Consider the following 57,671-nt stretch of genomic DNA (forward strand, 5'->3'; position numbering starts at 1 on the left):
AACACGGCGGCACGGAGGAGGAGATCGAGGCCGGCATGGCGGAGAAGTCGAAGGAGTTCGCGGCCAGCGGCAACCGGGTCTATCTGCCGCTGGCGGAGTAGGACCCCGTCCGCGCACGGACCTCTTCGGCGTGCGCGGGCCGGCCCGCGACCCCCGGGGGAGTCGCGGGCCGGTCGTCCGTGGCCCTTTGGGGAGCCGGACCGGCCCGGCGCGTCAGGGGCCGGTCGGGTCCGGCGGGGTGGCGGCGAGGGCGTCGCGGAGGAAGGGGAGGATGCCGCGTTCGAGGAGGGCGAGGCGCCAGGCCTCGCGGGCGCGGGAGAGCTCGTCGTCCGGAGCGGCGGGCGGGCCGCCCGTGCTCACCTCGACCGGGCTGTTGCGCAGGGCCGTCACGAGGAGTCCGGCGGCCGCGCAGAGCAGACCGGCGGCGGCGAGGGAGCCGAAGACCAGACCGGCGGTGAGCAGGGTCGCGCCGAACGCCACGGTCGGGGCGAGGGCGTGCAGCACCGCTCCGACCAGCAGGAAGATGACGGCTGCGGCGCCCGCGAGGACCGGGACCATGACGGTGACGATCGCGACGACGCCCGCGCCGGAGCCGGTGCCGAGGTGGTCGTGCGCGTCCGGGTCGCGGACCCCGACGGACGCGCGGTTCTGCTCGCGGACCTTCACGAAGTGGTCGTACTCGCTCGCGGCCGCGGAGGTGACGAGCGCCGTCGCGTTCAGCGTCATCGCGCGGAGCTGCGCGACCGTGAGCCGGGAGCCGACCCCGGCGAGTTCCGGACGTGCGTGGGCGGTGCTCAGTGCGTCGTCGAGGACCCGCTCGTACTCGGCGCGGTCCTCGGTCAGCAGGTGCGGAGCCACGTTCATGTGCATCCCCCGATGCTCCGTAGGCCCGTGACGGCAGCGGAAGACACGGCCGGGCGGGCGGAAACGGAGGAGAGCCTGCTACGGATGCACCGATGTTATGGCCGCGACGCCGCGGGCTGACAGGGTGTTTCCGGAAATCGCCCTCTCCGGATGCGCAGGGTGATAGGTCGGTCTTCGCTCAGCCGTTCAGGGGGAGTTGGACGACCAGAAGCTTTCCGGCCATGGTCACTCCGCCGTCCATGGCGATCGCGAGCCCGTCGGCGTACACGTGCGGTCCGTCGACGACCGGGCCGCCGCCGTCCTCGCCGTCCTCGGTGCCGACCTGGCCGAGCAGGTACGGGATCGGGCTGTGGCCGTGCACGATCCGGCTGCCGCCGTAGGTGGTGAGCAGCTCCTGGACGGCCTGCGGTCCCCCGTCGTCGCGGAACGCGAAGCGCTTGGTGAACTTCCGGAACACGTCCCAGACCTCGTCCGCGTCGTTCCGGTTGATGATCTCGTGGACCGTGTCGTTGACGTCCTCGATGGTCTCGCCGTATTCGAGGTACGCGGTGGTGTCCGAGTGCACGAGGAGGTGGTCGTCCTCCCGCACCACGGCGTCGAGCCGGGACATCCACTGGAGGTGGACGTCCTGGAGCCGGTCCATGTCCTGCTTCTGGCCGCCGTTGAGCAGCCAGGCGGCCTGGAAGGTGGCGGTGCCCGCGCCGGAGTTGACCGGGGTGTCGCCGAAGCGCTTGGCGCCGATGAGCAGCAGCTCGTGGTTGCCCATGAGGGCCTTGCAGTAGCCGCCGGCGGCGGCGGCCTCGGCGGAGAGCCGCATGACCAGGTCGATCACGCCGATGCCGTCGGGGCCGCGGTCGGTGAAGTCGCCGAGGAACCAGAGGCGGGCGTTGCCCGCGGCCCAGCCGCCGTTCTCGTCGATGAGGCCCTGGGCACGGAGGGCGGCGACGAGTTCGTCGAGGTAGCCGTGGACGTCGCCGACGACGTAGAGCGGGCCGGGGCCGTCACCGGCCGGGACCTCGCCGGCGGGGGCCGGCACGGGGGAGACCTTCACCTGGACGGTGTCGCCGCGGTTGATGACGGGCAGGTCGCGCTCGGTCGGCGTGTACCCCTCGGGCACCTCGCCCTCGGGGAACGCGTTCCCGGGGTGGCCGGAGGCGACGGGGGCCGCGGGGGCGGCCGGGGCGGTGGCGGGGTAGGGGGGCGCGGCGGCGCGGTGGCCGAGGTGGAGGGTCGGGTCGGCGGGCATGGGCGCGGTGGCCGCAGGCACTTGCTGCGGGGCCGGAGCCGGGGGCGTCTGCGGTGCGGGCGCCTGTGCCCGCGGTACGGGCGTCTGTGGTACGGCTTCGGCCGCCGGGGGGCGTACCGGCATCGGCACGGGCACCGGCACGGCCTCGACCGGGGAGGGGGCGACGGGGGGCAGGGACTCGGCAGCGGCTGGCCGGCCGGCCGGGACCGCGTGCTCGACCGGAGCCGCGTGCTCGGCCGGGACCGCGTGCGGCGCCCGAGCGGCGTGCGGCTCCGGGTGGGCGCCCGGGGCGGCGGCGTGGTGCGCCGGGGTCGGGTAGGGCGCAGGGCGTTCGGCGTGTGCGTGCTCCGCCGACGCGGGCACCGGCTCCGGGCCCGACGGTTCGACGGCATGGCTCTGCACGGGCACGCGTGCGTACGGCGGTACGCGGAAGTCACGCAATGTCGCCGTGCGTACCACGGGCTCCTGACCGGCCCCCTGAGTCATCGACCCCTCCACCACCGTCGCGATGCCCTGCACATCGCGGACCGGCCTGGTCGGGGTGGTCCGCGGTGTCGTCCGCCCATCATAGGAATGAGCGTCCTCCTGTGTGACGCACCAGGGGTGGTGAATCCGGGTCCACTCCGGGTTCACCGGTCGTTTCGCCCGAATTAGGAAGGTCCAGTCCAGGGTTGGGGCCGGTGCGGTGTTCGGTTTGGCCGTTCCCGTCCACGGGCAGGGACGGGAACGGCGTGTTCGAAGACGTCCTCTTCGAGGTGCCCTCGTCGCGGGGACGGCCCCGTCAGTCCTTCGCGGGCGAGCGCGGCGGGCTGACCGTCGTGCGGGGCGGGCGGCGCTGCGAGGAGGTGCGGACGATGAGTTCGGTCGGTATCACCTGCTCGACCGGCCCGTCGTTCTCGACCCCCTCGATGGCGTCGATGAGGAGCTGGACGACGGCCGTGCCGATCCGGCGCGGCTTGAGCGAGAGCGTCGTGATGGGCGGTTCGGTGGTGGCGTAGCCGGCCGACTCGCTGCAGCAGACCAGCAGCAGGTCGTCCGGGACGCGCAGGCCGTAGCGGCGCGCGGCCGCGAGGAGGTCGGTCCCGTTGGGGTCGAAGAGGCCGTACACGGCGTCGGGCCGGTCCGGGCGGGCGAGCAGCCGGTCGGCCGCGACGGCGCCCGCACACGGATCGTGCGCCGGATAGGCCTCGTAGACGGGGTCCTGGCCCACCCGCGCGCACCAGTTCAGGTAGGCGGTGGTGGACAGACGGGTGTACGTGTCCGTGCTGGTGCCGGTGAGGAGGCCGATGCGGCGGGCGCCGGCGTCGGCGAGGTGGTCGAGGAGGTCGAGGACGGCGGCTTCGTGGTCGTTGTCGACCCAGGCGGTGACCGGGAGGGTACCGGCGGGGCGTCCGTCGGAGACGACGGGCAGGCCCTGGCGGACCAGTTCGGTGACGACGGGGTCGTGGTCGGAGGGGTCGATGACGACGGTGCCGTCGAGGGCGACGTTCGACCAGACGTCATGGCGGGAGGTGGCGGGGAGGATGACCAGGGCGTAGCCCCGGGCGAGCGCGGCCGACGTGGCCGCCCTGGCCATCTCCGCGAAGTACGCGAATTCGGTGAAGGTGAAAGGTTCATCCCCGTACGTGGTCACGGTCAGGCCGATGAGTCCCGACTTGCCGGTACGGAGCGTGCGTGCCGCGGCGGACGGGCGGTAGCCCAGCCGGTCGGCGACCTCGCGGACGTGGCGGCGGGTGGCGTCGGGGAGCCGGCCCTTCCCGTTGAGCGCGTCGGAGACAGTCGTGATGGAGACCCCGGCGGCGGCGGCGACGTCCCGGATGCCCGCCCGGCCCTGCCGGCTCCCCCGGGTCTGTGCCCGGCTCACCTGGTGCTTCCCTGCTGCTGTCATGGCGAGCCGATAGTAGGGCGACGAGGGGCGGTCGGGACGGTCGCATATGCGGACGTTGACAGGCACGTTTCTGCATGATCGATGTCCATGAAGTGCCTTTGAAATAAAGGTAGTTATATGATTCCACCTGTTGTTTATGGCTGCCGGGTGGCATGGGCCTGGCGAGGGGGTGAAGTCCCGGAGAGGTCTCAACTCACCTCTACGGGGGACGCGCGCCACGGCGCCCGCCACCGGCGCACGCCACCCGGGTGCGCGCCCCCCTCTCCCCGGACCGACCGGAAGGTCGTCGGGAGACCGTGTCCCTCCTGTTGTCCACAGCCCATTCGCAGCGGAGTCGAATCCTCTTAAGGTGAGCAGTATTGGCGGTACGGACGGTCGAGGAGGCCACACTGTGAGCGAGACCAGCGGGACGAACACCGGCAGCCCCAGGCTGCGCGCCGAGCTGGACGGCGTCCCCACCTACAAGCCGGGCAAGCCGGCCGCCGCGGGCGGGCCCGTGGCCTTCAAGCTGTCCTCCAACGAGAACCCCTACCCGCCGCTGCCGGGGGTCCTGGAGAGCGTGGTGGCCGGGGCCGACACCTTCAACCGGTACCCGGACATGGCCTGTACCGGTCTGATGGAGGAGCTGGCGGAGCGCTTCGGCGTGCCCGTCTCGCACCTGGCCACGGGCACCGGCTCGGTCGGGGTCGCGCAGTCGCTGCTCCAGGCGACCTCGGGCCCGGGCGACGAGGTGATCTACGCCTGGCGCTCCTTCGAGGCGTACCCGATCATCACGCAGATCAGCGGGGCCACCTCGGTGCAGGTGCCGCTGACCGACGGCGAGGTGCACGACCTCGACGCGATGGCGGAGGCGATCACCGACCGGACCCGGCTGATCTTCGTCTGCAACCCCAACAACCCCACGGGCACCGCGGTGCGCCGGGCCGAGCTGGAGCGCTTCCTCGACCGGGTGCCGTCCGACGTCCTGGTCGTGCTCGACGAGGCGTACAAGGAGTTCGTGCGCGACCCCGAGATCCCGGACGGCATCGAGCTGTACCGGGACCGGCCCAACGTCGCCGTGCTGCGCACCTTCTCCAAGGCGTACGGCCTGGCGGGGCTGCGGGTCGGCTTCGCGGTCGCCCACGAGCCGGTGGCGGCGGCGCTGCGCAAGACGGCGGTGCCGTTCGGCGTGAGCCAGCTGGCGCAGGACGCGGCGGTGGCCTCGCTGCGGGCCGAGGACGAGCTGCTCGGCCGGGTCGGTTCGCTGGTGGGCGAGCGCGAGCGGGTCCGGGCGGCCCTGGTGGGGCAGGGCTGGACCGTTCCGGACACGCAGGCGAACTTCGTCTGGCTGCGGCTCGGCGAGCGGACGGCGGACTTCGCGGCGGCGTGCGAGCGGCACGGCGTCGTGGTGCGCCCGTTCGCCGGCGAGGGCGTGCGCGTCACGATCGGCGAGGGCGAGGCGAACGACCTGTTCCTCCAGGCGGCGGAGGCCTTCCGCAAGGAGCTCTGAGCCGAGCCGGCTGATTCGGGAAGCACCTGACGGCCCCCGCGAGCAACCGCTCGCGGGGGCCGTCCGCGTGCGGGGAACGTGTGAGCAAGGAGACGCCCTGTAAAGGGCCCCCGGAGACAAGTACGGATTTCGTATGAGCCATAATGCTTGTGAATGTGAACGCGTTCACAAGCGTGCCCCGGTTCGTCCACCTATGGGTGGTAAAGCCAGGGCAGACCGCCGATGTGACCACGGCGATGTAAGGAGAAAGCGACGTGGACCTCGCTCTGGCGCCAGAGACCCTGGCGCGCTGGCAGTTCGGTATCACCACCGTCTACCACTTCCTCTTCGTCCCGCTGACGATCTCCCTCGCGGCGCTCACCGCCGGCCTCCAGACCGCCTGGGTGCGGACGGAGAACGAGAAGTACCTCAGGGCGACGAAGTTCTGGGGCAAGCTCTTCCTGATCAACATCGCCATGGGCGTCGTCACCGGCATCGTGCAGGAGTTCCAGTTCGGCATGAACTGGTCCGACTACTCGCGCTTCGTCGGCGACATCTTCGGCGCCCCGCTCGCGTTCGAGGCACTCATCGCCTTCTTCTTCGAGTCGACCTTCATCGGCCTGTGGATCTTCGGCTGGGACAAGCTGCCGAAGAGGATCCACCTCGCCTGCATGTGGATGGTCTCGATCGGCACCGTCCTCTCCGCGTACTTCATCCTGGCGGCCAACTCCTGGATGCAGCACCCGGTGGGCTACCGCATCAACGAGGAGCGCGGCCGGGCGGAGCTCACCGACTTCTGGCTGGTGCTCACCCAGAACACGGCCGTCACCCAGTTCTTCCACACCATCACGGCGGCCTTCCTGGTCGGCGGCGCGTTCATGGTCGGCATATCCGCCTTCCACCTGGCCCGCAAGAAGCACATCCCCGTGATGCGGACCTCGCTGCGGCTCGGCCTGGTCACCCTGATCATCGCTGGCCTCGGCACCGCCATCAGCGGCGACCTGCTCGGCAAGGTCATGTTCAAGCAGCAGCCGATGAAGATGGCCGCCGCCGAAGCCCTCTGGGACGGCGAGGCGCCCGCCCCCTTCTCGATCTTCGCCTACGGCGACGTCGACAAGGGCCACAACAAGGTCGCCATCGAGATCCCCGGCCTGTTGTCCTTCCTCGCGAACGACGACTTCACCTCGTACGTCCCCGGCATCAACGACATCAACAAGGCCGAGCAGGAGAAGTACGGTCCCGGCGACTACCGGCCCAACATCCCCGTCGCCTACTGGGGCTTCCGCTGGATGATCGGCTTCGGCATGGCCTCCCTGACCCTGGGGTTCATCGGCCTCTGGCTGACCCGGAAGAAGTTCATGCTGGCGCCGGGACTGCGGACGGGCGAGGACGAGGTGCCGAACCTGGTCCTCTTCAAGAACAAGGCCCTCAGCCCCCGCATCGGCAGGTGGTACTGGATCGTCGCGCTCTGGACGATGCTCTTCCCGCTGATCGCCAACTCCTGGGGCTGGATCTTCACCGAGATGGGCCGTCAGCCGTGGGTCGTCTACGGCGTGCTGCGCACCCGGGACGCGGTCTCCCCCGGCGTCTCCCAGGCCGAGGTCCTCACCTCCATGATCGGCTTCACCCTGCTCTACGCCGTCCTCGCGGTCATCGAGGTCAAGCTCCTCGTCAAGTACATCAAGGCGGGCCCGCCCGAGCTGACCGACGACGACCTCAACCCGCCCACCAAGATCGGCGGGGACACCCGCGACCCCGACCGGCCCATGGCCTTCTCGTACTGAGGCTCAGGAGACCGAGGCATGGAACTTCACGACGTCTGGTTCGTACTCATCGCCGTCCTGTGGACCGGCTACTTCTTCCTGGAGGGCTTCGACTTCGGGATCGGCATCCTGACCAAGCTGCTGGCCCGCGACCGGCCCGAGAAGCGGGTCCTCATCAACACCATCGGACCCGTCTGGGACGGCAACGAGGTGTGGCTGCTCACCGCCGGCGGCGCCACCTTCGCCGCCTTCCCCGAGTGGTACGCGACGCTCTTCTCCGGCTTCTACCTGCCGCTGCTGCTCATCCTGGTCTGCCTGATCATCCGGGGCGTGGCCTTCGAGTACCGGGCGAAGCGGCCCGAGGAGAACTGGCAGCGCAACTGGGAGCAGGCCATCTTCTGGACCTCGCTGCTCCCCGCGTTCCTCTGGGGCGTGGCCTTCGGCAACATCGTCCGGGGCGTGAAGATCGACGCGGACATGGAGTACGTGGGCACCTTCTTCGACCTGCTCAACCCGTACGCGCTCCTCGGCGGCCTGGTCACGCTCACCCTCTTCACCTTCCACGGCGCGGTCTTCGCCGCGCTGAAGACGGTCGGGGACATCCGGGTACGGGCCCGCGCGCTCGCGCTCAAGCTGGGCCTGGTCACGGCGGCGATCGCGCTCCTCTTCCTGATCTGGACCCAGGTCCACACCGGCGACGCCTCCAGCTTCGTGGCGATGGTGATCGCGGTGGTGGCGCTCGTCGGCGCGATAGCCGCCATCAGGGCGGGGCGCGAGGGCTGGTCGTTCGCGCTCTCGGGCATCACGATCGCGGCCTCGGTGGCGATGCTCTTCCTGGCGCTCTTCCCGGACGTGATGCCCTCTTCGCTCGACCCGGAGTGGAGTCTTACCGTGACGAACGCGTCGTCGAGCCCGTACACGCTCAAGATCATGACGTGGTGCGCCGCGATCGCGACCCCGCTGGTGCTGCTCTACCAGAGCTGGACCTACTGGGTGTTCCGCAAGCGGATCGGTACGCAGCACATCGCCGACGCGCAGCACCACACCGCCGACGCCCACTAGGGCGTGTCCGGCGCTCAGAGAGGGGCATGTTTCACGTGAAACCGATCGACCCGCGTCTGCTCCGGTACGCCCGGGCCACCCGCGTCTTCCTGACCGCGATGGTCGTGCTCGGCCTCGTCGGGGCGGTGCTGGTCGTCGCCCAGGCGATGCTCATCGCCGAGATCGTGGTGGGGTCCTTCCAGGAGGGCCGGTCGGTTTCCGCCCTGGCCACGCCCCTGCTGCTGCTCGCCGGAGTGGCAGTGGCACGGGGGCTGGTCTCCTGGCTGACCGAGCTCGCCGCCCACCGGGCGAGCGCGGCGGTCAAGTCCGAACTCCGCGGGCGGCTCCTCGGCCGGGCCGCCGCGCTCGGACCGGGATGGCTCGGCGGGCAGCGGGCCGGTTCACTGATCGCCCTCGCGACGCGGGGCGTGGACGCGCTCGACGACTACTTCGCCCGCTACCTGCCCCAGCTGGGCCTCGCGGTGGTCGTGCCGGTGGCGGTCCTGGCCCGGATCGTCACCGAGGACTGGGTCTCGGCGGCCATCATCGTCGTCACGCTGCCGCTCATCCCGCTCTTCATGATCCTCATCGGCTGGTACACCCAGGCCCGGATGGACCGGCAGTGGAAGCTGCTCTCGCGGCTCTCCGGCCACTTCCTGGACGTGGTGGCCGGCCTTCCCACCCTCAAGATATTCGGCCGGGCGAAGGCCCAGGCCGAGTCGATCCGCGCGATCACCTCCGAGTACCGGCAGGCGACCATGCGCACGCTGCGGATCGCCTTCCTCTCCTCCTTCGCCCTCGAACTCCTCGCCACGCTCTCGGTCGCCCTCGTCGCCGTGACCATCGGCATGCGGCTCGTCCACGGCGACCTCGACCTCTACACCGGGCTCGTCATCCTGATCCTGGCGCCCGAGGCGTACCTCCCGCTGCGGCAGGTGGGGGCGCAGTACCACGCGGCGGCGGAGGGGCTCGCGGCGGCGGAGGAGATCTTCGACGTCCTGGAGCAGCCGGTACGGAACGGGGGGACGGGCGCGGTCCCGGACTCCGTACTGCTCGAACTGGACGCCGTGACGGTACGCCACGCGGGGCGCGCCGAGCCGTCGCTCGACGCGGTGACGCTGACGGTCGAGCCGGGCGAGACGGTGGCCCTGGTCGGGCCGAGCGGTGCGGGCAAGTCGACGCTGCTCGACGTGGTCCTCGGATTCACGGCCCCGGAGCCGGGCGGCAGCGTCCGGGTCGGCGGCGAGGACCTGGCGGGGCTCGACCCGGAGGCGTGGCGCTCGCGGATCGCCTGGGTGCCGCAGCGCCCGTACCTCTTCGCGGGAACGATCGCCGAGAACGTACGGCTCGCCCGCCCGGACGCCTCCGACGAGGCGGTACGGGAGGCCCTGCGGGACGCGGGCGCGGACGGGTTCGTCGCGGAGCTGCCGGACGGGCTCGACACCCTGCTGGGCGAGGACGGTGCCGGGCTCTCGGCGGGGCAGCGGCAACGGCTCGCGCTCGCCCGCGCGTTCCTGGCCGACCGGCCCCTGCTGCTGCTCGACGAGCCCACGGCCGCGCTCGACGGCGAGACGGAGGCGGGCGTGGTCGACGCGGTCCGGCGCCTCGCGGCCGGCCGGACGGTCCTGCTCGTGGTCCACCGCCCGGCCCTGCTCGCGGTGGCGGACCGGGTGGTGAGCCTGGGAACGAACACCGTGGCACCGACGGCGTCGCCGTCGGCCGGTGGTGCGGCCGGAGGCGGGGCGCCCGGCACGGCCGAAGAGGTGGTCTGGTCCGGTACCGCGACCGGTACGGCCGGTGTGACCGAAACGGTTGCCGAGGCCGCCGCCGTCGTGGGGGGAAGTGCCTCCGACGGCGCGGCTCCGCGCGGTGCGCTCCGGCGGGTCCGGGACATGGCCGGGGAGCTCAAGGGCCGCATGGCGCTCGCGCTGCTGCTCGGGAGCCTCGCCCTCGGCTCCGCCGTCGGGCTCATGGCCGTGTCCGGCTGGCTCATCTCCCGGGCCTCCGAACAGCCCCCCGTCCTCCACCTGATGATGGCGGTCACCGCCACGCGCGCCTTCGGCATCGGACGGGCCGTCTTCCGGTACGCCGAACGGCTCGTCTCGCACGACGCCGTCCTGCGGATGCTCGCCGACCTGCGGGTCTCCGTCTACCGGCGGCTGGAGCGGATCGCTCCGGCCGGGCTGGGGCGCACGCGGCGCGGCGACCTGCTCGCCCGGCTCGTCCAGGACGTCGACGCGCTCCAGGACTACTGGCTGCGCTGGCTGCTCCCGGCGGGCGCCGCGCTCGTCGTGGGCGTCGGAGCCGTCGGGTTCACCGCCTGGCTGCTGCCCGAGGCCGGAGCCGTCCTCGCCGTGGGCCTGCTGGTCGCGGGGATCGCCGTACCTGCGGCCGGCGGGGCCCTCGCCCGCCGGGCCGAACGGCGCCTCGCCCCCGCGCGCGGCTCCCTGGCGACCGCCGTGGCCGACCTGCTGCGCGGCTGCGCCGAGCTGACGGTGGCCGGCGCGCTGCGGAGCCGTATCGAAAGGACCCGGGAGGCCGACCGCGACCTCACCGGCATCGCCTCCCGGCAGGCCGCCGCCACCGCGCTAGGGGCCGGGCTCTCCGCCCTGGCCTGCGGCTTGACGGTCGCGGCCGCCGCACTCGTCGGCGTCCAGGCCGTACGGGACGGGCGGCTCGACGGGGTCTCACTCGCGGTGGTCGTCCTGACCCCGCTCGCCGCCTTCGAGGCCGTGACCGGACTTCCGCTCGCCGTCCAGTACCGGCAGCGCGTCAAGCACAGTGCCGACCGGGTCTTCGAGGTGCTCGACGCCCCCGTGCCCGTACACGAGCCGCGCACGCCCGCCGCTCCCCCGGTGGGTCCGTTCCCCCTGGAGCTGTCCGGGGTCTCCGCCCGGTACGCCGGGCAGGAGCGTCCGGCGCTCACCGGCTTCGGGCTCACCCTGGAGGCCGGGCGCCGGGTCGCCGTCGTCGGCGCCTCCGGCTCCGGCAAGACCACGCTCGCCCAGGTGCTGCTGCGGTTCCTGGACGTGGAGCACGGCATGTACCGGCTCGGCGGCGTGCCCGCCCGGGAGCTGGAGGGGGACGCGGTCCGGCGCCTGGTCGGCCTCTGCGCCCAGGACGCGCACCTCTTCGACAGCTCCGTGCGCGAGAACCTGCGGCTCGCCGAGGTCGGCGCGGACGACGGCGAACTGCGCGAGGCGCTGCGCCGGGCCCGACTGCTCGACTGGGTCGACGGGCTGCCCGAGGGGCTCGACACCCTCGTGGGCGAGCACGGCGCGCGGCTCTCCGGCGGCCAGCGCCAGCGGCTCGCGCTCGCGCGGGCCCTCCTCGCCGACTTCCCGGTCCTCGTCCTCGACGAACCGGCCGAGCACCTGGACCTCGCCACCGCCGACGCGCTCACCGACGACCTGCTCCGGGCCACCGAGGGCCGCACCACCGTCCTCATCACCCACCGGCTGCACGGCCTCGACGCCGTGGACGAGGTGCTCGTCCTGGACGGGGGCCGGACCGTGCAGCGCGGCCCGTACACCGAGCTCGCGGCGGTGGACGGACCGCTGCGCCGGATGCTGGAGCAGGAGAGGGCGACCGATCTGCTCGCCGTCACCACGACGACCGCCACCACGACCAGTACAGCCGACTTTTCTCGCTAAATGGGACTTACTAGGCTCATGCCATGACCGCCGCCGAGTCCGACGCCCCGGACCCCCTGGAAGCCGCCACCCGGGCCACCCGCAGCCTCCAGGGGCTGTCCACGGAGCTCACCGCCCGCGTGCCGCAGCTCCTGGAGGCCATGCGCTCGGTCGGCACCGGACTCGAACTCCACTCCACCCTCGACCGCATCTGCGAGACCGCCGCCGAACTCGCCGACGCCCGGTACGCGGCGATCGGCGTCGTCGACGACGAGGGCGACGGCCTCTCCGACTTCGTCACCTTCGGCGTCGACGAGGACACCGCCCGCCGGATCGGACGCCGCCCCGACGGCCACGCGGGGCTGCTCGGCGCCCTGATCCGCGACCCGCAGACCATCCGCCTCGCCGACCTCTCGAAGGACCCCCGCGCGGCGGGCTTCCCGCCCGGGCACCCGCCGATGCGGTCCTTCCTCGGCGTCCCCATCCGGGTCCAGGGCGAGATCTTCGGCAACCTCTACCTCGCCGAGAAGCGTGGCGGGGACGAGTTCAACGACTACGACGTGCACATGGTCCGGGTGCTCGCCACCGAGGCGGGCATCGCCATCGGCAACGCGCGCCTGTACGAGGCCGCCCGGCAGCGCGAGCGGTGGATCGACGGCTCGGTCGCCGTCACCACCGCCCTGCTCTCCGGCGGCGACGCCGACGACGCCCTCACGGTCGTCGCCGAACAGGCCCGCCGGCTCGCCGACGCGGACGCGGGCATCGTGCTGCTCCCCGCCGAGGAGGGTGGTCTGGAGGTCGTCGCCGTCTCCTCGCCCCGGTCCACGAAGTGGCTGGGCGTGGTGATCCCGCCCGAGAGCGGCGTGGTGGGGCAGCTCTTCGCGGGCGAGGCGGTCTTCGTTGTGGACGCCTCCTCGGACCCCCGCATGACCAGTCCGATGACCTCGACGTACGGACCGAGCATGATCCTTCCGCTGCAGAGCGGCGGGCGGGTGCTCGGGGCGCTCGCCATGCCGCGCGTACGGGACGGGCGCCCGTTCACGGAGACGGAGCGGACGCTCGCCACCCAGTTCGCCTCGCAGGCGGCGCTCGCCCTGATGATGGCCGACGCGCAGCGGGACCGGGAGCGCCTGGCCGTGTACGAGGACCGCGACCGGATCGCCCGCGACCTGCACGACCTGGTCATCCAGCGGCTCTTCGCCACCGGCATGATGCTGGAGAGCGCCCAGCGCAGGTCGATCGTGCCGGCCGTGCGCGAGGGCGTGGGCAAGGCCGTGGACGAGCTGGACGTGACCATCCAGGAGATCCGTACGGCGATCTTCGCGCTCCAGCAGGGGCCCGCCGAGGCCCCGTCGGGGCTGCGCACCCGGGTGCTGCGGGAGATCAACATGGCGGCCGTACCGCTCGGCTTCAAGCCCGCGCACCGCTTCCTCGGCGCGATCGACGCGACGGTCGGCGAGCTCACCGGCAAGAACCTCGTCGCCGCCCTGCGCGAGGCGCTCTCCAACGCGTTCCGGCACGCCGACGCGAGCCGGATCGAGGTGGTCGTCGACGCCGGCGTCACCCTGCCCGACGGCTCCGCCGGGGTGCGCCTGTCGGTCGCCGACGACGGGGTCGGCATCCCGGCGGGCGGGCGGCGCAGCGGCCTGCGCAACCTGGCGCGCCGGGCGGAGTCCCTGGGCGGCGCGAGCTGGTGCGGGCCGGGGATCGGGGAGGACGGCGGGGGGACGACGGTGGTGTGGGAGGCGCCGCTGTAGGGCCCGCGGCCATGACCGGCGCGGAGGCGTGACCGGGGGCCTGTACGGCGGATCAGAGGCCTGTACGGGGAGGGCCGGGACGCCTGTACGGAGGGCCAGGGCCCTGTTCGGAGGGCCGGAGGCTCTCTACGGAGGGCCAGGGTCCTGTACGGCGGCCCGGCCCAAGGGCCTGTCCCGGCGGGCCAGGGGCCCGGTCACGCGGGCCAGGGGCGGACAGGTCCTAACGCGGGCCCGTGGTCCCGGCGAGGGCCTCGGCGACGAGCTGCTCGATGACGACGGCCACGCCGTCCTCGTTGTTGCCGGTCGTGAGGCCGGTGGCGGCGGTGACCACGTCGGGGTGGGCGTTGCCCATCGCGTACGAGCGGCCCGCCCAGGTGAGCATCTCGATGTCGTTCGGCATGTCCCCGAAGGCGACGACCTCCTCGGCCGTGATGCCGCGCTCGGCGCAGCACAGGGCCAGCGTGGAGGCCTTGGAGACGCCGAGCCCGCTGATCTCGATGAGGGCGGTGGGGCTGGACCGGGTGAAGGCGGCCAGGTCTCCCGCGGTCGCCCTGGCCACCGCGAGGAACACGTCGGGGTCGAGCTCCGGGTGCTGGGCGAGCAGCTTGAGCACGGGGGCCGCCACGCCGGCCTCCTCCTCGAAGAGGAGCTTCTCCGCGGTGGCGACGGTGGCGCCGGGGTCGAGGAAGAAGGGCGGGTAGTGCGGCTCGTAGTGGATGCCGGTGGTGAGCTCGACCGCGAAGGAGGTCCCGGGCGCGGCGACGCGCAGGGCCTCGACGACGTCCAGGGCGACGGGCCGCTCCAGCGGGCGGACCTCCAGGAAGGCGCCTCCGGCGTGCAGGTCGACGACGGCGGCGCCGTTGGCGCAGATCGCCATGCCGTGTCCGTGGACGTGCTCGCTGACGACGTCCATCCAGCGGGCGGGCCGGCCGGTGACGAAGAAGACCTCGATACCGGCCCGCTCGGCCGCGGCGAGAGCGGCGACCGTGCGCTCGGAGACGGTCTTGTCGTCGCGGAGCAGTGTGCCGTCGAGGTCGGTGGCGATCAGCCGGGGCACCCGGGCGGAAGGACGCGGAGAACGCGAAGGTCGGGAGAAGGTCACCGCACCATTCTTCCGCACCGCGCGCACGGGCGTGCGAGGAGCCGCACATATGAGTGGGAAAAGAGGGGTGGAGGACCGGATTCGAGCCTCGGACGGGAGATTCCCGGCCACGACCGTCCGCGGTGGGTTCTTGATCTCCATCGTCGGTCGGTGGCCCCCGGCCCCGGTCCCGTCGCCCGCGCGCTCGCCGGGAGCGCCGGCCCGCCCCCTCCCGCGTCATCTCCGGCTCGCTCGGACATGGCCGTAAACATCCGTTCGTTTGCCCGGGTGGCGGGGAAGGCTCCGGGGGACTGACGGCGTCTCCGAGGGAGCGGGGCATGGTCGTGGGGCAGCGAAGCGAGGAGTGCGACTTCTGCTGCGCTCCGTACGGGACGTGGGTCGCGAGCCTCGGCATGGCCCTCTGCTCCGCGTGCGCGCGGACCGGAGAGGACCAGCCCGCACGGGATCCGGTCCTGGTGGGCGACATCCTGGCGGATCTGGCCCTGCCCGTCCCCGAGCCGCCCGCCTTCGAACTGTCCGCCCCGGCCCTGTCCGCCCCGGAGCGGCGGGATCCTTGACGGGGGCGGGGCAGTCGTCGGGCACGGACACGGAGACGGATACGGAGACGTGCAGCCGTCGGACACGGACGCAGGCGCAGGCGCGGGCGTCGCGCGTCAGCCCAGCCGGGACAGGGCCTCCGTGGCGATGGACTCGAAGACGGCCTGGTCGGCGGCGAAGTCGGAGTCCGGGATCGGCCAGTGGACCACGATCTCGGTGAAGCCGAGGTCGCGGTGGCGGCCGGCGAAGTCCACGAAGGCCTCCACGGACTCCAGCGGCCGGTTCCGGTCCGGGGTGAAGCCGGTGAGCAGGATCTTGTCCAGTTCGGCCACCTCCCGGCCGGCCTCGGCGCAGGCCTTGCCGAGCCGCTCGACCTGGCCGCGCAGCGCCGCCACCGACTGCTCCGGGGTCCCCTCCTCGTACAGCTTCGGGTCGCCGGTCGTCACCCACGCCTGCCCGTACCGCGCGGCCAGCCGCATTCCGCGCGGGCCGGTCGCGGCCACCGCGAACGGCAGCCGGGGGCGCTGGACGCAGCCCGGGATGTTCCGCGCCTCGTCCGCCGCGTAGAACGTGCCCCGCTCCGTCACCGCGTCCTCGGTCAGCAGCCGGTCGAGCAGCGCCGTGAACTCCCCGAACCGGTCCGCCCGCTCCTTCGGCGTCCAGGCCTCCTGCCCGAGCGCGGTGGCGTCGAAGCCGTTGCCGCCCGCGCCGATGCCGAGGGTGATCCGCCCGCCGGAGACGTCGTCCAGGGTGATCAGGTCCTTGGCGAGCGTCACGGGGTGCCGGAAGTTCGGCGAGGTGACGAGCGTGCCGAGGCGGATGCGCTCGGTGACCGCCGCGGCGGCGGTGAGCGTGGGCACCGCGCCGAACCACGGGCCGTCCCGGAAGGCCCGCCAGGACAGGTGGTCGTAGGTGTACGCGGTGTGGAAGCCGAGCTCCTCGGCGTGCCGCCACTTCGCGCGGCCTCCCTCGTGCCAGCGGTCGATCGGCAGGATCACAGTGCTCAGTCGCATGGGCTCGACCCTACGAGAGGTCGAGCAGCCGCCGCATCGACTCCGCCGCGCGGACGGCCGCGTCGCCGCAGCAGTTGTTGAAGAGGACGTGCACCTCCTTCGCCCGCTCGGCCGTCTCCCGGACGCGCGGCACCCACTCCGAGAGCTCCTCGGGCGTGTAGTCGTGGCGGAACCTCTCCTCCTTGGTGCCGGTGCCCCAGGCGGTGTTGCGGCCGTGGAAGCGCACCAGGGCGAGGTCCGGGGAGGTGACCCGGACGACCGGCGGTACGGACGTGGTCAGCGTCTGCGTCATGTCCACGGCCACGGAGGCCGCGTCCAGCTCCCGGAGGAGAGCGGCCGTCGCGTCGACCTGGTCCTCGCGCCACCAGCCGGGGTTCCGGAACTCCACGGCCACCGGCCATCCGGCGGCCCGCTCGCGACACCGGCGCAGGAACTCCACCGCCGCCGCTCCCGGTACGAGCCGGTGCGGGAACTGGAACAGCAGCGTCCCCAGCCGCCCGGCCTCGCGCAGCGGTGCGAGGGCCGCGCTGTACCGCGTCCACACCTCGTCGAGCAGCCCGGGGTCGACGCCCTCCCGCCCCCGCTGCCGCGCGAAGGCCTGGCGGAGGTCGGCCGGCAGCGCCTCCGGCCGGGTCGGATGCCCGGTGAGCAGCGAGAACGCCTTCACGTCGAACCGGAATCCCTCAGGGGTGCGCTCGGCCCACAGCAGGCTGTTGCGACCGCTGGGCAGCCCGTAGTACGTGGAGTCCACCTCCACCACCGGGAACCTGGTGGCGTAGTACCGCAGTCTGCCCTCCGCGTCACGCTGCCCCTTCGGATACCAGCCACTGGCCACCAGCGCCTTGTCCGTCCACGAGCAGGTTCCGACCCGGATCTCTCCCATCCGCCCAGTGTTCCCCGGGTCCGGCGGGGGATTCGTCCGGCACGCGGGGACGCCCGGCCCGCGCCGCCGGAGGTGTCTGCGGGGTCGGAGGGGTCAGGAGGGGAGGCGGAGGAACTCCGGCGGGACGGTGTCGGTCAGCCAGACCCCGTTGGCGCTGACGTGGAAGACGTGCCCGGCCCGGTGCATGGCGCCGGTGTCGACGCTCAGGACGACCGGCCGGCCCCGGCGGGCGCCGACCCGGGTCGCGGTCTCCCGGTCGGGGGAGAGGTGCACGTGGTGGCGGGCCATGGGCCGCAGCCCCTCCGCCCGGATGGCGGGGAGCCGGTCCGCGACCGTGCCGTGGTAGAGGTACGCGGGCGGTTCGGCGGCCGGCAGGTCCAGGTCGACCTGGACGGTGTGGCCCTGGCTGGCGCGGATGCGGGTGCCCTCGACGGCGAAGCGCTTCTTGTCGTTGGTCGCGACGACGTGGTCGAGCTCCTCGCGGCTGATCGGGAAGCCGTGCTCCGCGGCGGCCCGGAGCAGTGCGTCGATCTCGGTCCAGCCCTGTGCGTCGAGGACGAGTCCGATGCGCTCGGGCTGGTGGCGCAGGTGCTTGGAGAGGTACTTGGAGACCTTCACCGTGCGACGTTCGTCCATGGGTGGTCGTGGGCTCATCCGGTCAGGATGCCGGAGTGCGGATCGCCCCGACCAATGGTTTCCGGCGGCTTCCAGCGACTTCCGGCGATTTCCGGCGGGCAGGTTTGATCCACAGCCAAGCCTGTTTATCCACAGGGTGGTTGGCGTTTCTGTGGACAACGAGGCCTTCATTTCAAGGCAATTGACCGCTTTGATCGTCTATGTAACTTTCGTGATGGCGTGAAGCGAGAGCGTCCAACGTGCGCTTGTGGACCTCCCGTTCCGTGGCCGCCGTGACAAAGGCCGCGACCCCCTCCGCCCCGACCAGGCCCTGCACGGCCCGGACCGTCCCGGCGGGCAGCGCCACCGGGCGCGGCTCGTCGTCCTGCGCGGGCGGTGTGTCCGGCGACAGGTGGATCTGGAGGTGGCGGGTGGCGAACAGGCGCATGGCGCGCGCCAGTTCGGCGTCCACCGTCTGCTGGGCGAGCGGCCTGAGCCGCCGCACCATCGCCGCCGCCTCGGCCGCGTCCGCGTCCGTCGGCGGGCGGTGCTCCAGATAACGGGCGAAGACGTACTCGGTCGTGAACTCCAGGAACCGGGAGGCGATGTGCTCGACCTGCCCCCGCAGCTCCTTCAGGTGCCCGGTGATCGCCGTCAGCGGCACCCCGGCCGCGTACAGCTCGGCCGCCACCGCCAGCTCCTGGGGGCTCGGTACGAGGTACTCCTCCGCCTCCCGGTCCGGGATCCGCTCCAGTACGCCCAGCTCCACGGCCTCCCGGATGGCCTCCTCGTCCGGTGTGCCGCCGAAGCGGGCGTCCAGCTCCGCGCGCGATATCCGGGCCGCCTCCTCGTCCGTCCACGGCCCGTGGACCTCCGCGACCAGGCCGAGCACCCCGCCGAGCCCCCGGCCGGTGTCCCACGCCTCCAGGAGCTCCTTGATCGAGGCCAGGGTGTAGCCCCGGTCGAGGAGGTCGGCGATCCTCCGGAGCCGCGCGAGGTGCGCGTCCCCGTAGACGTTCGCCCTGCCCCGCCGCTCCGGACGGGGCAGCAGGCCGCGGTCCTGGTAGGCGCGGATCGTCCGGACCGTGGCCCCGCTGAGACGGGCGAGGTCCTCGATCCGGTACTCCGGCTGTGCTGACTGCTCGGACAAACCCGCTCCCACCGACCGCTTCCACCACCCCGCCGCCGCGAGGCCCGTCCTGCGAGGGATCGTACGACCGCCGCACCCGCCCCCTGCCACACCCGCCCTTCGCCGTGCCCGTACTCCGCAGTTCCCGCCCCCTGCCGTACCCGTCCTCCGCCGGGGCGGGACGACCGGTCCCGGCCCCGACCCACGCCGCCCCCGTCCTCGCCCTCCCGCCGGCCCCTACGCCGGCGGCTGCCACCGCGCGAGGGCCCGCAGTGTGCCCGGGCTGAGCCGGGAGAGGAAGCGGGCGCCCCGGGCCTCGGGGGTCACCGGCACGACGGCCCGGTCGTGCAGGACGGCCCCCAGGATCGCGTCCGCGACCTTCTCCGGCGGGTAGTTCCGCAGCCCGTACAGCCGGGACGCCTTCTTCTGCCGCCGCTTCTCCTCCGCCGCGTCCGACACCCCGGCGAACCGCGTGGTCGCCGTGATGTTGGTGTTGACGATGCCGGGGCATATCGCGGACACCCCGATGCCCTGCTCGGCCAGCTCGGCGCGCAGGCACTCGCTGAGCATCAGCACCGCCGCCTTCGACGTGCTGTACGCGGGCAGGGCCCGGGAGGGCTGGAACGCCGCCGCGGACGCGGTGTTCACGATGTGGCCGCCCTGGCCGCGCGCGACCATCCGCGCCCCGAAGTGCCGGCACCCGTGGATGACGCCCCACAGGTTGACGTCCAGGACCCGCGCCCACTCCTCGCTCGACGTCTCGAAGAAGGAGCCGGCGAGCCCGATGCCCGCGTTGTTGACCAGGACGTCGACGACCCCGTACTCGTCCTCCACCTTGGCGGCCAGTTTCTCCACCGCCTGCTCGTCGGAGACGTCGACGGCCTCGCCCCAGGCCTCCGGGGCCCCGATCAGCCGGGCCATCTCCGCCGTACGGACCGCCCCCTCGGCGTCCCGGTCCACGGCCACGACCCGGGCCCCGGCCTCCGCGAACGCGAAGGCGGTGGCCCTCCCGATGCCGCTGGCCGCCCCGGTCACCAGGACGAGCTGCCCGCCGAACCGCTCCGCGTACTCCGGCCGCACCCCGCTCTTCACCGACACCGCGCCCTGCTTCGGCGCCCCGGCCGCCGGCTCCTCGTGGGCCCGGACGAACTCGGCGATCCAGGAGGACAGCTGGTCCGGCCGGGTGCGCGGCACCCAGTGCTTGGCGGGCAGGGTGCGCCGGGTCAGCTGCGGCACCCAGGTGCCCAGGTCGTCGTAGAGCCGGTCGGAGAGGAAGGCGTCACCGGTCGGCACGATCAGCTGCACGGGCGCGTGCGCGTACGCGTCGGGGCGCGGCCGGGAGAGCCTGGCCCGGACGTTGTCCCGGTAGAGCCAGGCCCCGTGCGCCGCGTCGTCCGGCAGCGAGGACGTCGGGTAGTCGCCGGCCGGGACCTTCTCCACCCGCTCCAGGATCCGCGGCCAGCGCTTGCCGAGCGGCCCGCGCCAGGCCAGCTCCGGCAGCACGGGGGTGTGCAGCATGTACACGTACCAGGACTTGGCGCCCTGCCCGAGGAGCTGCCCGACCCGGCGCGGGGTGGGCCGGGTCATCCGCCGCTTGATCCAGTGCCCGAAGTGGTCGAGGGAGGGCCCCGACATCGAAGTGAAGGAGGCGATCCGGCCCTCGGTGCGCGGCACGGTCACGAACTCCCATGACTGCACCGAGCCCCAGTCGTGGCCGACGAGGTGGACCGGCCGGTCCGGGCTGACGGCGTCGGCGACCGCCAGGAAGTCGTCCGTCAGCTTCTCCAGGGTGAAGCCGCCGCGCAGCGGCACGGGCGCCGTCGACCGGCCGTGGCCCCGGACGTCGTACAGCACCACGTGGAACTCCTCGGCCAGCCGGACCGCGACCTCCGACCACACCTCCTTGGAGTCCGGGTAGCCGTGCACGAGCAGGACGGTCGGCCGGCCCGCCTCGCCGAGCTCGGCGACGCACAGCTCGATCCCGCCCGTACGGACCCGGCGCTCCCGGGCCCCCTTGAGCTCCGTCATCAGACCGCTCCCTCGTTCCAGCGCCGCACGTGCGGCAGATCGTCGTCCAGCCAGAACGCGCTCTGCTCGGGGTCCCGGGAGTCGGTGACGACCAGGATCTCCTCGAACTTCGCGCCCGTACCCCGGAACCCGAGGTGCGGCTCGACCGCCCACAGCCCGGGCGTGGGCGGGTGGTCGGAGAACTTGTACGGCGACCAGAGCGGTGACCAGCCGTCCCGGTGCCCGTGCAGGGCGTCGCTCGCCAGGCCCTTGAGCGCCTGGGTGCCGAAGCCGAAGAGCGTCGGCGCCCAGCGGCGCTCCCGCACCCGGTCGATCTTGTGGGCGATGACGCCGAAGGGGTAGGCCCGGTGCCGGTTCGCGTACCCCTGGCGGACCATGAGCCGGTCCACGTCCTCGTATATTTCGCGCAGCGTGCGACGCTCGCGCACCTCGCGCAGGATCAGTTCGCGGTGGGCCGCGAGGTCGGCGAGCAGCCTGTCGTGCAGGGGGTCGAGGCCGAGGCAGCCGCTGTAACCGATGTCGGCCGTGTACCCCTTGTACACCGGGGCCATGTCGAGGATGAACGGCATCCCCGCCTCCAGGCGCCGGTTCGTGGGGAAGAACTGGAGCGGGACCCTGAAGTCCACGAAGGCCGTGCGGTCCCCGAACCAGGCGAACGGCCGGTGGAACCAGTCCCGGACCCCTCGCTCGTACAGCCACTCCCGCTGCATCCGGGCGGCCTCGCGCTCGGTCACACCCGGCTTCAGCTGCGCCGCGACGGCTTCCGCGCACGCGTAGGAGAGGCGCTGCACTTCCCTGAATCCCCGCAGCTCCGCGGAGAGTTCACCTTTCACTGCCGTTGCCATGCCACCCGCCGTCCCCGTGAGCGTCCGACCGCGCTCCGCGTTCGTACCTTGACATCGATGAATGTGACAATGCTCGGCGGCTGAGTCAAGGGGTCGGACGACGGCCTGTGGAAAAGTGCGCCGGAAGTCCGCCCGGGGTCACCCGGAAGCGCGGCGGGCGGCCGCGAGGTGACGACTTTCGCCGTTCCGTCCCCGCGCGCTTGTACTCCTGTAGTCGGACAGAGATCGAGCCGTTGGTCTGACGACGCGTGTGGCGCGCACCACTACCTTCGAAGCGTGACTGTGATCGCGACCGAAAGCCTCAGCAAGCGGTTCCCCCGGGTGACCGCTCTCGACCGGCTCTCCCTGGACATCGGGCCCGGTGTGACCGGACTGGTGGGTGCCAACGGAGCCGGCAAGTCCACGATGATCAAGATCCTGCTCGGACTCTCCCCCGCCACGGAGGGCCATGCGGAGGTCCTGGGCCTCGACGTCCGGACCTCCGGCCCCCAGATCCGCGAGCGCGTGGGATACATGCCCGAGCACGACTGCCTCCCCCCGGACGTCTCGGCCACCGAGTTCGTCGTCCACATGGCGCGCATGTCCGGGCTGCCCCCGACCGCCGCCCGCGAGCGGACGGCCGACACCCTGCGCCACGTCGGCCTGTACGAGGAGCGCTACCGCCCCATCGGCGGCTACTCGACCGGCATGAAGCAGCGGGTGAAACTCGCCCAGGCGCTGGTCCACGACCCGAAGCTGGTCCTCCTCGACGAGCCGACCAACGGCCTCGACCCGGTCGGCCGGGACGAGATGCTCGGACTGATCCGCCGGATCTGGACCGACTTCGGCATCTCCGTCCTCGTCACCTCCCACCTCCTCGGCGAACTGGAGCGCACCTGCGACCACGTCGTCGTCATCGACGGCGGGCGCCTCCTGCGCTCCAGCTCCACCAGCGACTTCACCCGGACCACCACGACCCTCGCGGTCGAGGTCACCGACTCCGACGAGCACCCCGACGGCACGGCGGCCCTCCGCACGGCCCTCACCGCCGCCGGCGTCACCCTCCACCCGGGCGTGGAGGAGGGCCTCCCCGGCGCCGGCCACATCCTGCTCCTGGAGGCGGAGGGCGAGGAGACGTACGACCTCGTGCGCGACACCGTCGCCGGGCTCGGCCTCGGCCTGGTCCGCATGGAGCAGCGCCGCCACCACATCGCCGAGGTCTTCCGCCCGGAGGCCGCCGAGGCGTCCACGCCGCACGAGGAGGTGCCGGCCCGATGAGCACCCAGATCCCCCAGCCCTCCCAGGCCGCTCCCGACACGACCCGGATCCACAACATCGGCTACCGGTCCTACGACGGCCCGCGCCTCGGCCGGGCGTACGCGCGCCGGTCGCTCTTCTCGCAGTCCCTGCGCGGCGCGTACGGACTGGGCCGCAGCGCCAAGTCGAAGGTGCTGCCGATGCTGCTCGCCGGCGTGATGTGCGCCCCCGCGCTGATCATCGTCGCCGTCGCGGTCGCCACCCAGCAGACCAAGCTCTCGATCGAGTACACGCAGTACGCGATCTACCTCCAGGTCGTCATCGGCATCTTCCTGGCCTCCCAGGCGCCCCAGTCCGTCTCCCGCGACCTCCGGTTCAGGACCGTGCCCCTGTACTTCTCCCGCCCGATCGAGCGCGCGGACTACGTCCTCGCCAAGTACGGGGCGATGGCGTCGGCACTCTTCATCCTCACGGCCGTCCCGCTGCTGATCATGTGGATCGGCTCGATGCTCGCCAAGATGGACTTCGCCGAGCAGACCAAGATGTTCGGCCAGGGGCTCGTCTCCGTGGCGCTGCTCTCGCTGCTCTTCGGCGGCATCGGCCTCGTCATGGCGGCCCTCACCCCGCGCCGGGGCTTCGGCGTCGCCGCCGTCATCGGCGTGCTGACCATCTCGTACGGCGCGGTCTCGACGCTCATGGGCATCGCCTACGTCACGGAGAACGCGGGCGCCATCAAGTGGCTCGGCCTGTTCTCCCCGATCACCCTCATCGACGGCGTGCAGACCGCCTTCCTGGGCGCACCGTCCATGTTCCCCGAGCTCGGGGGCCCGGGCGCCGGGTTCGGCGTGGTCTACCTGCTGGCCGTCCTCGCGCTGATCGCCGGCTCGTACGGCATCCTGATGCGCCGCTACCGAAAGGTCGGACCGTGACCACGCTCCACATCGACCACGTCTCCCGCTGGTTCGGGAACGTCGTGGCCATGAACGACGTCTCGATGACGGTGGGCCCCGGCGTCACCGGCCTCCTCGGGCCCAACGGCGCCGGGAAGTCCACCCTGATCAACATGATGGGCGGCTTCCTGGACCCCTCCACCGGCGCCGTCACCCTCGACGGACGGACCATCTGGAAGAACGAGTCGGTCTACCGCGACATCGGCGTCGTGCCCGAGCGGGAGGCGATGTACGACTTCCTCACCGGCCGCGAGTTCGTCGTGGCCAACGCCGAACTCCAGGGCCTCGGCGCCAAGGAGGCCCAGCGGGCCCTGGCCACGGTCGAGATGGAGTACGCGCAGGACCGCAAGGTCTCCACGTACAGCAAGGGCATGCGGCAGCGCGTGAAGATGGCCTCGGCCCTCGTCCACGACCCGTCCGTGCTCCTGCTCGACGAGCCGTTCAACGGCATGGACCCGCGCCAGCGCATGCAGCTGATGGACCTGCTGCGGCGGATGGGCGCGGACGGTCGCACGGTCCTGTTCTCCTCGCACATCCTGGAGGAGGTCGAGCAGCTCGCCTCCCACATCGAGGTGATCGTGGCCGGACGGCACGCGGCCTCCGGCGACTTCCGCAAGATCCGCCGCCTGATGACGGACCGGCCGCACCGCTACCTGGTCCGCTCCAGCGACGACCGGGCCCTCGCGGCCGCGCTGATCGCCGACCCGTCCACGGCCGGCATCGAGGTCGACCACGCGGACGGCGGACTGCGCATCCAGGCGGTCGACTTCGGACGGTTCACGGAACTGCTGCCGAAGGTCGCGCGCGAACGGGGGATCCGTCTCCTGACGGTCTCGCCCTCGGACGAGTCCCTCGAATCGGTCTTCTCGTACCTCGTAGCGGCCTGAAAGGAGCCCGACCGATGTACAACCCCACAGTCGCCCGGCTCACCTACCGGGCCCTCCTCGGCCGCCGCAGGGCCCTGATCCTCTTCCTGCTGCCCGCCATGCTGCTGGTCATCTCGGCGGCGATCCGCGTGCTCAACGGCGCGGACGACCAGGCCGCGGCCGACGTCCTCGGCGGCTTCGCCCTGGCCACGATGGTCCCGCTGATCGGCGTGATCGCCGGCACGGGCGCGATCGGCCCCGAGATCGACGACGGCTCGATCGTCTACCTGCTGTCCAAGCCCGTGAAGCGGCCCACGATCATCTTCACCAAGCTGATCGTGGCGATCGCGGTGACGATGGCCTTCTCGGCGGTGCCGACACTGATCGCCGGGTTCATCCTCAACGGCAACGGCCAGCAGGTGGCCGTGGCGTACACGGTGGCGGCGCTCGTGGCCTCCATCACGTACAGCGCCCTGTTCCTGCTGCTCGGCACGGTCAGTCGGCACGCCGTGGTGATCGGCCTGGTCTACGCCCTGGTGTGGGAGACCCTCTTCGGCTCCCTGATCGCGGGCGCCCGCACCCTGAGCGTCCAGCAGTGGGCGCTCGCCCTCGCGGAGAAGGTCACCGGCGGCGGCCTGGTCACCTCCGACGTCGGGCTCCCCACGGCGGTGGTCCTCCTGGTGGCGGTCACGGTCGCGGCGACCTGGTTCGCCGGCCAGAAGCTCCGCCGCCTGACCCTGGCGGGCGAGGAGTAGGCCCGGGAGGCGGGGACGGAAGCGGTACGGCTCCGAGGGTTGTCGCCCCCCGGAGCCGGGAGGTCCCTCCGGAGCGGGCCCCGCCATCCAGGCTGCCCGGCCACCCCGGGCGGGCCCGGCCCGGCCGCCCTCGGCCCGTTCCTCAGACCGTGCGGTTCCGGGCGGCCAGGAGCCCCACGGCCAGGGCCGCCGCGCAGACGCCGAGGACCACGCAGATCGGCGCGGTCCAGGAGCCGGTGGCCTGGTGGAGGGCGCCGGCCGCCAGCGGGCCGCCGGCGGCGAGCAGGTAGCCGACCGTCTGGGCCATCCCCGAGAGCCCGGCCGCGGTCACCGCGTCCCCGGAGCGCAGCACGATCAGGGTCAGGGCGAGCCCGACCGCACCGCCCTGGCCGACGCCGAGGAGCGCCGACCAGAGCCAGGCGCCCTCCACCGGCGCCACCATCAGGCCGGCGTAACCGGCCGCGACCATCGTGGTGACGAGCACGACCAGCGGGCGTTGGCTCCGCATCCGGCCGGCGAGCAGCGGCACCACGAAGGCGCCCGCCACCTGCACCAGGTTGTTGAAGGCGAAGACCACACCGGCGGTGGAGCGGTCCATCCCGTGGTCGACGAAGATCGTCGGCATCCAGGCGATCAGGACGTACGTCCAGAGCGACTGCAGGCCCATGAAGAGGGTGACCTGCCAGGCGAGCGCCGAGCGCCAGACGCTCACCGGGAGGGCGCCGCCGGCCGGGACGGCCCGTACCGCGTGCCCCGTGCGGCCCCGGGCGATCAGCACCTGGGGAAGCCAGGCGAGCGCCGCCACCGCGGCGAGCAGCGACCAGAACCCGAGAGAAGCCTCCCAGCCGCCGCCCAGAGCCTTCTCCAGGGGGACGGCCGCCGCCGCGGCCACCGTGGCGCCCGCGATCATCGCGCCCGTGTAGACCGAGGTCATCGCCGCGGCCCGGTCCGGGAAGTCACGCTTGATCAGGCCCGGCATGAGCACGTTGAGCAGGGCGATCGCCGTTCCGACGAGGACCCCGCCGCCGTACAGCGCGTACACGGACGGCAGGACGCGCGCGAGGACGCCGGCGCCGAGCAGCAGGAGCGCCGCGAACAGTACGCGCTCGGCGCCGAACCGGCGGCCCAGCCACGGCGCGACCGCCGCGCCCGCGCCCAGGAAGAACACCGGCACCGAGGTGACGAGCGAACTCGCCGCCGCGGAGAGCCCGAAGGAGGCGGATATCTCGCCGACCAGGGGAGCCACGCTCGCCAGGGCGGCCCGCATGTTGAGCGAGGCCAGCACGATCCCGGCGAGGAGCAGGGCGGGATGCGCGAGCAGGGCGCGCCGGGCCGCCGCCCCGGCCGCCGAGGGCCGGCCCCCGGCCTCGGCGTCGACGAGCACGGGCGCGGGGTCCGGCGCGGAGCCGGACACGGAAGTGGAGCCAGGTGCGGAGTCCGGCCCGGGGCCGAAAGCGGGCCTGGAACCAGGGGCCGGCGTGGTGTCGGGTGCGGTCACGCGCGCCGACGCGTCCGCCCCCGTACCGGACGTCCGTGCCCCGGTGCTCATCGGGACCGCCCCGTCAGCGCCGCCACCGTCTCCATCGGTTCCCGCAGCAGCTCGCGGGCCTGTCGTTCCGCCGCCTCCGGGTCGCCCGCCTCGATCGCGGCCACCAGGGCCTCGTGGGCGTCGATGTCGACCGGTGGCATCTCCCGGTCGCCGAGCGCCTCCACCAGGACCTCGTGGACCTGGGCGGAGAAGAAGCGGTACACCTCCACGAAGGCCGCGTTGTGGGTCGCGCCGACCACCGCCAGGTGGAAGGCGAGGTCCGCGTCGGCGTCCCGGTCGCCCTCCTCCCGCAGGGAGGTCAGGGCGGCCCGCAGCCGCAGCAGGTCGTGGGTGTCGCGCCGGGCGGCGGCGAGCCGGGCCGCCTCGGCCTCCAGGGCGACCCGGAGTTCGAGCACGTCGGCCGCGCCCGCGTGCCGTACCCCGCGCAGGACGGCCGCCGGATCGGCGGTGGACCGGACGAAGGTGCCGTTGCCCTGCCGGGACTCCAGGAGCCCGGCGTGGACGAGGACCCGGACCGCCTCGCGGACGGTGTTGCGCCCCACCCCGAGCTGCTGCGCCAGCTCGTGCTCGGTGGGGATGCGGTCGCCGACCACCCACTCCCCGGCCGCGAGCTGACCGCGGAGCTGTTCCACCGCGGAGTCCACCAGCGAGGTCCGTCCCGCCGCCCTGAGTGCCATGCCGTTCCGACCTCTCCATTCGCCCGGTTGCCCGGTCATCCTACAACTCACCACCCCGAGGACACCGGACTACTGTGGGGCCGTACGCGGACCGCACACCCTCATCACCCTCGGGAGTCAGTCATGTCAGACCGCTTCGACGTCGTCGTACTCGGAGCCGGCCCCGGCGGTTACGTCGCCGCCATCCGCGCCGCCCAGCTGGGCAAGCGGGTCGCGGTCGTCGAGGAGAAGTACTGGGGCGGCGTCTGTCTGAACGTCGGCTGCATCCCCACCAAGGCGCTGCTGCGCAACGCCGAACTGGCCCACATCTTCAACCACGAGGCCAAGACCTTCGGCATCAAGGTCGACGGCACCGTCTCCTTCGACTACACGGAGGCGTTCCGCCGCAGCCGCACGGTCGCGGACGGCCGCGTCAAGGGCGTCCACTACCTGATGAAGAAGAACGGGATCAGGGAGTTCGACGGCCGGGGCACCTTCCTCGACGCGAACACCCTCCAGGTGGCGAAGTCCGACGGCACCACGCAGACGATCACCTTCGACAACTGCATCATCGCCACCGGCGCCACCCCGCGCCTGCTGCCGGGCACCTCCCGCACCGACCGCGTCGTGACGTACGAGGAGCAGATCCTCGCCGAGGACGCCCCGAAGTCGATCGTCATCGCCGGCGCCGGCGCGATCGGCATCGAGTTCGCGTACGTCCTGAACAACTACGGCACCAAGGTCACGATCGTCGAGTTCCTCGACCGCATCGCCCCGCTGGAGGACGAGGACGTCTCCAAGGAGCTGGCGAAGCAGTACCGCAAGCTCGGAATCGACGTCCTGACCTCGACCCGCGTCGAGTCCATCGACGAGTCCGGCCCGCAGGTCCGCGTCACCGTCACCGGCAAGGACGGCGCCCAGAAGGTCCTGGAGGCCGACAAGGTCCTCCAGGCGATCGGCTTCGCCCCGAACGTCACCGGCTACGGCCTGGAGAACACCGGCGTCGCCCTGACCGAGCGCGGCGCGATCGACGTCGACGGCCGCTGCCGCACCTCCGTGCCGCACATCTACGCCATCGGCGACGTCACCGCGAAGCTGATGCTCGCGCACACCGCCGAGGCCATGGGCGTCATCGCCTCCGAGACCATCGCGGACGCCGAGACGATGGAGCTCGACTACCCGATGATCCCGCGCGCCACCTACTGTCAGCCGCAGATCGCCAGCTTCGGCTGGACCGAGAAGCAGGCGCGCGAGAAGGGCTTCGACGTCAAGGTCGCGAAGTTCCCCTTCACCGCGAACGGCAAGGCGCACGGCCTCGGCGACGCCACCGGCTTCGTCAAGATCGTCGCGGACGCCAAGTACGGCGAGATCATCGGCGCCCACCTGATCGGCCCCGACGTCACCGAGCTGCTGCCCGAGCTGACCCTGGCCCAGCAGTGGGACCTCACGGTCCACGAGGTCGCCCGGAACGTCCACGCGCACCCGACCCTGGGCGAGGCCGTGAAGGAGGCGATCCACGGGATCGCCGGACACATGATCAATTTCTGAGGCGCTGCCCGGGCCCGGCGGATCCGGGTGACAGGCGCTGAAGGGCGTCGGGCAGTACCCCTTCGGGTGGCGAACCGTTCCGGCCGATCAGGCCGTGGGCGCGTTCGTCACCCGGTACGCGCGCGTGGCCGGCGGTCCTGGTGGCTGTCCGGCCTCGCCTGCTACCCGCCGACGCGCGGAAAAACCGTTCGCACACGAACGGCGACCCGGCGCACACTGGTCGTACGGGGGACACGGGGGATCTCCCGGAGGAGAGGGGCGGCCGCTTCGAGCGCGAGGACTTCGGTCCGCGCGGGCCGCCCCTCCTTTTTGATCCCTTTTCTGTTCTTTTTCTGACTGCCCCGGCCGGTTCAGCCGGCCAGCAGGCGCTCCAGGACGACCGCGATGCCGTCCTCCTCGTTCGAGGTGGTCACCTCGTCGGCCACCGCCCGCAGTTCCGCGTGCGCGTTGCCCATGGCCACGCCGCGGGCCGCCCAGCCGAACATCGGGATGTCGTTGGGCATGTCGCCGAAGGCGATCGTCTCCGCCGCCTTCACGCCCAGCCGACGCGCGGCGAGCGAGAGGCCCGTCGCCTTGCTGAGGCCGAGCGGGAGGATCTCCACGATGCCGGGGCCCGCCATGACGATGTCCACGAGCCCGCCGACCGTGGCCCGGGCGGCCAGGGCCAGTTCGTCGTCGGTCAGCGTCGGATGCTGGATGTAGAGCTTGGTGAGCGGCGCCGACCACAGTTCCGACGGGTCCTCGTACGGCACGTACGGCAGCGGACCCTCGTGGACCCGGTAGCCGGGGCCCATCAGGACCTCGCCCTCCAGGCCGTCGCGGCTCGCGGCGAGGGCCAGCGGGCCCACCTCGGCCTCGATCTTGGACAGGGCGAGCCCGGCGAGCTGCCGGTCCAGGGTCAGCGAGGTCAGCAGCCGGTGCTCGCCGGCGTGGTAGACCTGCGCGCCCTGCCCGCACACCGCGATCCCCTCGTAGCCGAGGTCGTCGAGGATGTGCCGGGTCCAGGGCACCGCCCGGCCGGTGACCACGATGTGGGCGGCGCCCGCCGCCGTCGCGGCGGCGAGCGCGTCCCGCGTACGGTCCGACACGGACTCGTCGGACCGCAGCAGCGTCCCGTCGAGGTCCGTGGCGACCAGGCGGTAGGGGAAGGGGCTCACTTGGCGATCGGCTCCAGGACCTCACGGCCGCCGAGGTACGGACGGAGCACCTCGGGCACCCGCACCGAACCGTCGGCCAGCTGGTGGTTCTCCAGGATCGCCACGATCGTGCGCGGTACGGCGCACAGCGTGCCGTTCAGGGTGGCCAGCGGCTGCACCGTCTTCTTGCCGCCCTGCTCGTCGCGCATGCGGACGGAGAGGCGGCGGGCCTGGAAGCTGTCGCAGTTCGACGCCGAGGTCAGCTCGCGGTACTTCCCCTGCGTCGGGATCCACGCCTCGCAGTCGAACTTGCGGGAGGCGGAGGCGCCGAGGTCACCGGTGGCGACGTCGATGACCTGGAAGGGCAGCTCCAGACCGGTCAGCCACTGCTTCTCCCAGTCCAGGAGGCGCTTGTGCTCGTTCTCCGCGTCCTCGGGCGCGACGTACGAGAACATCTCGACCTTGTCGAACTGGTGGACGCGGAAGATGCCGCGGGTGTCCTTGCCGTACGTGCCGGCCTCGCGGCGGAAGCAGGGCGAGAAGCCCGCGTACCGCAGCGGCAGCTTGTCGGCGTCGATGATCTCGTCCATGTGGTACGCGGCGAGGGGGACCTCGGAGGTGCCGACGAGGTAGTAGTCGTCCTTCTCCAGGTGGTACACGTTCTCCGCGGCCTGGCCGAGGAAGCCGGTGCCCTCCATGGCGCGCGGGCGGACGAGCGCGGGGGTCAGCATGGGGATGAAGCCGGCCTCGGTGGCCTGGGCGATCGCCGCGTTGACCAGGGCCAGTTCCAGGAGGGCGCCGACGCCGGTCAGGTAGTAGAAGCGCGAGCCGGAGACCTTGGCGCCCCGCTCCACGTCGATGGCGCCGAGCGCCTCGCCCAGCTCCAGGTGGTCCTTGGGCTCGAAGCCCTCGGCCGCGAAGTCGCGGATGGTGCCGTGCGTCTCCAGGACGACGAAGTCCTCCTCGCCGCCGACCGGGACGTCCGTGTGGACGATGTTGCCGAGCTGGAGCAGCAGGCGCTTGGCCGTCTCGTCGGCATCGTTCTGCTCGGCCTCGGCGGCCTTGACGTCGGTCTTGAGCTGCTCGGCCTTCTGCAGGAGTTCGGCGCGCTCCTCCGGGGTGGCCCTGGGGATCAGCTTGCCGAGCGCCTTCTGCTCGGATCGGAGCTCGTCGAAGCGGACGCCGGACGACCTGCGCCGCTCATCGGCGGAGAGTAGGGCGTCGACGAGGGAGACGTCCTCTCCACGGGCGCGCTGGGAGGCGCGAACACGGTCGGGGTCCTCACGGAGCAGGCGAAGGTCAATCACCCCACCAGGCTACCGGTGCGTGTCGGCGCACCCCCACCGAACAAGAGGGCGTGCGGGTTTTCGCCCGAATTGCCGCTCTTGGGAATGCCGGATGCGGGGCGAGTGCATTCAGTTATCCACAGGCTGTGTGAAAAGCCTGTGGATCACGGAAAGGGTCGCAGGCTTTTCCCTCTCCGCACCCGGGAAATCCATGGTCAAACGTCATCGAGACACCCATTCGGGTGGGAATCGCTCACTCCGAAGAGTGGGTCCCTCGGGGGGTGCTGACGAAGGCGCGGGTGAAGTGCTGTGGACGGCATCTCTGGAGGAGGGGAATGGCTGGGGTGATTTGTCGACCTTGCCGGAGTGCGGTGTCGACTTGTCCCCAGGTCGAGCGGAATACCTGTGGATAACCTCTGTGGGTAACTGAAAAGTATGCAGGTAGGACTACTGGTTCGTACCTGTGGACGACCGTGCACCCTCCGGAGCGCGATCCGCCATTCTCGGATCAGGCCCGACCGTCCTGGGCCCTCGCCAGCCAGTCGGAGGCCGCCATGAACTCCCCGTCCGAGGTACCGCGCCGCAGCGCCCGCACGTCCTCGACCGCGACGCCCGCCCTCGGGTACGAGCCGAGGAACCGCACCTTCGGGCAGATCCGCTTCAGCCCCATCAGCGCCTCGCCCACCCGCCGGTCCGCGATATGGCCCTCGGCGTCCACGGCGAAGCAGTAGTTCCCGATCCCCGCCCCCGTGGGACGGGACTGAATCAGCATCAGGTTCACCCCGCGCACCGCGAATTCCTGGAGCAGTTCGAGGAGGGCACCCGGATGATCGTCACCCAGCCACAGCACCACCGAGGTCTTGTCCGCGCCCGTCGGGGCCGCGGGCCGCGCAGGCCGGCCCACCAGCACGAACCGGGTCTCGGCGTTCTCCGCGTCGTGGATCTCGGTCACGAGGGCTTCGAGCCCGTACGTCGCCGCCGCGAACTCCCCCGCGAAGGCGGCGTCGAAGCGCCCCTCCCGCACCAGCCGGGCCCCGTCCGCGTTGGACGCGGCCGACTCCCACACCGCGTCGGGCAGGTGCTTCCGCAGCCAGTTCCGGACCTGCGGCTGGGCCACCGGGTGGCCCGTGACCGTCTTGATCTCCGAGAGCTCGGTCCCGGGCCGGACGAGGAGCGCGAAGGCGATCGGCAGGAGCACCTCGCGGTAGATCATCAGCGGCTCGCCGGAGGCCAGTTCGTCCAGGGTCGCGGTCACCCCGCCCTCGACCGAGTTCTCGATCGGGACGAGCGCGGCGGCGGCCTCCCCGTTCCGTACGGCGTCGAGGGCGGCCGGGACCGAGACCATGGGAACGAGCTCCCGCGTCGCGGCCTCGGGCAGCGTGCGCAGCGCCGCTTCGGTGAAGGTGCCCTCGGGGCCGAGATAGGTGTACCGGGTGGCGGACATACCGTCACCCTAATGGTCCTCGGGCGCCGCCGACGGCCGCTCGCCGCACACCGCCTTCCCCCGGCGGACGTGCGCCGGCGCCTCGTCCCGTCACCCGTACGCCGGTCTTCCGCCCTGCCGTCCGTACGCCGTTGTCCCGCCCCGCCGTCCGTACGCCGGTCTTCCGCCCCGTCGCTGGTGGCTCGGCGTTTCGCCTCCGTCGCCGTCCGGGTGGCCTCACGCCTCCAGGAGGCGCTGGCCCACGTACTCGCCCTCGGCGGGGCCGCCCGGCACCGCGAAGAGGCCGCTGGCCTCGTGGCGGATGAACGGGGACAGCGCGTCGCCCCGGTCGAGCTTGCGCTGCACCGGGACGAAGCCCCGGAGCGGATCGGCCTGCCAGCAGATGAAGAGGAGACCGGCGTCCGGCGTCCCGTCCGGACCGATGCCGTCGTGGAAGGAGAACGGCCTGCGCAGCATCGCCGCCCCGCCGTTCTGTTCGGGGGCGGAGATCCGGGCGTGGGCGTTGTCGGGGATGACCGTCCCGCCGTCGGGACCGCGCTTGTCCAGGTCGAGTTCGGTGGTCTCGGTGCCGCCGGTGAGCGGGGACCCGTCGGACTTCCGGCGTCCGATCACCTTCTCCTGCCGGTCCAGCGACAGCTTCTCCCAGTCGTCCAGGAGCATCCGGATCCGGCGCACCACCGCGTACGAACCGCCGGCCATCCACGCCTCGGCGCCGGTGGTCCCGGCCGGGACGAAGATCCGCCGGTCGAAGTCGGGGTCGGCGGGCTTCGGGTTGCGGGTGCCGTCGACCTGACCCATGAGGTTGCGGGCGGTCATGGGCCGCGCGGTGGCGCCGGCCGAACGGTTGAAGCCGTTCATCTGCCAGCGCACCCGGGCCGCGTCCCCCGCGTCCTTCTGCACGGCCCGCAGCGCGTGGAAGGCGACGAGGGCGTCGTCGGCACCGATCTGCACCCACAGATCGCCCTCCGAGCGCCGGGGGTCCAGGGCGTCCGAGGAGAAGGCCGGCAGCGGGTCCAGTCCGGCGGGACGGCGGGAGGCGAGACCGGTGCGGTCGAAGAAGGTGCGGCCGAAGCCGAAGGTGACCGTGAGGGAGGAGGGTCCCGCGTCGAGCGCGACCCCGGTGTCCCGGGCCGGGGCCTTGCCCGCCATCAGCGTCTTCGCCGTGGCCGACCAGCGGCGCATCAGGGCGACGGCCTCCTTGCGCCCGGCCCTGGGAGCGAGGTCGAAGGCGACCAGATGGCCGCGGGACTGGAGGGGGGTGGTGATGCCCGCCTGATGTTTCCCGTGAAACATCACCTCGGTCGAGCCGACGGTGGTCAGGGCCGCCGGGCCTCCGGCACCGTTCGCGGAGGCGGTGCCGTCGCCGGAGACGGCCGCCGAGACCCCGGCGCCGCCGACCGCGCCGACGACCAGGCCGGCCGCGCCCGCCGCGCCGACGGTGCCGAGCAGCCGCCGCCGGGAGATCTCAAGGTTGTCGCGCTCGCTGATGGCGTGCTTGCTGGTGTCGCTCTCGCTCACGGGGGGTCAGCCGATCTTCACGTTCTTGTCGAGGGTGGTCTGGTCGATTTCGGAGGTACGGACGGTCACCTGGATCCGCCACTCGCCGGGCATCGGGATCTGCACGCCGCTCGCGCTCCAGTGTCCGGCCTGGATGCGGTCGGGGGCGACGGGCAGCGGACCCACGTCCTTCGCCTCCAGGGTGAGGGCGACCTTGACCTCGGGGACGTCCAGCGGCTTGCCGTCGGGGCGCTCGACATAGATGTGGAGCCCGTTGGCACCGGTGCGGCCGGGGTCGAGGCTGAGCCGGACGACGCCCTTGCCGTCGACGCCGCCGGTGTCGAAGGGCAGCCGGACGTCGACGGGCCGGTCGGGCACGGCGGCGGGGCCGGAGGCGGAGGTGGACCGTCCGGCCTCCTCCTCGGTGCGGCCGGGCTCGGTCGTGGTGAGGACGGTGGTCACGGCGAGGAGGACGACGGCGACGGCGGCCTCGGTCAGCACCGAGCGGCGCAGTCCGGACCGCTCGGGGTCGGCGTCCCGCTCCCGCTTGCGCCGGGCGGTGGCGACGGCGGCCCGCTGCCGGGCGAGCTGGGCGGCCCGCTCGGGGTCGACGTCGGGGGACACTCCGGAAGCCCCTTCGGCCTCGGAGACCGAGGAGACCGCGTCGGCTTCGGGGACCGCGTCGGATTCGGAAGTCTCGTCGACCTCGGAGGCTTCGCCCTCCTCGACGCCCTCCGTTTCCTTCTCCGCCGAGGACAGGTCGGCCGGGGACAGGTCGGCCGGGGACAGGCCCCCCGAGGGCAGGTCCGCGAGCCGTTGGGTCCAGCGGCGGGAGATCCAGGCGATCCCGACGAGGACGCCCATCAGGCCGATCTTGACGAGGAGGAGCTGTCCGTAGCGGGTGCCGGTCAGGGCGGACCAGGAGCCGACCTGGCGCCAGGACTGGTAGAGCCCGGTGGCCGCGAGGACGGCCACGGAGGTGAAGGCGACCTTGGAGAAGCGTTCGACCGCGGTGCGTTCGACGGAGGGCGCCCGGTAGAGGGCGATGAGCAGCACGGTGAGGCCGCCGAGCCAGGCGGCCACGGCGAGGAGGTGCAGGATGTCCACGGGCATGGCGATGCCCGGCTGGATGCCGGTCGAGGCGTGCTCGGCCAGGGCCCAGGTGCCGGCGATTCCGGTGGCCACCACGGCGCCGCCGATGCCGAGACCGAAGACGAGGTCCTTCTTCTCCTTCGGGTCGGTGCGCCGGGTGTAGGCGCCGAAGAGGACGGCCACGAAGAGCGCGGCCGCGCCGAGCAGCAGCAGCCGGGAGGTGAGCGCGGCCCCGGTCTTCGTCTCCAGGACGCTCTTCAGGCCCGCCAGGTCGAAGGCGTCGGAGAGCTCGCCGGAGCCGGTGTACGGGTTGCGCAGGAGCAGCATCACCAGCGTGGCGCCGGTGAGGGTGAGCCAGGCCCGTACGACCGTCCGCTGCACCGGGCGGACGCCCGCGCCGCGCGGCCAGCAGATCAGGACGAAGGCGCCGCCGCCGACGAGGACGGCGAAACCGGCGTACGAGAGGTAGCGCGCGATGCCGTAGAGGGCGCCGACGAGTCCGCCGCCGGGCTCCCGGTCGGGCAGGGCGACGGAGGTGGCGGAGGGGGCGCCGATGGAGAAGGTGAAGGCGCCGGCGATGGGGTGGCTGTCGGCCGAGACGGTCTGCCAGGCCACGGTGTACGTGCCGTCGGGCAGCCCGGCGCGGAGCTCCACCCCGTACCGGACGATGGAGCCGCTGCACAGGTCGCGTATCTCGCCGGTGTCGGCCCGCCGCCCCGCCGGGTCGAGGACCCGGATGGAGTCGGCGCTCATGGCGACCTGCTCGGAGAAGGTCAGGTTGACCTCCTTGGGCGCGGTGGCGACCACCGCCCCGTCCTTCGGGTCGCTGCCGGTGAGCGCCGCGTGCGCGGACGCGGGCGCGGCGCCGGCGAGCAGCGTGCCGAGGAGCGCGGCCGCGAGGATCAGCAGCCGGGCCAGGGCGGTACCGAGGCGCGGGGCGGTGGTCGTCATCTCTGGGTCACTCCGTCAACGCGGTCAGTGCTGCTGCGGGTTGTGGTTGGCGGCCTCGACGGGAAGATCGACCTTGATCGGGCCGGACTTCTCGAAGTGGAGCTCGACGCTGACCTTGTCGCCCTGCTCGGGCTTCTCCTTCAGCGACATGAACATGATGTGGTTGCCCCCGCGTGCCAGGGAGAGCTTCCCGTTCGCGGGGATGTCGAAGAACTTCACCTCCCGCATCTTCTGGTCCTTCGTCTCGTGGATCGTCACGTCGTCCGAGATGGGGCTGGTGACGGAGGTCAGCCGGTCGGCCGTGTCACCGTCGTTGGTGATGGTGAGGAAGCCGCCGGCCATGTCCGTCACCGGCTTGGGCATGAACGCGCCGCTGACCTTCAGTTCGGGCTTCCCGTCCCCGGCCGCGTCGGACGAGGACGAGCACCCGGTCAGCGCGAGCGAGGCGGCGAGCGCCACGGCGGCGGACAGGGCGGTGGTGCGGCGGTTCACGGGTTCTCCCCCTTGATGAGCTTCGGCAGGTCCTCGGCGTACTGCTCGGCGGTCGTGTCCTCGCCGTACAGGACGTACCCCTGGTCGGTGGTGGGCGAGAAGGCGATCACCTGGGCCCCGTGCATGGAGACGACCTTGCCGTCCTTCTCCTTCTTCGGCGGGTCGATACCGATGCCCATCCGGCGGGCCCCCGCCTGGATGGCGGAGAAGTCGCCGGTGAGACCGGTGAAGGAGGGGTCGCCGGCGGCGGGCAGCCACTTGGCGAGCTCGGCGGAGGTGTCCCGCTCGGGGTCGGTGGTGACGAAGACGACCTGGAGCTTGTCCTGATCGGCCTTGGGGAGCTGCTTCTTGGCGATGGCGATGTTGCTCATCGTCATGGGGCAGACGTCGGGACAGTGCGTGTAGCCGAAGTAGACCAGGGTCGGCTTGCCCTTGGTGCGCTCGCGCAGGTCGTACTTCTCGCCCTTGGTGTCGGTGAGGACGAGCGCGGGCTTGTCGTACGGCCGGTCCAGGACGGTCGCGGCCTCGGTGGAGTCCGTGCCGCCGGAGACCTCGGCGACGGAACCGCTGCCCGTGCCGGAGGTCTTGCCGTCGCCGAGGCCGACGGCCGCGGTGATGCCGATCGCCGCGACGATCGCGGCCGCGGCGATGAGCAGCGGGGTGCGTCGGCCCGGGCGGCCCGGACGAGCCGGACCGCCCTCGGACTCGGGGGTGTTCGTCTTCTGTGCGGACATGCTGTTTCTTTCCGTGTCCTTCGGGAGGAAGTGCGGCCGTCAGGCCGAGCGGCGGCGGCCGGCGAGGACGCCGAAGGCCACGCCGGCCACGCCGACGAGGATGCCGATGACGCCGAGGATCCGAGCGGTGGTGTCGGAGGAGGAAGAGGAGGAGGAAGCCGCTGCGGCCTTCTCCTCGTGGTCGCCCGCCTTGCCGTCGTGACCGGCCTTCTCCCCCGCGGAGGCGGTGGCCGTGGCGGACGGCGCGGTGGCGCCGCCGCCGTGGTGGTCGTCGGAGGCGGCGGAGAGCTTCAGGACGGGGGCCGGGTTCTGCGGCTCCTCCGCGCCCTCCTTCTGCTCCTCGATCCAGCGCACGACCTCCTTGTTGGAGTACGTCTGGATCGACTTGAGGACCAGCTGGTCGACGTCCTCGGGCAGCTGCCCGAGGGAGAGCGGGAAGGTCTGGAAGAAGCCGGGCGCGATGCCCGCGCCGTCGGCGGTCCAGGTGACCTTGGAGACGGCCTCGTTGATCTTCTTGCCGTGCAGCTCCAGCGGCTTGTCGAGCTTGCTCTTCGTCACCTCGGCCTTCCAGCCGGGGACGGGCTGCGGCATGACGGAGGCGAGCGGGTGGTCGAGCGGGAAGTTGACCTCCAGCTTCACGGTGGAGGCGTTGTCGCGCTCGTTCGGCACCTTGATGTTGACGGTCGCGTAGCCGCCCTTGGCGGCCTCGCCCTGCGGCTGCACGCTGACGTGGGCGAAGGCGGTGCCGGAGAGGAGCACGACGGAGGAGAGGGCGATGCCTCCGGCGAGGGCGGCGCGGGTGGAGATACGGGCGGGGATGCGGGAAACGCTCATCGGACACTCCAGCTCGGAGAGGAACGGAACAGGACGGTGACGCCCGGCACGCCGGTACGGAGAACCCGGAGCGGGAAAGCCGGTGCGGAGGACCTGCAACGGGAAACCCGAAGGAGGAACCCGAACGGAGACCCGGACAGGCGCGCGGACGAACGCGGCCCCGCTCCTGTCGAGCGGACCGCGTCAGGCTGCGAGGACGCAGTCGGCGGCCGGCGGGCCGCGCCTGATCACCGTGTCCCTGAGCGCCTCGGCCACCGGCGGCGGCGAGGAGTCGAAGGCCGTGCGGAGGGTCCGCCGGGGCGCGGTGCGCGCCGCCGACGGCAGCCCGGCGAGCAGCATCCGTACGAGACGGAGCGCGGCCCGCAGGGAGCGGATCCGGGTGTGCTCCGCGAACTCCGCCGCGCCCTGCTCGGAGAGTTCGACGAGCCGGCCGAGGGCGCGGTCGCCGCGCCGCAGCAGCCAACCCGTGGCCAGGGCGGCGAGGAGGTGCCCCAGGAGCATGGGCAGACCGGGCAGCAGGCCGTCGGCGGGGACCGCCTGCGCGGCGGCCGCGCCGTGTCCCGCGTGGGCGTGCGCGGCGGCCGGGTCGAGCCCGGCGTCGGTGAGGATCCTGGTGGCGTCGGTGGGGGTGAGGGACGTGGCCCCGGCCCCGCAGACCAGTCGCGCCGCCGCCCGGACGAGGGCGTCGTCGGCCTGGGCGCCCAGGGCGAGCCGGTGCTGCCCGAGGCCGAAGAGGACGTGCAGTCCGAGCTGCCCGGCCGCGAGGGCGCCGACGACGGAGCCGAGGGAGCGTTCGCGGCCGCCGAAGAGGACGGCGCACCCGAAGACGCCGAGGAAACCGGCGACCAGGGACCAGGGGGCGACGCCCGCGCACGCCGCGAGGGCGTGGCCCAGCGCGGACAGCACGACGCAGACCGCGGTGAACACCGCGGCCCTCAGCAGCCGTGGAGCGAGCGCGGGGGCAGACATGGCGGGCCCATCATCGCACCACGCCTCCCACCGCGGTACGGCAGGTCCGGAAGGTCGTCCTTGGCTCGCTTCGGGGTGACATGCACCGGCCCGACCCGGCGATCCGCACCGGCACGCCACCGGTTCATCCGGCGATCCGCACCAGTCGGCCGGGCGGTATAACACCGGCCCCCGGACCCGGACATCCGCCGAACGAGCGCTCTTGACGCCCCCGGGTGCTTACGGAGGCCCCCGTACGGCAATACGTATCGGTACGTCGGGCTGCCGGGCCACCGGTCCGCCGAGCCGATGCCGGGAGGCTGGAGCATGAGCATCTGGTGGTCACTCCATCTGCGGCGCGAAGCCGCGAGCGTGCCGCTCGCGCGCCGGCTTCTGCTGGGGACGATGGAGACGGCGGGAGTCGATCCCGACGTGTCGTACGAGCTGTCCGTGGCGCTGACCGAGGCGTGCGCGAACGCGGTCGAGCACGGCGGCGCGGGCGCGGCCCCCGACACGGGGCCGGGCGGGGCGCTCCCTGGGGCGTACCGGGTGACGGCGTACCTGGACGGCGAGACCTGCCGCATCGAGGTGGCCGACTCGGGGCCGGGCTTCCCGTACGCGGAGCTCCCCGCGGCCCCCTCGGACGCCGAGCACGGGCGCGGGATGCGGCTGATCGAGGAGCTCTCCGACCACGTCCAGTTCGGCAACCGCACGGGCCGGGGCGGCGCGGTGGTCAGCTTCGACAAGATCCTGAAGTGGAAGGACACCCCGTCCCTCCTCATGGCGTGAGCGCCCGGGGCGCGCGGGACGCACGGACACGGAGAAGGACCCCCGCCGGTCGGTCGGCGGAGGCCCTTCGTGTTCCAACGTACGCGGAGGTCAGCCCTTCAGCGAGGCCATCCACGCCTCGACCTCGTCGGAGCGGCGCGGCAGCGCGTCCGAGAGGTTCCGGTTGCCGTCCTCGGTGACGAGGATGTCGTCCTCGATCCGGACGCCGATGCCCCGGTACTCCTCCGGCACGGTCAGGTCGTCGGCCTGGAAGTACAGACCCGGCTCGACGGTCAGGCACATGCCCGGCGCGAGGGTCGTGTCGACGTAGGCCTCGGTGCGCGCGGCGGCGCAGTCGTGGACGTCCATGCCGAGCATGTGGCCGGTGCCGTGCAGGGTCCAGCGGCGCTGGAGGCCGAGCTCCAGGACGCGCTCGACCGGGCCCTCGACCAGACCCCACTCGACGAGCTTCTCGGCGAGGACGCGCTGGGCGGCGTCGTGGAAGTCGCGGTAGGCGGCGCCGGGCTTCACCGCGGCGATGCCGGCCTCCTGCGCCTCGTACACGGCGTCGTAGATCTTGCGCTGGAGGTCGGTGTACCGGCCGTTGATGGGGAGGGTGCGGGTGATGTCGGCGGTGTACAGCTCGTCGGTCTCCACGCCGGCGTCGAGCAGCAGCAGGTCGCCGGAGCGGACGTCGCCGTCGTTGCGGACCCAGTGCAGGGTGGTGGCGTGCGGTCCCGCGGCGCAGATGGAGCCGTAGCCGATGTCGTTGCCCTCGACGCGGGCGCGCAGGAAGAACGTTCCCTCGATGTAGCGCTCGCTGGTGGCCTCGGCCTTGTCGAGGACCTTGACGACGTCCTCGAAGCCGCGCGCGGTGGCGGCGCAGGCCTTCTCCAGCTCGGAGACCTCGAAGGAGTCCTTGATGAGGCGGGCCTCGGAGAGGTACACGCGCAGCTCTTCGTCGCGCTCGGCGGTGACCTTGTCGGTCAGCGCGGCCTCGATGCCGGCGTCGTGGCCGCGGACGGCGCGGACGGGGCCGGTGGCCTCCTTGAGCGCGTCGGCGAGCTCGCGCACGTCCTTCGCCGGGATGCCGAGGAGCTGCTCGGCCTCGGCGAGGGAGTGACGGCGGCCGACCCACAGCTCGCCCTGGCCGTCGAGCCAGAACTCGCCGTTCTCGCGGTTGGAGCGCGGCAGCAGGTAGATCGTGGCCTCGTGGCCGTCCTCGGTCGGCTCCAGGACGAGGACGCCGTCCTGGGTCTGGTCGCCGGTGAGGTACGCGTACTCGGTGGAGGCGCGGAAGGCGTACTCGGTGTCGTTCGACCGGGTCTTCAGGTTCCCGGCGGGGATCACCAGGCGCTCGCCCGGGAAGCGGGCGGAGAGCGCGGCGCGCCGCTCGGCGGTCCGGTCGGCCTGGGCGATCGGCTCCAGGCCGTGCAGCTCGGTGTCGGCCCAGCCGGACTTCATGTTCTCGGCCAGCTCGTCGGACACGCCCGGGTAAAGGCCGTTCTTGCGCTGCTTGATCGGCTGGTCTTCGGTCTCTTCCGGGGTCTCCGGGGTGAGCTCCTCGGCCACGGGTCTGCCTCCTCTGGTACGACACTGAACCCCCACCATCGTACGGTCGTACGGAAGGGGCCCAGGGCCGGAAGACCCATTACCGGAACGTCACGGTCCGCTTACCGGGAGGGACCCGGCACGCGCGCGTCCCCACTCGAATCCCGCTTGAACCCTCACTCGAAGCGGGCCGCGAGCAGGACCACGTCCTCCCCCTCCACCGCCGGGTCGAGCCCGCCGGGCAGCAGGGTCCGCAGGACGTGGTCGGCGACGGCGCCCGGGTCGGACCGGTCCGTCCGCGGCACGCTCGAGGCCGCCGCGTGGAGCCGGGCGAAGGCCCGGTCCGTGGCGTCGCCGGTACGGCGCAGCAACCCGTCCGTGTAGAGCAGCACCGTTTCTCCCGGCGCGGGGGAGAGCTCCACGCTCGGCGCCTCCCAGCACGTCAGCATCCCGAGCGGGGCCGACAGCGAGGTCTCCACGAACTCGGTGCGGTGGTCGCCGACGACCAGCGGCGGGGCGTGCCCGGCCCCGGCGAGGACGATCCGGCGCTGGGCGGGCTCGGCATACGCGAAGAGCGCGGTCGCGGAGCGGGCGGGTTCGGTGAGCCGCAGCAGGAGTTCCAGGTCGGAGAGGACGGCGACCGGGTCCTCGCCCTCCATCACCGCGTACGCCCGCAGGGAGGCGCGCAGCCGGCCCATGGCGGCGAGCGCGCTGGGACCGGTCCCGGAGACGGAGCCGACGGCGAGTCCGAGGGCGCCCTCGGGCAGCGGCAGCGCGTCGTACCAGTCGCCGCCGCCCTGCGGGCCGGTGAGGTGCCGGACGGCGAGCCGGACGCCGGGGACGCGGGGGAGCCGGCTCGGGAGCAGCTCCTCGGCGACGGTGGCGACCCGGGCGCGGGCGCGCTCGACCTGGAGGAGCCGGGCCAGGTGTTCGGTGGCGAAGCGGCCGTAGAGCCCGATGAGGTGGCGCCGGCGCTCGTCGGGTTCGGCGGGCTCGTCGTAGAGCCAGACGGCCGCGCCGAGCCGGCCGGCCTCCTCGGTGGCGAGGGGCAGGGCGTAGCTGGCGGCGTAGCCGAGGCGGGCGGCGACCTCGCGGTGGCGCGGGTCGAGGCCCTCCTCGGTGCGCACGTCGCGGATGGCGATCGGCTCGGGCACGCGCGCGGGGCGACGCGGAGCCGTGGGGCCGTTCCCGGGCAGGCCGGCTCCGGGCGGGTCGGCATCGGGCAGACCGGCTCCGGGCGGGTCGGCTTCGGGGAGGCCGTCGAGGAGGCGGCCGTAACTTCCCGAGCCGCGCGGGACGGTCTCGATGGTGCCGAGGTCGGCGTGGGCCAGGCCGAGGCCGATGGTGCTGGTGGGGCCGAGGCCGTCGGCGGGTTCGAGGACGGCCATGCCCCGGCGGGCGCCGACGAGGGCGGCCCCGGCTCCGAGCATTTCGCGCAGGGCCCCGTCGAGGGAGTCGGTCTTGATCAGGCGCTCGGTGAGTTCGTGGAGAGTGGTGAGGTCGGAGACCCAGGAGGCCAGCCGGTCCTGGATCAGGACGCCGGGCGGGAGGGCCGCGTCGGAAGGCGGCGCGGCCGAGGGGACCCCGGGGAGGGGCGCCACAGTGTCCGGTGGCGCGGGAACCGTTGAATCGATTCCAGCCACTTTCGGCAGACGGGGGGAACTCATGTCAGTCGGCTTTCCGACCGGTGCGTTTGACGCCATAGCATCGCAAACCCCCATGTCATCCTGCGCCGCTCGATGTACCCACATGTACACGCACAAGAGGAGCGATGTCCAGCATTGTCCCCAGGGGAAAAGTGGTGTCCGTGAGGTCGTGCGAGAGGGTTGAAGTAAGTGGGAAGTTGGCCGAAAATTGCCCCCGGTGTGCACCTTTTGCGGTCGACTGGCGTCGTTTGAAAGCGCGTCATCCCGAGCGTGCGGGGTACGTAAACGGTGACAGGCAGGGGCAGTTGAAGCTGCCCCGGAACGTGACGCGGGACCCCGGCGTCTTCCACGCCGCAGGCCGCGGCCCGCCACCGACTGGCGGGGAACGTGTTCTGAACCGCTCCGGATCCGACCTGGCTCCATTGGGCTCCACCTGGCTCCACCGGGTTGTACGCGGTTTTCCGGCTCGGCCGGCCCCGCTTCCACGCGGTCCGGCGCCCGCCGACCCGGTACGCGCTGATACGCACGGTGAACGAATCTGCACGTGGTGTGTTGGGAATTCGGCGTTCAACGGAAAGGAACGAGCGCTCATGCGCGAGATCCTCGGAAGGCGACGCAGGCTCCGGTTCCGGCGCGGGTCGAGGACCGCACGGCTCGACGCGGCGGTCACCTTCGCCGTCGAATGGAACTGGCCCGTCCTGCCGGGCGCGGGCCTGAGAACGACGCCCCGTACGGCCACGGGCCTCAAGATGCTGTCCCGTACGGTCGCGGGCCTGAGGTCGCAGGCCCGTACGGGCGACCCGGGACCCGCCTGCTCCTGTCCCGACCCCGGCTGCGTGGTGCCCGGCGCGCACCCCTACGACCCCGGACTGCTCGCCGCCACCACGGACGAGCGCATGGTCCGCTGGTGGTGGACCGCGCGCCCGGACGCCCCGGTGCTCCTCGCCACGGGCGGCGGCGCGCCCTGCGCGGTCAGCCTCCCCGCCGCGGCGGGCGCCCGGGCCCTCGCCGCGCTCGACGCGACGGGCATGCGGCTCGGCCCGGTCGTCGCCACCCCCACCCGGTGGTCGATCCTCGTCGCCCCGTACGACCTGGAACGGCTTGGCGAGCTGCTGTACGCGAAGGACAGCGTGCCCAGTTCGCTGCGGTTCCACAGTGAGGGCGGCTATCTGTTGCTGCCGCCCTCGGTGGCGGGCTCCGGCCAGGTCCACTGGGAGCGGGCCCCCCTCACGGGCTCGGCCCGCCCGTGGCTCCCGGACGTCGAGGCGGTGGTCGACGCCCTGGTGGAGGCGAGCACGAGCATGCCGGGGGGCGGGAGCAGGCTGGCGTACTGAGGGCTGAGGGCTGGGGGCTCAGGGCGGCGGGCGTTCACCCGAACGGGTGCGTCCCGGCCCGACTCGTACGGGAAACGGGTGCGCGGCCGTCCGGGCGCCTGCCGCCCGCCGCTATGTTCGCCCCACCGTCCAGGATCTCCGGATCTCCAGCCGAGCAGAGCAGGTGGGCCCGATGCCTCCGGTGAACCTCCGCGTGGTCGCCCTCGGGGCCGCCGTCACGGCCGCCGTACTGCTGCCGCTCGTCGCGACGGCGGAACCGGCCGGAGAGGACGGGAGCCTGTGGAAGGGCCTCGGTTCCGGGCCGCGTACGCCGGAAGCGACCGTTCCCGAGATCTCCGCCGGGGCCCCTTCCGAGCCCCCCGCCGTCGCTCCCGCTCCTTCCGTCTCTCCGGACCCTCCCGCCCCGGCGGTTTCCGAGCGGGTCGCGCGCTGCGGGCCGGAACTCGCCTCTCCCGGTGGGGTCGAGGCGCAGACGTGTGTCCTGAACGAGGGGGTCGACGTCTGGGCGCGTGCGTACTACCGCAACGCCACGGGGCAGGAACTCGACGCGTTTCTGACCCTCATGGCCCCCGGAGGGCGGACCGTTCAGGTGCGCTGCGCGGTCCCGGCGCAGGATGAACCGGGCACCTGTGAAACGCCCCGGGAACGCGGCGCGGGCACGGTCGCGGCGTATACGGGGGTGGCGGAATTCGCCGGCGCCGACGAGGCCGGCAGCACTCCGCTGCTGCTGCGGGCGGGTAGCAACACGACGGACCGCGAAGGAAGTTGAGTGTCGGACGCTCCGGCCGGGCCGGAAGCGGACATGGAAAGACCCGGTCGCTGGCGACGGGGGATGCACCAGCGACCGGGCTTCCAGAACGGTAACAAGAGATCTGCTGTTCGCAAATTCGATCTCGGTTATTCGGACAGGGATTTACCTGTCCGAAGACCAGGTTGTGGTCGAAGTCACCGACTGGTCGGTCTGTCAGTCACCGATACCGCCTGGGGTATCAGCTGAGAGTGACCTGACGGTTCGTGAGGCCGCCGCGCGCCCGCCGCTCCTCCGCCGTGAGCGGAGCGTCCGAGGCGAGCGCCCCGGTCAGCCGCTCGAAGAACTCGGCGGCCGGCTTCTCGCAGTCCTCGGCGGTCATGGAGGTCGGCAGGTCCCACACCGGCACCACGAGGCCGTGGGCGCGGAAGGAGCCGACGAGCCGGGTGTCCGGGCCGAGGGAGGTGGATCCGGCGGCCTGGAGCCGGGCGAGCGCGTCGAGGAGCTTCTCCTCCGGGTACGGCATGACCCAGCGCAGGTGGTTCTTGTCGGGGGTCTCGCACCAGTACGCGGAGTCGACGCCCGTCAGGCGGACGGTCGGGATCGCGGCCGCGTTGGCCCGCTCCAGGGAGGCGGCGACCTCCGGCTCGGCGCCGTCCGCCGACTGCGGGATCCAGAACTCGAAGCCCGTGTGCACCTCGGGGGCGAACGCGGCGTCGGCGTCCAGCAGGTCCTGGAGGCGCGGGCCCTCGGCCGGCACGCGGCGCGCGGGGACGGGAGTGCCCGGCTCGACCTCCAGGGCGCGCTGGAGGGTGTCGGCGAGATCGCGGGCCAGGTCGCCGGAGGTGGAGTCGTTCTGCAGGGCGAGCAGGACGGAGCCGTCGTCCCGGCGGAGCGCCGGCCACGCCATCGGCAGCACGGTCGCGAGCGTCACGGACGGCACGCCCTCGGGCAGCCCGCCCTTCAGGGTGAGCGGCACGGTGGCGGCGGGCACCAGCTCGCGCAGCGCGACCCAGTCGCACTCGCCGGGCAGGCCCTCGAAGGGGCGCTGGACGAGCTCGGTCACGGCGTGCGCGGCGGCCCGGCCGTGACACGCCTTGTAACGGCGTCCCGAACCGCACGGGCACGGCTCGCGCGCGCCGACGACCGGGATCTCCCCGTTCGTGACCTGTGCCTGGCCGGTCTTGCCGGCCTTCGTCTGGGGGCGCTTCTTGGCCATGGTGTGGCTTTCTCCCGATCGCGGCGGTGCTGGTGCAGCAGTGCTGGTGCAGCGGTGCTGTTTCGGGCGCGAGCCTAGCCGCCCCGATCGCCACCGCCCCTCAGGCGGGCCGCACGTTCGGCGGAGCGGACGGCTCCGGAAAACCGGAACGCCTGCTCCGGAAAGCCCGGAACGCCCGCTCCGGGAAAACCGGGACGCCTGCTTGCCGGAAGCGGGAGGCTCCGTTCCGCGGAAGCCGGAAGGCCTGCTCCGAAGTGGCCGGAGCGGTCGTCCCTCCGCGCGGGTCAGTCCAGGTCGTCGTACGCGTCCAGGAAGTCGAAGCCCGAACCGCCGCCGACGTGCGTCGCGAAGTCCTCGCGGCGGTGTCCCCCGGTGACGACCACCCAGACGGTGACCTCGCCGGTCGCGCTGTCGCGCACGCCCCAGTCCTGGGCCAGCGCGCTGATGATGTTCAGCCCGCGGCCGCCCCGCGCCGTGACCGAGGGCGTCGACGGGACGGGCCGCGTCGGGCCGCCGCCGTCGGTGACCTCGACCCGCAGGCCGCCTCCCGGGTCGACCCGCCAGGCCGCCCGTACGTCCCCGTCGCCGCGATCCGCCCGCCCCAGCGGCCTGGCGTACCGACAGGCATTGCTGAGCAGTTCGGAAAGGATCAGCACCGCGTCGTCGACGACCGATTCCGCGACCCCGCTGCGGTACAGCTCGTCCCGCATCCGGTGCCGCGCCTCACCCACGCCCGCAGGGCCATGGGGTACGGCCATGCTCGACGACGTGGGCACCTCCTGTGCCACCACCAACGCCACCCCCGAGACCTCCTTTGCCCCACGCCACGGTGTGAATGCCCCGATGACCTGGACCGGAAACCGGCCAATCGGCGTGGGATGAGGCACTCGTGACGATCGCGTACGGACGGAACGCGCCGGTGCACTCCCTGTAACCCCTGATGTTCCCTTTGTCCCCTGTGGCAGATGGGACGGAAGTGAGGAAAAGACGAGGGGGGAAGGGGTCGGGGAGGGGATCAGTCGCGGCCCAGCTGGGTCAGCACCTGCTTGGGGCGGTTGGTGATGATCGCGTCCACGCCAAGACGCTCGCAGAGCTCCACGTCCTCGGGCTCGTCCACCGTCCAGACGTGGACCTGGTGCCCCGCCTTCTGGAGCCGCAGGATCACCGCCGGGTGGTGCCGGACGATCCGGATGGAGGGGCCCGCGATGCGCGCGCCCGCGGGGAGCCGCCCGTCGCGCAGCCGGGGCGAGACGAACTGGGCGAGGGAGACGGTGGGCAGCGTCGGCGCGGCGGCGGCGATCCGGTGCAGGGAGCGGGCCGAGAAGCTCATGATCCGTACGGGGGAATCCTCGGGGGACGCGGGCGCGTGGAGGTCGAATCTCTTCAGGAGCTGGAGCAGCCGCTCCTCCACCTGGCCCGCCCAGCGCGTGGGGTGTTTGGTCTCGATCGCCAGCTCGACCCGGCGCCCGGCGTCGGCGACCAGCTCCAGGAGGCGTTCCAGGGTGAGGACGGAGGTGGACCCCGGGGCCCGCCGGTCGGGGCTCTCCGGCGACTCGCCCCGGCCCTTCCAGGTGCCGAAGTCGAGCTCGGCGAGGGCGGCCAGTTCGAGGGTGGAGACGGCTCCGCGGCCGTTGGAGGTGCGGTCGACGCGCCGGTCGTGCACACAGACCAGGTGCCCGTCGGCGGTGAGCCGGACGTCGCACTCCAGGGCGTCGGCGCCGTCCTCGATGGCCTTCACATAGGCGGCCAGGGTGTGTTCCGGTACGTCCTCGGACGCTCCGCGGTGGGCGACGACCTGGACGGGGACGCGGTTCGGTTGCTGCCGTGCGTGAGTCACCGCGTCATGGTGCCATTGGCGGGGCGCGGCGGGCACACCGAGCCTGTCCGTTCTGTCCTTTATAAAGGATGGAGTGCGAACGCACAGCTCCGTCTTACGGCGGCCTGACGTCCGGTGGTAAAAGCTGGTCGCAGCACCCTGGAGCCGGAGCGACCCCAACTTCACGCGGTCGAAAACAGCCACACCGGGCACACGGTCCGAACCGACCCGTGCGGTTTCGGCAGTCGAGCCCAGCCGTCAAGGCAGCCAACGCGTCAAGGCAGTCAAGGCAGTCAACGCAGTCAACGAGGAGAGCGAGCTGTGAGCACCGAGAACGAGGGCAAGGCGGTTCCGGGGGACCCGGCTGCTCCGTCCGTCCCTCCGACGCCTCCCGTACCCCCGTCGGCCCCTCCGGCCCCGGAAGCGGGCCCGACCTCGGGCCCGGAGTCGAACCCGGCCCCGACGACCCAGGGAGTCCCGGCGACCCAGGAAGCCCCGACGGTCCGGGCGGCGCAGCCCCCGCACGCGGCGCAGCCGGCACCGGCCGCAGCCGAGCCCCCCACGGCCTCCGGGGCCCCGGCCTCCCACGCGGCTCCCGCCTACGCGGCTCCGGCCGGCGGCTGGCCGCCGCCCCCGCCGACCGTCCCCTCCTGGGGCACTCCGCACGCGCCCGTGCCCGCCGCTCCCGCCGCGCCGCGCAAGCGGACCGGCGGCCTCGTGGCGGCCGTCCTGGCGGCGGCGCTCGTCGCGGGAGGCATCGGCGGCGGCATCGGCTACTGGGCGGCCGAGCGCGGCGACGACGGCATCAGCTCGACCACGGTCTCCTCGGGCGAGACCCCGGCCTCCTTCAAGCGCGACCCGGGGACGGTCGCGGCGGTCGCGGCGACGGCGCTGCCGAGCGTGGGCACCATCAAGGCGAAGTCGGGCGGTTCCCAGGGCGAGGGCGGCACGGGCACGGGCTTCGTGTACGACCAGGAGGGCCACATCCTCACCAACAACCACGTGGTGGCGTCGGCCGCGGACGGCGGCACGCTCTCCGTGACCTTCTCCGACGGCAAGTCGTACGATGCGGAGGTCGTCGGCCGGGCCGAGGGCTACGACGTGGCGGTACTGAAGCTCACGAACGCCCCGAAGGGCCTCAAGCCGCTCCCGCTGGGCGACTCCGACAAGGTGGCGGTCGGGGACTCGACGATCGCGATCGGCGCCCCGTTCGGCCTGTCCAACACGGTGACGACGGGCATCATCAGCGCCAAGAACCGTCCGGTCGCCTCGGGCGACGGGACCGGCGGCAGCAACTCGTACATGAGCGCGCTGCAGACGGACGCCTCGATCAACCCGGGCAACTCCGGCGGCCCGCTGCTCGACGCGAGCGGCGCGGTGATCGGCATCAACTCGGCCATCCAGTCCACCAGCGGCGGCTTCGGCCAGTCCCAGGCGGGTTCGATCGGCCTCGGCTTCGCGATCCCGGTCAACCAGGCGAAGAACGTCGCCCAGCAGTTGATCAAGACGGGCAAGCCGGTCTACCCGGTGATCGGCGCGACCGTGAACATGAACGACAAGGGCGAGGGCGCCGAGATCGCCGAGCGGGGCACGGGCAGCACTCCCTCGGTCACCCCGAACGGCCCCGCGGCGAAGGCGGGCCTGAAGCCGGGCGACGTGATCACCGGCTTCGGCGGCCACCAGATCGACAGCGGCCCCACCCTCATCAGCGAGATCTGGACCCACAAGCCGGGCGACTCGGTGGAGATCACCTACGAGCGCGACGGCAGGTCGGTCACGACCACCGTCGTCCTGGGCGAGCGCACCGGCGACAGCTGACGCGTCCGCGCCCGGCTTCGCCGGGCCGATCCGCCGCCCGCCGCCGGACCGTCCCTCCAGCCGGTACGCTGTAGCCGCCCCGGCCGAGCGGTCCGGAGCGCGGGTGGGTTGCCCGAGCGGCCTAAGGGAACGGTCTTGAAAACCGTCGTGGCGCGAGTCACCGTGGGTTCAAATCCCACACCCACCGCCGACGTGAAGGCCCCCGACCGGGAAACCGGTCGGGGGCCTTCACGCGTCCCCGGAGTCCGGGTCGGGGCTCAGGAGTGGTTGCGGGCCGGCGGGTTGTTGAGGCAGAGCGCGATGTTCCGTACGGCCGCCGTGAGTTCCTCGATGACACGGGCCGCCTGCTCCGCGTTGTGGAAAGCCGGGCGGTCGGTCAGGGTCCGGCTCAGCTCCTCGGCGGCCCGGACCGCGTGGCCCGCGGGACCCGGGTCCGCGGCGGGGACCGGGTGGGGGTCGGGGGAGGGGTAAGGATCGGGGGTCGAGTAGGAGTCGTGAGCCGGGTAGGGGTCGGGCATCGGGTAGGGGTCGGGGTAGGGCTCCGGGTCCTGGCGGTATCCCTCGAACGAGGGCGAGAAGCTGCCGGAGCCCGTGGACCCCGTCGGCCCCGCCGCGAGGGAGACGTGTGCCTCCTCCCCCGGACGGGGGGCCGTGGCCAGGAGGAGGGCGTGCGAGGCCGGAAGCGGGGTTTGGAGCGACTGAGGCGTCTGGGTCACCTGGGACTGCGGCCCCTGCGGGACTTGCGGCGCCTGCGCGTGCGGGCTCTGCGCCTGCGGGGCTTGGGCCTGTACGGGCTGCTGGGGCTGCGCAGGCTGCACGGGCTGCACGGCCTGCGGGGTCTGTGCCGGCTGCGGCGACTGCGGGACCTGGGAGTGCGCTGCCGGGGTATGGGCGGTCTGGGACTGCGCCTGGAGCTGTGCCGCCTGCGCCTGGGGGGTCTGCGGCAGGGACTGGCGGGCCCGGGGGAGGACGAAGTGGTCGAAGCCCGGGAACGCCGACGTGTTCGGACGTGAGGCCGGCGGCTCGTACTCCTGCTGCCACCGCGCGCGGTAGCACTCCACCTGGTCCTCGCAGGAGGAGCGCGCGTGGAAGACCGCGGTGTCCTCGCCCAGGTCCGGGTACCAGAGGTTGGGACCCGGGAAACGGACCGTCCGCATACGGGGTTTGATCTGCTCGGCGCAGCCCATGCAGCAGCCCTTCGGCACCAGGAACGGAATGCCGCCGCTCTGTTCCGGCCTGCGCGGCCCCTCCTCGCGCGGGTACTCCCCGTGGTGGCAGGGCGGCAGTTCGCCGCAGGCGCGGCAGACCGCGTAGTGCTCGGGGAGGACCTGCCAGTCCTGGCTGGCGGGGGCGCACCAGTGCTTCGGCGCGGACCGGGGCAGGTTGTCGTTGCGCAGCACGAGCACCACCGGGCGCTTGTAGAACTCGGCGCGCTCCGGGGCCGGTTTGACCGCCTGGTTGTTGGCCCGCCGCAGCTCGTTGGCGTGCCACCACAGCTCCACGTGGTCGCGCCAGGCCTTCTCGTACGACTCCGGCCACTGGTCGCCGGGGTATCCGGTGATCTCCAGGACGCGCCAGGCCTGCCGGTCGAGTACGACGATGGAGCCGGCCCGCAGTCGCAGATGAGTTCCCTCGCCGCCCTCGTCCGGCCAGTCATGGCGGCCGATGCTGGTGGGCTGGTCAGGGAGCCACCTGCGAACCTGCATGACACGCTCCTCGGCAACGAAACTTCGTAGTTTCAACTGGGGCAGTAAGTGACATTCTGAACAATTTAGGCGTCGGCTTGGGGTTAGACACGCGCACTCCGGCGATCCATGAGAGCCGGAAACACCTTTCCCACCGGCTATTTCACCCGCCGTGACCGACCTCGCCCGGATTCGCCGCCTTCGTCGTCACGGCGGCCCCGTACCCGCTGCGGGGGCTTCCGACGCCCACCCATACGTGTGACGCCGCTTCGGCCGGTGTCATCCCGTACGTATGCATCGCGTCCCCCATCGGGCCGTTCACCGTTCCTCGGGGGCGGTTCGGGGGCGGGAAGGTGGTAATGGCGGTGCCGTTCCGCGAGGGGCGGCGTAGGGTCCGGGGCCTTCGAAGGGCCTTCGGGAGAGAGGGGCGTGGGATGCGGATCGTGCTCGTTCAGGGGGACGTCACCGCCGAGGCGGTGGACGCGGTGGTCAACGCCGCGAACTCCTCGCTGCTCGGGGGAGGCGGGGTCGACGGGGCCATCCACCGGAATGGCGGCCCGGAGATCCTCGCCGCCTGCCGGAAGCTGCGCGCCTCGCACTACGGCAAGGGGCTGCCGACCGGGCGGGCCGTGGCCACCACGGCGGGCCGGCTGCCCGCCCGGCACGTGATCCACACGGTGGGGCCGGTCTGGTCGCGGGACGAGGACCGCTCGGAGCTGCTGGCCTCCTGCTACCGGGAATCCCTGCGGGTGGCCGACGAGTTGGGGGCCCGTACGGTCGCGTTCCCGGCCGTCTCGACCGGGATCTACGGCTGGCCGATGGCGGACGGCGCCCGGATCGCCGTCGGAACGGTGCGGGCGGCCCGTACCGAGGTCGAGGAGGTGCGGTTCGTCCTCTTCGACGAAACGGCGTACCGGGCCTTCGCGGAGGCCGTGGGGAACATGGGCGACGCGGGGGGTATCTCCTAGGGGGCGGAGGAGCCGCGCCCGAACCGGAACGTGAATTCCTCCCCCTTCCTCCCACCTTCCTCCGCCTCTCCCCGAGATCCGCCCCCTTTTCGCCCTGACCGGGTTTATCCGCCTGTCCTCACGCTTGCGAGGGAACGTCCGCTCCATGGCGGTTCGCCGGGGATTCCGTGGGCAACTCTGCAGATGCGACGTCGAGCACAACGGCCGGGGCGGCGGGCCAACCGCCCGGGAAGAGAAGGCATTTCAGTCACGCTCCACGCTTCAGGTATTCGGCGGAGCTCCCATGAGCTCCCGATTTCCGGTTCCGGATTCCCCGGATTCCCGGCTCTTCAGTTCTCGGAGGAACAGTCATGGCACGCGTCCGCACCGCCCCCGTCGGCTTCACCCACATCGCCCAGTCCCTCCCGGTGCTCGCTTTTCCTCCGTGGTGAGGGGGCGGGGGTCACGGCTACCGGCCCGACGGGGGGGCATCACGACAGTACGAACGGCGTTCCGTGCGACGGCACTTCGGTACCGGTGTACGGGCCGCCGGGTCATCGGGAGCCGGGACGGGGCCTGGGTTCCCACGTAAGGGTCGTTCCCCGGTGCGTACGGCCGAGGGAACGGCCCCAGCGGTGGCCGGGCACGGCGGACGGTCCTTCACTCGCGTCATGAGCACAAGCACGCCGCCCCGGCCCCGGTCCGCCACGACGTCCGCACCGGCACGGTCCCGGTCCGCGCTTCCCCTCGCCGGGGTGCGGGCCGTGGCCTTCGCCCTGATGGCGGCGGTGGCCGGGACGGCGCTCCTCGACGCCCCGGCACCGACCGCCGCCCCGCCCCCGACGACCGCAGCGCCCGCGCCCGGCGCCCCCGCCCCGACCGCTTCCGGCTCCACCGTGTCCGCCGCTTCCGCCGCCTCCACCCTCGTCCACTTCACCGGCAAGGCCTTCGACACCTGCGAGGCGCCCTCCGTCGAGACGATGCGGGCCTGGCGCGGTTCGCCGTACGGGGCCGTCGGGATCTACTTCGGCGGCCGGGGCCGGGGCTGCCCCGGGCAGCGGGAGCTCAACCCCGGCTGGGTCTCCTCGGTGCAGGCCATGGGCTGGCGGCTGCTGCCCGTCTTCGTCGGCTCCCAGGCGCCGTGCGTCGAGGCCCCCGCCAAGAAGCCCTTCGCCATCGGCTCCGACCCCTGGGGCCAGGGCACCCGGGAGGCGGGCGACGCGGTGCGGGCCGCGCGGGCCCTGGGCCTGGGCACGAGCAGCCCGCTCTACCTCGACATCGAGGCCTACCGGCGCGGGGACGCGCAGTGCGCCGCGACCACCCTCTCCTTCGTCCGCGCGTGGAACCGCGAGGTGCGCCGCCTCGGCTACCTCCCCGGCTTCTACAGCAGCGCGGACACGGGCGTGAGGGACGTCGAGGCGCAGCGGAGGGCGGGCACGGCGGACCTGCCGGCCGTGATGTGGTTCGCGCGCTGGCTGGGGAAGCCCGCCCTCGCCACCGAGCCCACGCTCGCCCCGGCGGCCTGGACGCCGCATGCCCGGATCCACCAGTACGCGGGCAACGTCACCGAGTCGTACGGAGGCCACCGCCTCGTGATCGACCGCAACGCGGTGGACGCCCCGGTCGCCCGTCTCACCACGGCGCGTGCGGGTTCCTCCTCCGCCGAGCCCGCCTCCGCGCCCGCCACCTCGTCCACCGACCCCTCCCTCTCCTTCTCCTCCCTCCCCCTCTCCTCCTCGTCCACCGTCCGCTCCTCCGCCTCTCCCTCCGTCCACTCCGCCGTCTCCCGGGCCCCGGCGCGACCCTGAGCCGGCCCCCGGGGGACTCCACCCACAGGAGGTGGAGGCGTCCTCCCCCCTACAACCTGAGGCGGACGGCGGTTCGGGACCTGGGGCCGATCCGCCGGACCGCCTCCCCTCCTAGCGTGGAGTCATGACTCCGCCACCCTCTGGCCCCGTCTGCGCCGGTGCCTCGCAGTACGCGTCGTACACGACCTTCTCCTCGTACGTACGGGCGCGTGGGCCCGTGCTCCTGCGCACCGCCCGCTCCCTCACCGCCAACCCCTCGGACGCGGAGGACCTCCTCCAGACCGCGCTCGCCAAGACCTTCGTGGCCTGGGAGCGCATCGAGGACCACCGCGCCCTGGACGGCTACGTCCGCCGCGCGCTCCTGAACACCCGTACGTCGCAGTGGCGCAAGCGCAAGGTCGACGAGTTCGCGTGCGAGGAGCTGCCCGAGCCGGCCGGCCTCCCGTCGCCCGACCCGGCCGAGCGGCAGGCGCTGCACGACGCCATGTGGCGCGCGGTCCTCAAGCTGCCGGAGCGGCAGCGCCAGATGGTGGTCCTGCGGTATTACGAGGACCTCAGCGAGGCCCAGACCGCCGAGGTGCTCGGGGTGTCGGTCGGCACGGTCAAGAGCGCGGTGTCCAGGGCGCTCGGCAAGCTCCGGGAGGACCCCGAGCTGGCCCCGGTGAGGTGAGGAACCCCCTCACACCCTCCTGGATCTCCTCCGCCGCCAGTGATCACTGGCAATTTCCCTACTCCCAGGTAGTGACATACCGCGCGGTACGTGCGCAGAATCTCCACACCCTTACTGCCACGTAGCGCCCACCGGGAGGACGCCCCGTGTACAGCACCATGCAGGACGTACAGCTGACCGTGAGCCGCATCCTCGAACACGGGATGAGGATCCACGGGAAGTCGACCATCACCACCTGGACGGGCGAGTCCGAGCCGCAGCGCCGCACGTTCGCTGAGACCGGGGCCCGCGCGCACCAGCTGGCCCACGCCCTGCGCGACGAACTCGGCGTCACCGGCGACGAGCGGGTCGCCACCCTCATGTGGAACAACGCCGAACACGTCGAGGCGTACTTCGCGATCCCCTCCATGGGCGCCGTCCTCCACACCCTCAACCTCCGCCTTCCCCCCGAGCAGCTGGCGTGGATCGTCAACCACGCCGCCGACCGGGTCGTGATCGCCAACGGCTCGCTGCTCCCCCTCCTCGCCCCGCTGCTCCCGCACCTGCCGACGATCGAGCACGTCGTCGTCGCGGGCCCCGGCGACCGCTCCGTCCTGGACGGCGCGGCCCCGCGCGTGCACGACTACGAGGAGCTGATCGCCGGCCGCCCGACCACGTACGACTGGCCGGAACTCGACGAGCGCACGGCCGCGGCCATGTGCTACACCTCCGGCACCACCGGCGACCCTAAGGGCGTCGTCTACTCCCACCGCTCGATCTACCTGCACTCCATGCAGGTGAACATGGCCGAGTCGATGGGCCTCACCGCCAAGGACACGACCCTGGTCGTGGTCCCGCAGTTCCACGTGAACGCGTGGGGGCTCCCGCACGCCACCTTCATGACCGGCATCAACATGCTCATGCCGGACCGTTTCCTCCAGCCGGCCCCGCTCGCCGACATGATCGAGCGCGAGCGGCCGACGCACGCGGCCGCCGTCCCCACCATCTGGCAGGGCCTGCTCGCCGAGGTCACCGCCAACCCGCGCGACCTCTCCTCCATGGCCCAGGTCACCATCGGCGGCGCGGCCTGTCCGCCCTCCCTCATGGAGGCGTACGACAAGCTCGGCGTCCGCCTCTGCCACGCCTGGGGCATGACCGAGACCTCCCCGCTCGGCACGATGGCCCACCCGCCGGCCGGCCTCACCGCCGACGAGGAGTGGCCCTACCGCGTCACGCAGGGACGCTTCCCCGCCGGCGTCGAGGCGCGGCTCGTCGGCCCCGGCGGCGAGCACCTGCCCTGGGACGGCGAGTCGGCCGGCGAGCTGGAGGTGCGCGGCACCTGGATCGCGGGCGCGTACTACAGCGGTGTCGACGGCGAACCGCTCCGCCCCGAGGACAAGTTCAGCGAGGACGGCTGGCTCAAGACCGGCGACGTCGGCGTGATCAGCCCCGACGGCTTCCTCACCCTCACCGACCGCGCCAAGGACGTCATCAAGTCCGGCGGCGAGTGGATCTCCAGCGTCGAGCTGGAGAACGCGCTGATGGCGCACCCGGAGGTCGCCGAGGCCGCCGTCGTCGCCGTGCCCGACGAGAAGTGGGGCGAGCGCCCGCTCGCGACCGTCGTCCTCAAGGAGGGTTCGACGGCGGACTACGAGACGTTGAAGGCCTTCCTCGCCACCGAGGGCGGCATCGCCAAGTGGCAGCTGCCGGAGCGCTGGGCGGTCGTGCCCGCGGTGCCGAAGACGAGCGTCGGCAAGTTCGACAAGAAGGTCATCCGCAAGCAGTACGCGGAGGGCGAGCTGGACGTGACCCAGCTGTAGCGGCCGGGACGTGAGGAAGGGGGAGGGCGCCGGGCGCCCTCCCCCTTCTCCGTACTGCCCTAGGGCCTGTCCGGCGG

47 protein-coding genes and 1 tRNA gene (1 of these 48 running past the window's edge) are annotated in these 57,671 nt (G+C 72.5%); 21 read left to right on the forward strand and 27 right to left on the reverse strand.

Annotated features, from left to right (window positions below; all coding sequences use genetic code 11):
• Window positions 1–101, forward strand: partial view of a phosphomethylpyrimidine synthase ThiC gene (thiC, locus tag CP977_RS17780; RefSeq protein ID WP_104860454.1) — the 3' portion only. The gene continues 1,669 nt to the left of window position 1, outside the view; only the last 101 of its 1,770 coding nucleotides appear in the window; its start codon lies beyond the left edge, outside the window; it ends in the stop codon at window positions 99–101.
• A 112-nt stretch (window positions 102–213) separates the two neighbouring features.
• On the opposite strand, the gene CP977_RS17785 is transcribed toward thiC, so the two are convergent.
• The 3 genes from CP977_RS17785 to CP977_RS17795 form a co-directional block, all read right to left on the reverse strand.
• The gene (locus CP977_RS17785) at window positions 214–870 is read right to left on the reverse strand and encodes a hypothetical protein (RefSeq protein ID WP_109186748.1); all 657 of its coding nucleotides are present in this window, start codon (window positions 868–870) and stop codon (window positions 214–216) included.
• 172 nt (window positions 871–1,042) lie between these two features.
• On the reverse strand, window positions 1,043–2,512 hold the full coding sequence (locus CP977_RS17790) for a metallophosphoesterase (RefSeq protein ID WP_280117711.1): 1,470 nt from the start codon (window positions 2,510–2,512) through the stop codon (window positions 1,043–1,045).
• Between the two features lie 379 nt (window positions 2,513–2,891).
• Window positions 2,892–3,998 carry a LacI family DNA-binding transcriptional regulator gene (locus CP977_RS17795; RefSeq protein WP_062753690.1) on the reverse strand — a complete coding sequence of 369 codons (1,107 nt, stop codon included), beginning with the start codon at window positions 3,996–3,998 and terminating at the stop codon, window positions 2,892–2,894.
• Window positions 3,999–4,389: 391 nt separating this feature from the next.
• Here CP977_RS17795 and hisC point away from each other — a divergent pair, with 391 nt between their 5' ends.
• From hisC to CP977_RS17820, 5 genes are all read left to right on the forward strand, one after another.
• Entirely contained in the window at window positions 4,390–5,487 is a 1,098-nt protein-coding gene (gene hisC, locus CP977_RS17800; protein WP_152370455.1) for a histidinol-phosphate transaminase, read from the forward strand.
• A 254-nt stretch (window positions 5,488–5,741) separates the two neighbouring features.
• Complete coding sequence (locus tag CP977_RS17805; protein WP_062753685.1) at window positions 5,742–7,250, forward strand: cytochrome ubiquinol oxidase subunit I; 1,509 nt, start codon at window positions 5,742–5,744, stop codon at window positions 7,248–7,250.
• Window positions 7,251–7,268: 18 nt separating this feature from the next.
• On the forward strand, window positions 7,269–8,291 hold the full coding sequence (cydB, locus tag CP977_RS17810; protein WP_152370456.1) for a cytochrome d ubiquinol oxidase subunit II: 1,023 nt from the start codon (window positions 7,269–7,271) through the stop codon (window positions 8,289–8,291).
• A 26-nt stretch (window positions 8,292–8,317) separates the two neighbouring features.
• Window positions 8,318–11,923 (forward strand): thiol reductant ABC exporter subunit CydD, encoded by a 3,606-nt coding sequence (cydD, locus tag CP977_RS17815; protein ID WP_208420683.1) that lies wholly within the window; start codon window positions 8,318–8,320, stop codon window positions 11,921–11,923.
• A 23-nt stretch (window positions 11,924–11,946) separates the two neighbouring features.
• Complete coding sequence (locus tag CP977_RS17820; protein WP_062753679.1) at window positions 11,947–13,659, forward strand: GAF domain-containing sensor histidine kinase; 1,713 nt, start codon at window positions 11,947–11,949, stop codon at window positions 13,657–13,659.
• A gap of 220 nt (window positions 13,660–13,879) precedes the next feature.
• On the opposite strand, the gene CP977_RS17825 is transcribed toward CP977_RS17820, so the two are convergent.
• Entirely contained in the window at window positions 13,880–14,761 is an 882-nt protein-coding gene (locus CP977_RS17825) for a Cof-type HAD-IIB family hydrolase (protein WP_062753677.1), read from the reverse strand.
• 317 nt (window positions 14,762–15,078) lie between these two features.
• Between CP977_RS17825 and CP977_RS17830 the strand changes: the two genes are divergently transcribed.
• Window positions 15,079–15,318 carry a hypothetical protein gene (locus CP977_RS17830; protein WP_152370458.1) on the forward strand — a complete coding sequence of 80 codons (240 nt, stop codon included), beginning with the start codon at window positions 15,079–15,081 and terminating at the stop codon, window positions 15,316–15,318.
• Between the two features lie 96 nt (window positions 15,319–15,414).
• Here the strand turns inward: CP977_RS17830 and CP977_RS17835 are convergent, their stop codons facing one another.
• The 6 genes from CP977_RS17835 to CP977_RS17860 all read right to left on the reverse strand — a co-directional run bounded on the left by CP977_RS17835 (window position 15,415) and on the right by CP977_RS17860 (window position 21,811).
• Window positions 15,415–16,311, reverse strand: coding sequence for an LLM class flavin-dependent oxidoreductase (locus CP977_RS17835; RefSeq protein ID WP_062753673.1), 897 nt, complete (start codon window positions 16,309–16,311; stop codon window positions 15,415–15,417).
• Window positions 16,312–16,321: 10 nt separating this feature from the next.
• On the reverse strand, window positions 16,322–17,194 hold the full coding sequence (locus tag CP977_RS17840; RefSeq protein ID WP_062753671.1) for a DUF72 domain-containing protein: 873 nt from the start codon (window positions 17,192–17,194) through the stop codon (window positions 16,322–16,324).
• 93 nt (window positions 17,195–17,287) lie between these two features.
• A complete protein-coding gene (locus tag CP977_RS17845; RefSeq protein WP_152370459.1) occupies window positions 17,288–17,830 on the reverse strand; it encodes an RNA 2'-phosphotransferase in 543 nt (180 codons plus the stop codon).
• Between the two features lie 172 nt (window positions 17,831–18,002).
• The gene (locus CP977_RS17850) at window positions 18,003–18,959 is read right to left on the reverse strand and encodes a MerR family transcriptional regulator (RefSeq protein WP_109186935.1); all 957 of its coding nucleotides are present in this window, start codon (window positions 18,957–18,959) and stop codon (window positions 18,003–18,005) included.
• Between the two features lie 216 nt (window positions 18,960–19,175).
• Entirely contained in the window at window positions 19,176–20,966 is a 1,791-nt protein-coding gene (locus CP977_RS17855) for an SDR family oxidoreductase (protein WP_152370460.1), read from the reverse strand.
• Window positions 20,966–21,811 (reverse strand): M24 family metallopeptidase, encoded by an 846-nt coding sequence (locus tag CP977_RS17860; RefSeq protein WP_062753663.1) that lies wholly within the window; start codon window positions 21,809–21,811, stop codon window positions 20,966–20,968. The genes CP977_RS17855 and CP977_RS17860 overlap by 1 nt, the downstream gene beginning before the upstream one ends.
• 282 nt (window positions 21,812–22,093) lie before the next feature.
• Here CP977_RS17860 and CP977_RS17865 point away from each other — a divergent pair, with 282 nt between their 5' ends.
• From CP977_RS17865 to CP977_RS17880, 4 genes are read left to right on the forward strand one after another with little or no spacing between them, the layout of a single operon-like run.
• Window positions 22,094–23,068, forward strand: a complete 975-nt coding sequence (locus tag CP977_RS17865) for an ABC transporter ATP-binding protein (protein WP_030209292.1) — start codon at window positions 22,094–22,096, stop codon at window positions 23,066–23,068.
• Window positions 23,065–23,976: an ABC transporter permease gene (locus tag CP977_RS17870; protein WP_152370461.1), complete on the forward strand. Its 912-nt coding sequence runs from the start codon at window positions 23,065–23,067 to the stop codon at window positions 23,974–23,976. Before CP977_RS17865 ends, CP977_RS17870 begins: the two co-directional genes overlap by 4 nt.
• Complete coding sequence (locus tag CP977_RS17875) at window positions 23,973–24,884, forward strand: ABC transporter ATP-binding protein (protein ID WP_152370462.1); 912 nt, start codon at window positions 23,973–23,975, stop codon at window positions 24,882–24,884. Before CP977_RS17870 ends, CP977_RS17875 begins: the two co-directional genes overlap by 4 nt.
• Before the next feature lie 14 nt (window positions 24,885–24,898).
• Complete coding sequence (locus CP977_RS17880; protein ID WP_062753656.1) at window positions 24,899–25,618, forward strand: ABC transporter permease; 720 nt, start codon at window positions 24,899–24,901, stop codon at window positions 25,616–25,618.
• 142 nt (window positions 25,619–25,760) lie between these two features.
• Here CP977_RS17880 and CP977_RS17885 read toward each other — a convergent pair whose 3' ends face one another.
• Both CP977_RS17885 and CP977_RS17890 read right to left on the reverse strand, forming a co-directional pair.
• The gene (locus CP977_RS17885) at window positions 25,761–27,032 is read right to left on the reverse strand and encodes a CynX/NimT family MFS transporter (protein ID WP_152370463.1); all 1,272 of its coding nucleotides are present in this window, start codon (window positions 27,030–27,032) and stop codon (window positions 25,761–25,763) included.
• A gap of 131 nt (window positions 27,033–27,163) precedes the next feature.
• Complete coding sequence (locus tag CP977_RS17890) at window positions 27,164–27,844, reverse strand: FadR/GntR family transcriptional regulator (RefSeq protein WP_152370464.1); 681 nt, start codon at window positions 27,842–27,844, stop codon at window positions 27,164–27,166.
• 123 nt (window positions 27,845–27,967) lie between these two features.
• Between CP977_RS17890 and lpdA the strand changes: the two genes are divergently transcribed.
• On the forward strand, window positions 27,968–29,371 hold the full coding sequence (gene lpdA, locus CP977_RS17895; RefSeq protein WP_152370465.1) for a dihydrolipoyl dehydrogenase: 1,404 nt from the start codon (window positions 27,968–27,970) through the stop codon (window positions 29,369–29,371).
• Between the two features lie 350 nt (window positions 29,372–29,721).
• Here lpdA and CP977_RS17900 read toward each other — a convergent pair whose 3' ends face one another.
• The 9 genes from CP977_RS17900 to CP977_RS17940 form a co-directional block, all read right to left on the reverse strand.
• Window positions 29,722–30,528: an HAD family hydrolase gene (locus CP977_RS17900; protein ID WP_062753650.1), complete on the reverse strand. Its 807-nt coding sequence runs from the start codon at window positions 30,526–30,528 to the stop codon at window positions 29,722–29,724.
• Window positions 30,525–31,814, reverse strand: a complete 1,290-nt coding sequence (gene serS / locus CP977_RS17905; protein WP_062753647.1) for a serine--tRNA ligase — start codon at window positions 31,812–31,814, stop codon at window positions 30,525–30,527. The genes CP977_RS17900 and serS overlap by 4 nt, the downstream gene beginning before the upstream one ends.
• 487 nt (window positions 31,815–32,301) lie before the next feature.
• Window positions 32,302–33,237 (reverse strand): prephenate dehydratase, encoded by a 936-nt coding sequence (gene pheA, locus CP977_RS17910; protein ID WP_062753645.1) that lies wholly within the window; start codon window positions 33,235–33,237, stop codon window positions 32,302–32,304.
• A 216-nt stretch (window positions 33,238–33,453) separates the two neighbouring features.
• On the reverse strand, window positions 33,454–34,755 hold the full coding sequence (gene efeB / locus CP977_RS17915) for an iron uptake transporter deferrochelatase/peroxidase subunit (protein WP_229991608.1): 1,302 nt from the start codon (window positions 34,753–34,755) through the stop codon (window positions 33,454–33,456).
• A 6-nt stretch (window positions 34,756–34,761) separates the two neighbouring features.
• The gene (locus tag CP977_RS17920; RefSeq protein WP_062753641.1) at window positions 34,762–36,777 is read right to left on the reverse strand and encodes a copper resistance CopC/CopD family protein; all 2,016 of its coding nucleotides are present in this window, start codon (window positions 36,775–36,777) and stop codon (window positions 34,762–34,764) included.
• 24 nt (window positions 36,778–36,801) lie between these two features.
• Complete coding sequence (locus tag CP977_RS17925; RefSeq protein WP_062753639.1) at window positions 36,802–37,269, reverse strand: copper chaperone PCu(A)C; 468 nt, start codon at window positions 37,267–37,269, stop codon at window positions 36,802–36,804.
• Window positions 37,266–38,003 (reverse strand): SCO family protein, encoded by a 738-nt coding sequence (locus CP977_RS17930; RefSeq protein ID WP_079131111.1) that lies wholly within the window; start codon window positions 38,001–38,003, stop codon window positions 37,266–37,268. The genes CP977_RS17925 and CP977_RS17930 overlap by 4 nt, the downstream gene beginning before the upstream one ends.
• A gap of 39 nt (window positions 38,004–38,042) precedes the next feature.
• On the reverse strand, window positions 38,043–38,837 hold the full coding sequence (locus CP977_RS17935; RefSeq protein ID WP_062753637.1) for a YcnI family copper-binding membrane protein: 795 nt from the start codon (window positions 38,835–38,837) through the stop codon (window positions 38,043–38,045).
• Between the two features lie 183 nt (window positions 38,838–39,020).
• Window positions 39,021–39,806, reverse strand: a complete 786-nt coding sequence (locus tag CP977_RS17940) for a hypothetical protein (RefSeq protein ID WP_062753635.1) — start codon at window positions 39,804–39,806, stop codon at window positions 39,021–39,023.
• Between the two features lie 306 nt (window positions 39,807–40,112).
• On the opposite strand from CP977_RS17940, the gene CP977_RS17945 reads away from it, so the two are divergent.
• Window positions 40,113–40,574: an ATP-binding protein gene (locus CP977_RS17945; RefSeq protein WP_062753633.1), complete on the forward strand. Its 462-nt coding sequence runs from the start codon at window positions 40,113–40,115 to the stop codon at window positions 40,572–40,574.
• Between the two features lie 90 nt (window positions 40,575–40,664).
• Here the strand turns inward: CP977_RS17945 and CP977_RS17950 are convergent, their stop codons facing one another.
• Together CP977_RS17950 and CP977_RS17955 are read right to left on the reverse strand one after the other, a co-directional pair.
• Entirely contained in the window at window positions 40,665–42,125 is a 1,461-nt protein-coding gene (locus CP977_RS17950) for an aminopeptidase P family protein (protein WP_062753631.1), read from the reverse strand.
• A 155-nt stretch (window positions 42,126–42,280) separates the two neighbouring features.
• Window positions 42,281–43,807 (reverse strand): PP2C family protein-serine/threonine phosphatase, encoded by a 1,527-nt coding sequence (locus tag CP977_RS17955; RefSeq protein ID WP_152370466.1) that lies wholly within the window; start codon window positions 43,805–43,807, stop codon window positions 42,281–42,283.
• Window positions 43,808–44,340: 533 nt separating this feature from the next.
• On the opposite strand from CP977_RS17955, the gene CP977_RS17960 reads away from it, so the two are divergent.
• Window positions 44,341–45,084, forward strand: a complete 744-nt coding sequence (locus CP977_RS17960; protein WP_062753627.1) for a bifunctional DNA primase/polymerase — start codon at window positions 44,341–44,343, stop codon at window positions 45,082–45,084.
• A gap of 172 nt (window positions 45,085–45,256) precedes the next feature.
• Window positions 45,257–45,853: a hypothetical protein gene (locus tag CP977_RS17965; RefSeq protein ID WP_079131109.1), complete on the forward strand. Its 597-nt coding sequence runs from the start codon at window positions 45,257–45,259 to the stop codon at window positions 45,851–45,853.
• Window positions 45,854–46,073: 220 nt separating this feature from the next.
• On the opposite strand, the gene CP977_RS17970 is transcribed toward CP977_RS17965, so the two are convergent.
• The 3 genes from CP977_RS17970 to CP977_RS17980 all read right to left on the reverse strand — a co-directional run bounded on the left by CP977_RS17970 (window position 46,074) and on the right by CP977_RS17980 (window position 48,888).
• Window positions 46,074–47,051 (reverse strand): DUF5926 family protein, encoded by a 978-nt coding sequence (locus tag CP977_RS17970; RefSeq protein ID WP_062753625.1) that lies wholly within the window; start codon window positions 47,049–47,051, stop codon window positions 46,074–46,076.
• 284 nt (window positions 47,052–47,335) lie between these two features.
• On the reverse strand, window positions 47,336–47,842 hold the full coding sequence (locus tag CP977_RS17975; RefSeq protein WP_372460711.1) for an ATP-binding protein: 507 nt from the start codon (window positions 47,840–47,842) through the stop codon (window positions 47,336–47,338).
• A gap of 224 nt (window positions 47,843–48,066) precedes the next feature.
• The gene (locus tag CP977_RS17980; RefSeq protein WP_062753621.1) at window positions 48,067–48,888 is read right to left on the reverse strand and encodes a glycerophosphodiester phosphodiesterase; all 822 of its coding nucleotides are present in this window, start codon (window positions 48,886–48,888) and stop codon (window positions 48,067–48,069) included.
• 300 nt (window positions 48,889–49,188) lie between these two features.
• Here CP977_RS17980 and CP977_RS17985 point away from each other — a divergent pair, with 300 nt between their 5' ends.
• Together CP977_RS17985 and CP977_RS17990 are read left to right on the forward strand one after the other, a co-directional pair.
• The gene (locus tag CP977_RS17985; RefSeq protein ID WP_152370467.1) at window positions 49,189–50,685 is read left to right on the forward strand and encodes a S1C family serine protease; all 1,497 of its coding nucleotides are present in this window, start codon (window positions 49,189–49,191) and stop codon (window positions 50,683–50,685) included.
• Window positions 50,686–50,787: 102 nt separating this feature from the next.
• Window positions 50,788–50,872: transfer RNA gene (locus CP977_RS17990), tRNA-Ser, on the forward strand.
• A gap of 70 nt (window positions 50,873–50,942) precedes the next feature.
• Here CP977_RS17990 and CP977_RS17995 read toward each other — a convergent pair.
• Window positions 50,943–52,391 (reverse strand): hypothetical protein, encoded by a 1,449-nt coding sequence (locus CP977_RS17995; RefSeq protein WP_104860452.1) that lies wholly within the window; start codon window positions 52,389–52,391, stop codon window positions 50,943–50,945.
• A gap of 413 nt (window positions 52,392–52,804) precedes the next feature.
• On the opposite strand from CP977_RS17995, the gene CP977_RS18000 reads away from it, so the two are divergent.
• The 4 genes from CP977_RS18000 (at window position 52,805) to CP977_RS18015 (ending at window position 57,594) form a co-directional block, all read left to right on the forward strand.
• A complete protein-coding gene (locus tag CP977_RS18000) occupies window positions 52,805–53,338 on the forward strand; it encodes an O-acetyl-ADP-ribose deacetylase (protein ID WP_152370468.1) in 534 nt (177 codons plus the stop codon).
• A gap of 650 nt (window positions 53,339–53,988) precedes the next feature.
• Complete coding sequence (locus CP977_RS18005) at window positions 53,989–55,125, forward strand: DUF1906 domain-containing protein (protein ID WP_152370469.1); 1,137 nt, start codon at window positions 53,989–53,991, stop codon at window positions 55,123–55,125.
• A 124-nt stretch (window positions 55,126–55,249) separates the two neighbouring features.
• On the forward strand, window positions 55,250–55,795 hold the full coding sequence (locus CP977_RS18010; protein WP_062753611.1) for a SigE family RNA polymerase sigma factor: 546 nt from the start codon (window positions 55,250–55,252) through the stop codon (window positions 55,793–55,795).
• Window positions 55,796–55,941: 146 nt separating this feature from the next.
• Entirely contained in the window at window positions 55,942–57,594 is a 1,653-nt protein-coding gene (locus CP977_RS18015; protein ID WP_062753609.1) for a long-chain fatty acid--CoA ligase, read from the forward strand.
• The last annotated feature ends 77 nt before the right edge of the window (window positions 57,595–57,671 follow it).

The organism is Streptomyces cinereoruber, from assembly GCF_009299385.1.
Lineage (GTDB): Bacteria > Actinomycetota > Actinomycetes > Streptomycetales > Streptomycetaceae > Streptomyces > Streptomyces bikiniensis.

Excerpts from the sequence above, each read along its gene's own strand:
- CP977_RS17785 (WP_109186748.1), bottom strand. The coding sequence starts at position 870 with ATGCACATGAACGTGGCTCCGCACCTGCTGACCGAGGACCGCGCCGAG.
- CP977_RS17935 (WP_062753637.1), bottom strand. The coding sequence starts at position 38,837 with ATGAGCGTTTCCCGCATCCCCGCCCGTATCTCCACCCGCGCCGCCCTC.
- CP977_RS17845 (WP_152370459.1), bottom strand. The coding sequence starts at position 17,830 with ATGGACGAACGTCGCACGGTGAAGGTCTCCAAGTACCTCTCCAAGCAC.
- CP977_RS17955 (WP_152370466.1), bottom strand. The coding sequence starts at position 43,807 with ATGGCGTCAAACGCACCGGTCGGAAAGCCGACTGACATGAGTTCCCCC.
- CP977_RS17960 (WP_062753627.1), top strand. The coding sequence starts at position 44,341 with ATGCGCGAGATCCTCGGAAGGCGACGCAGGCTCCGGTTCCGGCGCGGG.
- CP977_RS17855 (WP_152370460.1), bottom strand. The coding sequence starts at position 20,966 with ATGACGGAGCTCAAGGGGGCCCGGGAGCGCCGGGTCCGTACGGGCGGG.
- CP977_RS17970 (WP_062753625.1), bottom strand. The coding sequence starts at position 47,051 with ATGGCCAAGAAGCGCCCCCAGACGAAGGCCGGCAAGACCGGCCAGGCA.
- CP977_RS17930 (WP_079131111.1), bottom strand. The coding sequence starts at position 38,003 with ATGTCCGCACAGAAGACGAACACCCCCGAGTCCGAGGGCGGTCCGGCT.
- CP977_RS17940 (WP_062753635.1), bottom strand. The coding sequence starts at position 39,806 with ATGTCTGCCCCCGCGCTCGCTCCACGGCTGCTGAGGGCCGCGGTGTTC.
- CP977_RS18005 (WP_152370469.1), top strand. The coding sequence starts at position 53,989 with ATGAGCACAAGCACGCCGCCCCGGCCCCGGTCCGCCACGACGTCCGCA.
- CP977_RS17835 (WP_062753673.1), bottom strand. The coding sequence starts at position 16,311 with ATGCGACTGAGCACTGTGATCCTGCCGATCGACCGCTGGCACGAGGGA.
- CP977_RS18010 (WP_062753611.1), top strand. The coding sequence starts at position 55,250 with ATGACTCCGCCACCCTCTGGCCCCGTCTGCGCCGGTGCCTCGCAGTAC.
- CP977_RS17880 (WP_062753656.1), top strand. The coding sequence starts at position 24,899 with ATGTACAACCCCACAGTCGCCCGGCTCACCTACCGGGCCCTCCTCGGC.
- cydB (WP_152370456.1), top strand. The coding sequence starts at position 7,269 with ATGGAACTTCACGACGTCTGGTTCGTACTCATCGCCGTCCTGTGGACC.
- CP977_RS17820 (WP_062753679.1), top strand. The coding sequence starts at position 11,947 with ATGACCGCCGCCGAGTCCGACGCCCCGGACCCCCTGGAAGCCGCCACC.
- cydD (WP_208420683.1), top strand. The coding sequence starts at position 8,318 with ATGTTTCACGTGAAACCGATCGACCCGCGTCTGCTCCGGTACGCCCGG.
- CP977_RS17945 (WP_062753633.1), top strand. The coding sequence starts at position 40,113 with ATGAGCATCTGGTGGTCACTCCATCTGCGGCGCGAAGCCGCGAGCGTG.
- CP977_RS17965 (WP_079131109.1), top strand. The coding sequence starts at position 45,257 with ATGCCTCCGGTGAACCTCCGCGTGGTCGCCCTCGGGGCCGCCGTCACG.
- CP977_RS17840 (WP_062753671.1), bottom strand. The coding sequence starts at position 17,194 with ATGGGAGAGATCCGGGTCGGAACCTGCTCGTGGACGGACAAGGCGCTG.
- CP977_RS17860 (WP_062753663.1), bottom strand. The coding sequence starts at position 21,811 with ATGGCAACGGCAGTGAAAGGTGAACTCTCCGCGGAGCTGCGGGGATTC.
- CP977_RS17995 (WP_104860452.1), bottom strand. The coding sequence starts at position 52,391 with ATGCAGGTTCGCAGGTGGCTCCCTGACCAGCCCACCAGCATCGGCCGC.
- CP977_RS17890 (WP_152370464.1), bottom strand. The coding sequence starts at position 27,844 with ATGGCACTCAGGGCGGCGGGACGGACCTCGCTGGTGGACTCCGCGGTG.
- CP977_RS17830 (WP_152370458.1), top strand. The coding sequence starts at position 15,079 with ATGGTCGTGGGGCAGCGAAGCGAGGAGTGCGACTTCTGCTGCGCTCCG.
- CP977_RS17870 (WP_152370461.1), top strand. The coding sequence starts at position 23,065 with ATGAGCACCCAGATCCCCCAGCCCTCCCAGGCCGCTCCCGACACGACC.
- lpdA (WP_152370465.1), top strand. The coding sequence starts at position 27,968 with ATGTCAGACCGCTTCGACGTCGTCGTACTCGGAGCCGGCCCCGGCGGT.
- CP977_RS18000 (WP_152370468.1), top strand. The coding sequence starts at position 52,805 with ATGCGGATCGTGCTCGTTCAGGGGGACGTCACCGCCGAGGCGGTGGAC.
- pheA (WP_062753645.1), bottom strand. The coding sequence starts at position 33,237 with ATGTCCGCCACCCGGTACACCTATCTCGGCCCCGAGGGCACCTTCACC.
- CP977_RS17920 (WP_062753641.1), bottom strand. The coding sequence starts at position 36,777 with ATGACGACCACCGCCCCGCGCCTCGGTACCGCCCTGGCCCGGCTGCTG.
- CP977_RS17795 (WP_062753690.1), bottom strand. The coding sequence starts at position 3,998 with ATGACAGCAGCAGGGAAGCACCAGGTGAGCCGGGCACAGACCCGGGGG.